Raw genomic sequence first — 56,100 nt, 5'->3', positions numbered from 1 at the left:
TGACACCTAAAATCACAACAATTAGCGCTCCAGCCGACTCAAACCCAGTCAGTACCCGGGAGAGAACTCGTACTTCTTGTTCACCGTTAAGTATCTTCTCACGCAGCAGTAAAGCGAATGCAGCGAGAGCCCCCATCCACCCCCCAGCGGCCAAAAGGTGAAATATGTCGCTGGTGAAATGCATATAACGACTGCCGCCCTCGTCCATCGCGCCATGTCCTGTCCATGCCAAAGTCGCCAAAGCAATCGCAGAAAAGACAGTGACAGCCCATAGGCTGAGACTTGGGTAACGCTTGTTAAGTGTGACGGCTATACCGGCCATCATAAGGGAGACTATTCGCACCATCCACGTCAAACCGACGTCGGTTCCCATAAGAACCATTTCAAATATATGATGATGCAGCTCCATTAGCTCTGAAACGCCGCTCATCGCTTTCGCAAGAAACAACATAGCTGCAAGGGATAAAACAATACCAATAACTACGGCACCCAAAAGGAGCGACTCAAAATTCAAGACTGCGCCGGATACTCGCTCTTTTCCCTTGAGGCTGTACAATCCAAAAATTGCTAATCCGAACAGCAACATCAGATCCAAATAAAGAGCGAAACGAAGGGCAATGTTGATTGAGTCGCTCATAAATCATTTCACTTTAAATGTAACGTTGCCTGTGATGGGATGAGTGTCTGAAGAAACAGCACGCCACTCGACCTTATAAGTACCAGTGGTCAATGGTGCAGTTGGCGTGATTACCATCGTTTTTGGATCGTCGCCGCCTGAGACTCCAGCCTTAACTCCCATTGGCGAGTTCGGCATACCCGGCATGTCGGTCATGATCAGTTTCGCTCCTGAGAACTGAGTCGTGAGGTTCTCCGAGAAGTGCAGTTCGATCTTGGAAGGTGCTGCGGAGGTCGAGCCCTCCAAAGGACTAGAAGACACCAACTTTGGGTGCGCTTGTGCCACAGCACTCAAAAGCAACCCTGCGGTTAGTGCAACCATCACGGTGGTAGTTTTAAAAGGTGACATGCAAGACTCCTCACAGCATAAGCTGTAGGTTCGAGGTTTGGCGGGGAAGATCTAGTTTTATACTTTCGATCAGGCTAAAACCACATAACACAGCCAAATGCATAAACCGTCATGGTATTAACTGAACTTAGGTAATTGATCAAAGACTCTTGTGTCTTAGAGCTGAGCCACGATGCCACATTGCAGCCGACCGGTCGATTACAATTCAGTAAGCTTGGCGCCCAGATCTCTGCATCAGCATTATGGTGACAATCGACTCTGACGCCCCAACCGGGACGAACGGTAATGGCTAATAAGAGATGCGGCGCGTGACGTGTTATTCCATCGATTGGATGCAGTACATCCAATGAACTAGACGAATATCTATCGAAAGCCTCGTGGTTTTTCCTCCAAACCGGAGTCTGAATTGAGGTTTGGAACAGGACTCGCGGCTAGGGTGAACATCACTGCGGTAGCTTCAAAGCTATCCGTTTTCATGGGATAGGTAACGTACGCATCAATCGATCAGGACCAGCGACGTCAGGCTCACCAACCCCGAGCAAATCCCTGCCTTTCCAGCCGTTCAAACTTGAGGTCCATAGCGAGGTGCCGCTCTTACTCAAACCACTTTGAGCTGACCCATCATTCCTGTCGCTTCATGTTCGAGAATGTGACAGTGGAACATACGCAATCCTGACCATCGCTGGACAGTTTTAATCCGTACGATCTCATTCGAGCGCAGGTTGACCGTGTCCTGCCACGCACGGAATGGAGCTGGCGTGATCACTCCACCCAACTCTCGCTCAACTACTTGGAACTGGGTGCCGTGCAAATGGAAAGGATGGTCCATATCAGAGCGATTGACGATCTCCCACAGTTCCACCTCGTTGACTTTGCTTACAAGGTCGACCCGCCCCATGTCGTACTCCTGGTCGTTGATCAGGAACTGCATGCGATGACTACCATTGGCCATGTTCATTTTTTCGCTGAACACCACTTGTTTGTGTGCTGTGACCGGACCGAGGTCAGCTACTGAACCAAGCCTACCAGGCAAGGCAGCCACGGCTGTTGCTCTGACCGCCGTGAAATCGACCGTTAACAGTGACATTGCCTTATCAGGCGACACATCGCCCATTTTGCCGCGTGGGTAGATATTCGCGTTCAGCTCTATGCGATCACGAAGGCTGCCAGCATCGACGGTCAGTTCGATCCGCTGGGCAGGTGCCAATAGGTATTCCCCCTGTACAGGTTGAGGGGCTTCAAGCAAACCGCCGTCGGTACCGACCAGGGTCAGCGTGCTACCGGGCAGCGCGAGCTGAAGGTAGCGGGCACTACAAGCATTCCAAACTCGCCAGCGCTCACGGCCTCCTGCGTCGAACGGCAAGACTGGTTGGTGCTGAGCGTTGACCAAGGCGAACTGGCCTTCGCGGCCGTTCATCCAGTCGTTGGCGTCGTTCGGGGCGATGGCGGCGTAGCGGTCGAGTTTGAGGTCGGAGACCACCAACAATCGCTCCGGCAGTTCGGCCAGCGGATCCTCTCGCGACCGAACCAGTAGTGGCCCGGCTAATCCACGGAAGGCTTGTTCAGCCGTGTACTGATGTGGATGGGGGTGGTACCAATACGTGCCCGCACTCCCTTGCGGCAGATTGAAACGGTAAGTATGACGTCCGCCAGGTGGCACCGGATCATGGGGATTACCGTCTTGCTCGGGCGGAATTGGCAGACCGTGCCAATGAATAGTTGAGGGTTGCTTGAGGTTGTTGATGAAGGTGATCTCCACCATGTCACCCTCAAAAAGCTCAATCAACGGCCCCGGCAAACCGTCGTTATAGGCCCAGAACTCGGTCGACGCATGTCCAGGGATGAAGGGCAGCGTGAGCGGCGCAGCGGTCAGCGTGGCCTGAAAATGGCCTGGAGTGCTGCTCGCATTCGCGAGTTTGGGTAATTCGCGCAGTGTGGCACCAGCCGGTAGTAGATCTGATGCGAGCAATGGTAATCCAACAGGCGCCGAGGCCATATCTACGGCTGACCACGCTTGCAGCCAAGGCGCCGCCAATCCTGCAACAGCCACCCCGCCGAGGAAGGTTCGGCGCTGCATTGGGTACGCCTTCATTTGGACATCTGCATGTTCATCATGCTCGACTGCTGATCCATCATTTGCATCATCATGTCCATCATCCCCATACCACCGCCGTTTTCTGACTTAGACATACTCATGCCCTTGCAGTGGTCACCTGAATGCATGTCCCGCATCATGGCCATGGACCCCTTCATCGTTTGCATGCTCTCTTGCATGGCTGCTTGGCGCTCTGTCGGAGTCTTGGCTGCGGCGACCTTGTCCTGGGCTGCCCGCATTTTCTGCATTTGCTCAGCCACGGCTTTGTCCGTGGCAGGCGTGGTCTGCTCGCCTACCTGGGCCGAGGGAGTTTGAGCGTCGTCTGGATGATGAGTGTCAGTGGCGTTAGCGAGTACAGCAGCGCTAGTGAGTAGTAGCGCTAAAACTAGCTTCAGTGGTGCTTGCATGACGATCTCCAAGGGTAAGGGGGGAAAGCTCGCATGGTTACCGTGGAACGCTAAGCGGCAGACACCAGCAACAAACCAAAGATCAGCCGCAAGGCGTCTGCCAGAAATGAATGCTCCAAATCTAAAAATTGGCTGTCTGCCATTTTAAGATTAGCTCTCGCCTGTTTTCGGAGCGTTGATATAGGTCAAAGAGAAGCAAACATCCTGCAAAACTAACGTCCTTTGAATGGAGTTCTTGGGTTCGGAGCCGAATTAAAAAACGCCGGCAAATTTAGGCGCGTTTCAGTCCGGCACTAGGGAGTTCAATATGAAAGCCAGTTGTTCCGTTGGACGAGGTGCACCAGATCCTGCCCTCATGAGCTTCAATGATTGATCGAGTGATCGAGAGACCCAGCCCAGCGTTGCTAGGGCTTCCTTCACGTCGCGCAGGATCTACGCGGTAGAAACGGTCAAATAGTTTCTCAAGGTGCTCAGGCGCAATGGTCTTTCCGGGGTTTTGTACTGTCACCAATGTCGACGTATTTTTCTGACGGATATCAACATGGATGGTTTGCCCCTCTGGCGTGTACCGTAGCGCATTTGAAAGCAAGTTCGAGATCGCCCTACGTAACATCGATACGTCACCCCGGACACTTCCTGCACCCGAAACGCTAAGCTCGATGCTGCGCTCATCAGCCAGTAGTCGGTAATACTCAAGCAGTTTTCCCACCTCCTCCTGTAGGTCTATCTGATCGTTCTCTGGCTTGAGCAATCTATTATCGGACTTAGCCAAGAAAAGCATGTCATCGATCATGCGAGACATTCGCTTCAAATCATCCAGGTTCGAGTACAGATTGTCTTCGTAGTCCTCAATGTTCCTTTTTCTTGAGAGCACTACCTCAGTGTGGGTCATGAGATTGCTGACCGGCGTGCGCAGTTCGTGAGCAATGTCTGCGGAAAAATTCGACAGCCGCACAAAAGCATCATCCAGACGTGACAGCATCGCATTGAATGACGACACCATCTGTTGAAGCTCCTTTGGAACGGGCGCCAATGGGATGCGCTCTTTAAGTGATTTAGCAGACATGGATGCGGCGACCATGGTCACCTGACGAATAGGGCGCATGCCGCTGCGGGCAACCATCCATCCCAGCCCCGCACTAACAAGTGCGCTGATCACGAGACCTATCCAGAACCATCTTTGAAGTGTCTCGAAGAAAAACATGTGCTGCGTGACATCAAAGATCAAGATCACAGTCAGTGGTTGGTCCTGCCCGGAAACCATTGCTTGGGCGGTAACACCTCGGTAAATATGCTCTTCGTCCCGCCACTCCCACATCGTGTTACCTAACCGTGTGCGGAATTGTTCTGGGACATCAACCGGCCCTGGGCCAGAGAAAAACAGTTTTCCATCGCTGTTCAGAATGATCGCGGTCAAATCACGGTGGGCCCCTAGCAAAGCCTCTAACTGCGGCTTTATCTCGCTGAATTGATCGATGCCGTGCATTTCCCCCAAGATCCTTTGAGACGAGCTTAGTTTTTCGTCCAGGGTCTGCTGATCCAGCATTTCGAAATGACGTTGACTGAGGTGATTGAAACTGACTCCGGCAACGGTGAGGACAACTGTCACCGAAAGCATGAACATCAAGCTCAGGCGTGTTGTCAGGGATAGGCGGTTCATTCCAGTTCCGTGTCTGGTGAATCGATCATGTAGCCCATACCGCGAGCGGTTTGAATGAGTTTGACCTCGAAGTCGTCATCAATCTTCGCCCTGAGCCTCCTCACCGCAACTTCAATCACGTTGGTATCGCTGTCAAAGTTCATGTCCCAAACTTGCGAGGCAATGAGCGATTTTGATAGTACTTCGCCCCGACGACGGAGGAGCAACTCCAGCAGCGCAAACTCTTTGGCCGTGAGATCGATACGCTTGCCTCCTCTGATAGCCCGGCGCTTTAGCAGGTCAACCTCAAGATCGGCCAGTTTCATATGGGTTTGCGATGGAGCGCTACTCCCTCGACGCAGCAGTGTTCGCACCCGAGCCAGCAATTCAGAAAACGCGAAGGGCTTAATCAGATAATCATCGGCTCCAAGCTCTAGTCCCTTGACCCGATCTTCAACACGGTCTCGCGCAGTCAGGAAAAGAACAGGCACATCCTTCCCGGATGCACGCACCCTCTGTAGGACTTGCCATCCGTCCAAACCCGGCATCATGACGTCAAGAATCAGCAGGTCATATCCCTCGTTCAAGGCGTGCTGAAGGGCCTCATCGCCGTCGGTGAATCGATCAACATTGAACCCAGCCTCCGTTAGACCCTGCTGTAAATAGATACCTAATGTCGGTTCGTCTTCAGCAACCAGAAGTCTCATGGGATGGATCTCAAATTAATAACTGGGCTGAGTTTGCAACGAATAAGCCTGCGTCATCAGAAACTGACAGAAAAGTAATCTTCGCTTCAGGTGGATGTCGGTCGAGCGGCGCTCTTGTGACTAGCATGAATTCTTACATGCACTCATCCGTCCCGTCCGTGGCCGAGTTCTGATCAAGAGTCCATCGCGATCTTTTCACATAAACACCGGCCCTTCGTAGGCACCACTGGTCTGAATGGTAGGTCAGCGTGATGTGTAGTGCGTGTGACTTGATCGAGATCACAGTTTTAAGGCGAGCTGTGACTACGCTCAAATATCAGACTCACGGCAACTCTTGCCATAACAGTGGGAGCTACATCATGACCCCTCATCAGCATTCAGTTGGAAACGCGGGCCCACCATTTTGGAGGAGCAAAATGGGTGTCGTACTCATCATGCTGGTTGCGATTGGCGCTTTTTACGTGGTCCGGGAACACTTCAGCCATGTTTCGCCTTATCTGATTTACCTGCCCTATCTGATTCTGTTGATCTGCCCCTTGATGCATTTTTTTGGACATGGCCATGGGGGGCATGGTGGACATGTCGGTCCGTCAGAAACCAGCAAGGATGAGAAAGGAAAATAGCCATGCCTAACGCCATCAGTCACCAAGACCACGCCCTTCCTGCGAAGGTTCTGGATGAAGGTCTACGCGATCCGGTGTGTGGCATGGCTGTTACCCCACCGATCAAGCTCAGCGAAACTTATCAGGGGCAGACGTATCAGTTTTGCAGCCTGAAGTGCCAGGAAAAGTTTCGAGCAGAACCACAACGCTATACCGTTGCCCCGTTGGATACCGATCACTCCAGCCACACAGCTCTAGCCGTTGAAACGCAGGAAGTTACTGAATACACCTGCCCTATGCATCCAGAGATACGTCGGCCTGGCCCCGGTACCTGTCCTAAATGCGGCATGACATTGGAACCGGTCATACCAGTGCTGGAAGAGGAAGAAAACCCCGAGTTCAAGGACTTCACCCGTCGCTTTTGGTGGTCGTTGCCATTAACTGTGATCGTGACAGTACTCGCCATGGCGGGACACTCGTTGCAACTCTTCCATGGGGCTACCCAGAACTGGGTCGAGCTTATCCTTGCAACCCCTGTAACCTTATGGGCTGGCTGGCCGTTTTTTGTGAGGGGCATGGATTCGATTCGTCATCGCAGCCCCAATATGTGGACCTTGATTGGCCTGGGTACAGCCGCTGCGTACCTTTACAGCGTCGCAGCTACAATTTTTCCCCAGAGTTTTCCCGCCACCTTCATGCAAGAGGGCCGCATCGGCGTCTACTTCGAAGCCGCAGCCGTGATCATCTCGCTAACCTTGTTCGGTCAGATACTTGAACTCAAAGCTCGATCACAAACGTCTTTGGCTATTAAGTCTCTACTTGGCCTGTCTCCGAAAACCGCACGCAGGATCAATGCCGATGGTAAAGAGGAAGACATCCCTCTCGCGCATGTGCACAAAGGTGATCACCTCCGGGTCAGACCGGGTGAAAAAGTTCCTGTCGATGGCTCTGTGCTGGACGGCGAAAGCGCAGTCGATGAGTCGATGCTGACCGGCGAGCCGGTGCCTGTGATGAAAAGAAGCGGCGATAGCCTGATCGGAGCCACACTCAATACCCATGGCAGCTTAGTGATGGAAGCGCAGAAAATTGGTGCTGAAACCATGCTGTCGCAAATCGTTCAGATGGTTGCCCGCGCCCAACGCTCTAAAGCGCCCATGCAGTGCATGGCCGACGTCGTCGCTGGTTACTTTGTGATGGGCGTAATAGCGATTGCCATACTGACTCTTTTGGGATGGGGGCTGTTTGGTCCAGAGCCTGGCTGGGTCTTCGGCCTGATCAACGCTGTCGCTGTGCTTATCATTGCTTGCCCCTGCGCGCTTGGGCTTGCGACACCAATGTCAATCATGGTTTCCACCGGCAAAGCGGCCAGCATGGGGGTCCTGTTCAGAGATGCCGGCGCCATCGAGAGCCTTTGCAAGATCGACACGCTGATTGTGGATAAGACCGGAACCCTGACAGAGGGTCGTCCGGTGTTTCACAGTGTGGAAGCCACGCAGAAGTTCGTTGCCAATGATGTACTTCAACTGGCCGCTAGCCTTGACCAAGGCAGTGAGCATCCGCTGGCTCACGCCATTGTTGATCATGCCCTTGCTGAGAGTCTGGTCCTAACCAAACCTGAGTCGTTCGAGTCCGGTTCTGGGATCGGGGTCAGTGGCATGGTCGATGGCAAAAAAATCCAGTTGGGCAATACCGCCTTGATGGAAGAGGCGGGTGTAAACATCAGTCCCCTCAAGAACCGCGCCGAGCAATTGCGCCTTGAAGGAATCAGCATCATCTACCTGGCGGTCGATGGAATACTGGCGGGGCTACTAGCGGTGTCTGACCCGATCAAGCCTACTTCCAAGGAGGCTGTCACCAAACTCAAAGCCGACAATATAAAGATCATCATGGCCACCGGGGATGGCCTCACCACGGCACGGGCTGTCGCCAAGGAAATGGGTATTGAAGAAGTACACGGCGAGGTGAAACCCCAAGACAAGGAGCGTCTGGTCGCAGACCTGCAAAAAACGGGTCGACGCGTTGCCATGGCGGGCGACGGTATCAATGATGCTCCTGCTCTGGCCCGAGCAGATGTAGGCATCGCGATGGGGACAGGGACAGACGTCGCGATGAACAGTGCGCAGCTTACTCTCGTAAAGGGTGACTTGATGGGTATTCTCCGGGCGCGGGCCCTTTCTGTCGCGACTGTAAAAAACATGCGGCAGAATCTGGGGTTCGCCTTTGTCTACAACTCAATGGGTATCCCGCTCGCGGCAGGTCTGCTGTATCCCCTCACCGGACATCTCTTATCGCCGATGATCGCTGCCATTGCTATGAGCGTTAGCTCCGCATCCGTCGTTTTCAATGCGCTCAGGCTGAGGAACACTCACGTAGATTGAGATCAATGCCTTATTTGAGCCACAACATAGACAACTCTTGACCTTCCCATCGTGTCAGCGTTGATGCTGTGGTTGCGGCTAAAAATAGGGCCGCTCAACACGAGAGGAATAGCTATGTTCGTCTTAGAAGTTTCAGGCATTGGTTGTGGAGGCTGCGTCAGTAAAATTACCAAAGCCATTCAATCGTTGGATAACCAGGCAACCGTTTCGGTGGATCGTGCCGCCGGTAAGGTCAACGTCGAAAGCAACGAAAGCCCAGAGCGCGTGCGTTCAATTGTTGAGGCACTTGGATTCCCTTCCAAAATCGGCATCTGAGAGCCCCGGTCGACCTGCGCGCTCACGTTTCTCATGAACACTATTTTCTAGCGTTCATTTCATATACCAGCGCGCAGCGGAGATGGCTTGATCCAACTCTGATCAATTAGTTTTGTATGGAAACCTTCAAACCACCAAGACGAGATACCTACTCCAAGTGCAGTCAGGAGGTTATCCCGTAAGGAAATCACAACCTGACACAACGGTAATACTCACTTAAGGCTTCTGACAGGTTGCGGGTTCTAAGATTGCGTCGCGTCTTGAACTTAGCCCCCTCGAATTACGTCTTGATATAGGTTCAACGGGGGTAGCCAAATCTTATCCGAGGATACCCACATGAAACCCATGAAAACCCTTTTTGTCATCGCAGCCTTGGCCGTTTCCTCTCTGGCAATGGCCGAAGGTGGCAGTGATCGCGTATTCGCACGCATGGAAGCAGCCAGACAGAACTCCATGGAAGCGCACCAAGTAGCCCAAAAGCAAGGTACTCAAAGCCCCGTAGCAGAGAGCAAAGCCAAAGGTGTCGACCACGCCAATTGCTGAGTAGCTTGGCGCGCTCCCAAGCTGACAGAAATGTAATCACCGTGATGGTCCAGATGTGGCAATTTCTGAGTTCGCTTGCCATATCCATTCGTCTTTGGCAACGGTGGGCGACGCTCATCTGGGCTAAGCACGATTTCCCGAGATATTGCCTTCAACCTGTATGAGCAACTCATTAGTTGTTTATCACGGCTTCCCTTTTGACTGATTGGACATAACGGCATGCACTCCAAAACCTCTAGGCGGACATTCGTTAAAGGCCTGGCCGCTGGTGGCATTCTCGGCGGCCTTGGCCTGTGGCGCACTCCTGTATGGGCGGTGACAAGTCCTGGCCTGCCGAGCGTACTCACCGGCAACGAATTTGATCTGTTTATTGGTGAGACCCCTCTAAACATCACCGGCTCGCCGCGCACAGCCATGACCATCAATGGATCATTGCCAGGACCTTTGCTGCGTTGGCGCGAAGGAGAGACGGTCACCCTGCGTGTAAAAAACCGTCTAGACCAAGACACCTCAATCCATTGGCACGGCATCATCCTGCCGGCCAACATGGACGGTGTACCGGGCTTGAGTTTCCATGGCATCGCTCCCGATGGAATGTACGAGTACAAATTCAAGGTTCATCAGAACGGTACGTACTGGTACCACAGCCATTCTGGTTTACAGGAGCAGGCAGGCGTCTACGGTCCAATCGTTATCGACTCCAAAGAGCCTGAACCTTTCCAATACAACCGCGACTACGTGGTGATGCTGACTGACTGGACCGATGAGGATCCTAGTCGCGTCATGGCAAAACTCAAGAAACAATCTGACTATTACAACCACCACAAACGTACCGTTGGCGATTTCATCGACGATGTCAGTAAGCAAGGCTGGTCATCTGCCGTAGCCGACCGGAAGATGTGGGCTGAAATGAAAATGAACCCCACCGATCTCGCAGACGTCAGTGGGGATACTTACACCTATCTCATGAATGGCCAGGCCCCGAACGGCAACTGGACCGGGATTTTCAAACCGGGTGAGAAGCTGCGCCTGCGCTTTATCAACGGCTCGGCGATGAGCTACTTCGACGTCCGCATTCCTGGTTTGAAAATGACGGTTGTGGCCGCCGATGGTCAGCACGTCAACCCAGTCAGCGTCGACGAGTTCCGCATCGCCGTGGCAGAAACCTACGACGTAATCGTAGAGCCTGCCGGTGAAGAGGCCTACACCATCTTCGCCCAGTCAATGGATAGAACCGGTTATGCACGGGGAACCCTGGCAGTTCGCGAAGGATTAAAGGCACGAGTGCCTGCCCTCGACCCTCGGCCTCTTTTGACCATGGATGACATGGGAATGGGCGGTATGGCTGGGATGGACCATGGCAGCATGGCTGGTATGGGCGGCGGAGAGATGAAACAAGGAGACATGTCCGGCATGGCCGGAATGGACCATAGCAAGATGACTGGTATGGACCAAAGTGACATGGCCGGGATGACCGGCATGGACAGCGGTGACATGACTAACATGGCGGGTATGGACCACAGCAAGATGGCGAGCATGGACAAAGGCGACATGTCCAACATGGCCGGCGTGGACCACAGCAAGATGACAGGGATGGATCATGGCGATATGTCGGGAATGGCTGGCATGGGCGGCATGGGTGGAGAAATGCAGACTCACCCAGCCTCTGAAACCAACAATCCCTTGGTCGACATGCAAGCCATGAACCCCACGCCAAAGCTAAACGATCCCGGCATAGGGTTACGAAACAATGGTCGTCGAGTGCTCACCTACTCTGACCTAAAAAGCACATTTCAGGACCCTGACGGTCGTGAGCCCAATCGCACCATAGAGCTTCATCTGACCGGTCACATGGAGAAGTTCTCGTGGTCATTCAACGGCATCAAATTCTCTGACGCCGAGCCGCTTCGCCTTAAGTATGGCGAGCGCCTGCGCATCACCCTAGTGAACGACACCATGATGACCCATCCCATCCATCTTCACGGCATGTGGAGTGACCTGGAGGATGAGAACGGCAAATTCATGGTGCGCAAGCACACGATTGATATGCCGCCAGGTACCAAGCGCAGCTATCGAGTCACCGCTGATGCCTTAGGTCGATGGGCATATCACTGCCACCTGCTTTTCCATATGGAAATGGGCATGTTCCGTGAAGTTCGGGTTGATGAGTAAAGGAGACGATCTGTGAGCACATACCAAAATTGTAAATCGCTAGTGGGTTGCCTCTTTGCCGTTAGCCTGCTGGGCGGACTTTCATCCACGGTGCTGGCAGGGGTGCCCAGTAGCGAGTATTCACCTGCGAATCCCACGACATCACCGGACAAGACGGCAACCAAGGCAAACGAGCCAAAGCCGGATTACGGGTCGATAGACCACAGCAAGATAAGCCATGAGTCGATGGATCATGACCAAAAAACCAAAAAGGCGGATTGAGATCATGACCAGTAAGTTTTTACGCCCAACGCTGATGGCACTGGCAGTCTCTACCAGTCCTGCTTTCATTATCATGGCTAATGCCGCTGAAGAGATGGATCCGTCGATGGCTATGCCATCAAGTGCGGACTCACAGCCTTCGACTTCGCAAAAATCCAAGCCAGCCAAAGCGAAAAATGGCGCGATGGACCACTCTAAGATGGACCACGGCTCAATGGGAACCATGGACCATAGCAAGATGGGGGCTATGGATCACAGCAAGATGAGCATGGACGACGGGCAAATGGACGGCATGGAAAGCATGGATGCAGGGGCGACTACCACGAGCCGAATCCCAATTCCCGTACTTACCGACGCTGACCGTGCAGCCGCCTTTCCAGATGTGGCAGGCCATGGTGTTCACGACAAAAAACTTAACTCCTTCATCCTTCTTGATAAGTTTGAGTATCAAGACGCTGACAACGGTAGTGCGCTGGCCTGGGATGCAAAAGGATGGATCGGCGGTGACGTTGATCGCCTGTGGTTGCGTTCGGAAGGTGAGCGTACCAACGGCGTAACGGAAAACGCTGAACTCCAAGCACTTTGGGGGCACGCCATCGGTCCATGGTGGGATGTCGTCACTGGCGTTCGACAAGACTTCAAGCCCGGGTCGCCTCAAACATGGGGAGCGCTCGGTATTCAGGGCATGGCTCTCTATAACTTTGAAGCCGAAGCGACTGCCTATATCGGTGAGAATGGTCAAACGGCCGCTCGACTTGAAGGCGACTACGACATTCTGCTGACTAATCGCCTGATCTTGCAGCCAACAGCCGAAGTAAATTTATACGGGAAAAATGATCCTCAGCGCGGCATTGGGTCTGGATTGGCCAACACCGAAGTAGGTTTCCGATTGCGTTACGAGATTGTTCGCCAATTTGCCCCTTATGTCGGGGTTACCTGGAATCGCTCCTACGGCAAGACCGCCGACTTGGCCAGCGATGAAGGAGAAAAGACCAACGAGGCTCGGTTTGTAGCGGGTATTCGGATGTGGTTCTGATTCAATTTAGCAATGCCATTAAGAGCTTTGAATGATCGGGGAACCCCTTCCCCGACTCAAGGGTAAGACCATCAACCAAACCTCAGCAGCCGTACTGAAAGCTCGGGGGCGAGGTCTGCTTTTTCGCGGGATTTCCCAACGCGGCCAAGGTAAAAGGAAATATTCATGAAAGGTAGCTTCCGACTCTCAAATCGATTTATGCGTATCGCAACTTTCGCCGCGCTGTTCATCGGTTCAACCGCTCAAGCGGCACAGGCCCTGACCATTGATGTTCATCGAGATGCGAACTGCGGATGCTGCAAGAAATGGATTCAGCATCTTGAGGCCAATGGCTTCACCGTCATTGATCATGTAGAAACCAACATGAGTGCTGTCAAACAGGACCTTGGTGTCGCTCCACGACTATCGTCTTGTCACACCGCGATGATCAACGGGAAGTTTGTTGAGGGCCACGTACCCGCTGAACAAATCATTGCGATGAGTAAGCGTGACGACCTTCTCGGGATCGCTGCTCCCGGCATGCCAGCAGGTTCTCCAGGAATGGAAGTCGACGGAGTGCATGAGGCCTACCAGATAATCGGTCTGACCAAAGACGGCACAGATCAGGTCATTGCTGAATACCCCGTAAACTAATCCCTCCCCATCCATCCCGTCACAGCATGGTCACCGTTCATGGCCATGCAGCGGGACTTGCTCTGTCGACTTCATTCTCAAACAATTCGCCAAGGACGATCAGCAACGGTTGTACAGGCGCGCTTAAACCACATCGGATAACCCCGCACCGCTGTCCTCAATAACAATTTGAGATGACGCCATGCTCCGTATGCTGACAAGCACTGCGCAGCAGATTGCTGACCGCGATAGTGATCGGTTTGGAAATGGTGTTGCCCCTCAGCTTGCCCTCCCAAACCAGGAAATCTGTTTCGGCTGAAAAGGTAGAAAACGTAAATGACAGTGCTTTAAGAGTTCTTTTTTTGCAGGCTTTTCAGACGCAGGGTCGCGCGTTGTACAGCTGCCATTTTTTCTGGACGCTTCATTCGCTTCCATTTTCTGATGTCTTCCTTGGTTCGACCGCAGCTGACGCATAGTTCGCTGTTCAGCTGGCAAACAGAAATACAGGGATTTTCGATGTCCTTGGCCATCCTTCAATTCCTCGTCGAACTTATGCGTGCTACGGGTTCATTGTTAAACCAGAACGGCGACCTGATCCGGTGATTCAGCGCCCAACTTTGTACGGTACTCAACAGTGAGATGAGTGACCTCATGAACCGCAGAGAGTCGTTCTCGTATGTTTTCGGCATTCACTGCTGGGCTGCCCAGAACACTCACAATTGCGGCGCGGGCTTGCGGCCCCACCTGCCAGACATGAAGATCAATGATCGAAGCATCCCCCGGTCGTTCAACTAGTTCACGAATCTCTTCAGCGACATGATCATCTGTCTGGTCGAGCAATACACCCGCAGTTACCCGCATCAACGACCAAGCCCAGCGTGCAATGACAACTGCACCCACAATCCCCATTGCAGGGTCGAGCCATACCCAGCCGAGGTATCGGCCAGCAAGTAAAGCAGCGATGGCCAGAACCGAGGTCAGGGCATCTGCAACAACGTGAACGTAAGCAGAGCGCAAATTATTGTCGTGACCATGCGCATGGTGAGATTGATCGTGGCCATGGTCATGCCCATGGTGATGATCATGTCCGCCAGACAGCAAAAGCGCGCTTACCACATTCACTGCTAATCCGACAACTGCGATAAGAGTCGCTGTCCCGAATTGCACTTGAGTCGGTTGAAAGAGACGAAATAGCGACTCTCCGGCAATCCCCAAGGAGACCAGTCCCAAAATCAGAGCAGAGGCGAAGCCACCCAAGTCTCCCACCTTGCCAGTTCCAAAACTGTAGCGAGCACTTGAGGCGTGTCTTTTTGCGTAACCGTAAGCAGCTGCGGCTATGCCAAGTGCTCCAGCGTGCGTTGCCATGTGAAAACCATCGGCAAGCAACGCCATTGAGCCAGTGAGATAACCTGCGGTGATTTCAGCAACCATCATTACGACGGTCAGCGCCACCACCCACAAGGTTCGCTTGGCGTTTTCTTCATGTGATTTCCCAAGGAACATATGGTCGTGGGAATAGTCGGTGTACGAATTACTCATCTGGGGAAAATCCTATTTGGAATAGCGGCGAATGGCTTCGAGAAGCTCATCGACGCCTTTCGCTCTTTCTTCGTTGCTGAGTGTCGGATTCGCGACGTGTTCACGAGCGTGATCTTCGATGATTTCATCCATCAGCCCATTGATAGCGCCACGGGTCGAAGCGACCAAAAGCAATGTTTTCGAGCAGTCATCATCAGAGTCGAGTGCTCGCTCAATCGCCTGGATTTGCCCAGCGATTCGCTTTACGCGTTTAAGAAGATTGTCTTTGCTCGATCTCACATGACCCATACCATACCCCCCATACCTATATTGAAAGTATAATCACACGTTCCAACTAGCCATACAACCCAGGGAGGAAATACATCCGACCGGCAGCGTTGCAGCATTTGAACGCTGCAATCGAAACATTGAGCACGTCGCCTCGCCTTGCAGAACCAGTACAACCCGTATGGGCAGGCCCGCACTCCAGTAATTCAATAGATAACGTATCGCCTATTTCTTGAGCTGCCATGGTCTATGGTTTAGGATCGAGCCATATCCCCCCAGGGGGGATGATCGCGCTCTATAGAGACGAAACCAGCTGATTGCGTCTGTTCGTGAAAAGTCGGTAGCCACCTGCTTACGCACTTCGCCACTTGAGATATTTCATGCTAAAAATCTTAGCCAACCGAACCTACCGTCACCTCTTCCTGGCCCAGGTGATTGCACTCGTAGGGACTGGCCTTGCCACTGTCGCGCTGGGACTGCTGGCGTTTGATCTCGCAGGCGCTCAAGCGGGTGCTGTTCTCGGCACAGCGTTAGCGATCAAAATGACGGCTTACATCGGCATAGCCCCCATTGCAGCTGCTTTTGCAGAGCGTCTACCCCGTCGGACAATGCTGGTATCGCTGGATTTGGTGCGAGCACTGGTCGCGCTCGCTCTGCCGTTTGTGACGGAAGTTTGGCAGATCTACGTGCTGATTTTTGTTCTCCAGTCAGCCTCGGCGGCGTTCACCCCCACATTTCAGGCAACCATTCCGGACATCCTGCTGGACGAGGACGACTACACCCGCGCCTTGTCGCTATCGCGTCTGGCCTATGATCTTGAAAGTGTCGCCAGCCCTATGCTCGCCGCCGCGTTGCTGACCGTGATCAGCTTCCATAACCTATTCGCCGGCACTGTCATCGGCTTTCTCGCCTCAGCGGCCCTGGTCGCCAGCGTGGTGCTGCCAAAGGCGAAGCCGACGCCACGACGCAGCATCTACGCACGAACTACCCGTGGCATGCGCATATTCCTGGCCACCCCTCGCCTACGGGGGCTGCTGGCTCTTAATCTGACAGTAGCTGCTGCCAGTGCCATGGTCATCGTCAATACGGTGGTGCTGGTGCAGTCGCGCTTCGCTCTGCCACAGAGTTCTACAGCATTGGCGCTCGCTGCGTTTGGTGGTGGCTCGATGGTCGCCGCCCTGGTCTTGCCTCGCCTGTTGAAAAACATCGAAGATCGAACGGCCATGCTATTTGGTGGGGGAATATTGGTTGCAGGCTTGGCGGTTGGCATCAACCTGACCACCTACAACTTCCTGCTGCCACTGTGGATGGTGCTTGGCGTGGGCTACTCCCTGGCTCAGACTCCGAGTGGTCGCCTGTTGCGTCGCTCGGCACATGCCGAAGATCGCCCTGCGTTGTTTGCCGCCCAATTTGCGCTATCCCATGCTTGCTGGTTGATTACTTATCCACTGGCGGGATGGATGGGTGCCAACATCAGCCTCATGGCGTCGTTTGTTGGGCTCGCTGTCGTGGCAGGTAGTGCACTGGTGGTCAGCCTTGTGATCTGGCGTCCTGCTCATGACCAAGAGTCGATCAAACACACCCATGAGAACCTGCCGGACGATCACATACACCTAGACGGCCAGGATGGCATCGATCACGAACACCCGTATGTGATCGATGATCAGCATCGCAGATGGCCAAGTTGAGGGGCTTTAGTTCTTAAGCTTTTACCAACCCTGAGATCAGATACCGTAGAGCTTGTAGAGCGGCGAGATGGCACGGATAGAACCAGTAGTCCAGTACCGCACCGGCCAAACCTTGTAGGTCATGACAAACTTAGAGGTATTTAGTGATTTTCTTGAACGCCTCCAGTGGTGCGCGCTCGCCATTGTTCAACGCCGAAACGGTGTCCTCCAGACAGTTATCAATGTGATCCTGTATGAGCGTTCGCTTGGCCTGACACACCGCTTTTTCCACGGCATATAGTTGCTGAGCAATGTCGACGCACTCACGACCATCTTCGATCATGGTGATGATGCTGCGCAAATGACCGTCGGCCCGCTTAAGGCGCTTGATAATTGCCTCATGGGTCTGATGAGTGTGGGAATGGTTGTGTTCGAGTTCACTCATGTACTGATACTCACACTCAATGAATTACGTCGGTATGTTATCCCCCGAGGGGGATACCACCAAACAAATGTTGGTCGTAAAAAAAGAATCAAATCCGCAAGGACTCAATCTAGCGATGCTCTGCATATTGGTTTGTGTCTTGTTTTGGCTCCATTTACGAGCCCCATCCATAGAGTTATGGGGAGGCTCATTGCTTACGAAGTCTTTGTTAGCGGTGAGCCGTCGACACAGTCTTTTTGCTTCGGCCGCTTTGACATCCAGCATCCCTGCCCCGCTCATCATCTATATCGGACTGGAGCCAGCATGCCTCGGTAGCGCGATAGAAATCAGCGCTGCGAGCAGAACGAATGCGCTCGATATCCACAAGCACGCGCCCAACCCATACACCTGATAAACCCAGCCGGAGAGCACCGTGCCGATCAGTCGTCCCATGGCGTTCGACATGTAATAAAAACCCACGTCCAGCGACACTCCATCTTCCTTGGCGTAGGAGACGATCAGGTAGCTGTGCAGCGACGAATTCACCGCGAACAGAGCACCAAAGACCATTAATCCGCCGAGCAGCACCGTCTGCTGCGACAAACCAGTGTTCAGCCCGAGAGCGATTGCCGCAGGCAAGCCTGCCAGTGCAAGTGCCCACAGAAACGCCGCACGACCATCCGGCACGTGTCCGCTTTTTTTGCCGGTGATGTTAGGTGCAAAGGATTGCACGATGCCGTAGCCAATCACCCAGGCCGCAAGGAAGCCGCCAACCTTCCAGAAGTCCCAGCCGAACACGCTGCTCAGGTACACCGGCAAGGCCACCACAAACCAGACATCACGGGCGCCGAACAGGAACATTCGGGCCGCTGAGAGGATATTGATCGCCCGGCTCTTGGACAGGATGTCGCGAAATTTTGGCTTGGCTTTGGCCTTGCCCAGGTCCTTCTTCAACAGGATCAGGCTGCTGATCCAGATCAGCGCCAAGACACCCGCCATGGCCAGCAAGGCGCCTTTGAAGCCGATGAGTGCCAGCAAGGCTCCACCAAGAAAGAAGCCGACACCCTTGAGTGCGTTCTTCGAGCCGGTGAGGATCGCCACCCACTTGTAGAGCTTGCCCTGCTGCCCATCAGGAACCAGAAGCTTGATGGAGCTTTTGGCACTCATCTTATTCAGGTCTTTGGCGATCCCCGACAACGCCTGCGCGCCCATCACCCATGGGATGGTTAGCCAAGACACCGGAACGGTCAGCATCAACAGCGCCGCGACCTGGATACCCAGCCCGATGTTCATGGTTCGGTTCAGACCCAGCCGAGCCCCGAGGTAGCCACCCACAAGATTGGTGATCACGCCAAAGAGTTCGTAGAACAGGAACAACGCCGCTATTTGAAGTGGGCTGTAGCCCAACGCGTGAAAGTGCAGCACCACCAACATGCGCAAAGCGCCATCGGTGAGGGTGAAGGCCCAGTAGTTGCCCGTCACGAGCAGGTACTGCCGCACTTCCGGAGCGAGGGCTGACAACGTTTTCATGACCGCTCCTTAGACTGCCAGACCGACCATTTTGGCCAGCTCGACGGTGCGGTTGGCATAGCCCCATTCGTTGTCATACCAGGCGTAGAGTTTGACCTGAGTGCCGTTGATAACCATGGTCGACAGCGCATCGATAATCGACGAACGCGGGTCGGTGCGGTAGTCGATGGACACCAGTGGACGCGTCTCGAAACCGAGGATGTCTTTTAGCTCGTTCTCGGAAGCATCCTTGAGGAGTTGATTCACCTCCTCGACAGTCGTGGCACGCTCGACCTCAAAGACACAGTCAGTCAGCGAAGCGTTGGCCAGCGGTACGCGTACGGCGTGACCATTCAGGCGCCCACGCAACTCTGGGAAGATTTCGGCAATGGCGGTGGCCGAGCCGGTACTGGTTGGAATCAGACTCATGCCGGAAGCACGTGCACGCCGCAAATCCTTGTGTGGCTGATCGAGAATGCTTTGGGTGTTGGTCAGGTCATGGATGGTGGTGATCGAGCCGTGGCGAATGCCAAGCTTTTCGTGGATGACTTTCACCACTGGTGCTAGACAGTTGGTGGTGCACGAAGCAGCGGTGACGATGCGATGTTCCGCCGCATTGAACAGCTGATGATTGACGCCCATGACGACGTTCAGCGCGCCTTTTTCCTTCACCGGAGCGCAGACCACCACGCGCTTCACGCCTTGGTCGAGGTAAGCCTGAAGCACAGCGACGGTCTTCATCTTGCCGCTGGCTTCAATCACCAGATCGCAACCCGACCAGTCGGTGTCGGCAATCGCTTTGTTCGCAGTCACCTTGATGCGCTTGCCGCCAATCACCACCTGATCGCCTTCTGCGCTGGCTTCGTTGTGCCAACGACCATGCACAGAGTCGAAGTTGATCAGGTGCGCATGGGTTACTGCATCGCCTGCCGGATCGTTGATCTGCACGAATTCAAACTCCGGCCAGCTCCAAGCGGCTCGCAGCGCGAGGCGACCGATCCGACCAAAACCATTGATGCCAACTTTGATAGTCATGTTGTTGTGCTCTGTATCTGTTTGTCAGTGGGAATTCGACTGGGTGTCAAACTGGCCGATGTATTCAATGTGGGCAGGATGCTGAATGGCGCGTGGACGCAACGACTGAACATCGCGGATGGCGTCACTAAATGGCACACCGCTCTCGATCAATAGCTGAGCGGCGACCAAGCCCGTACGACCCGAGCCGCCCTTGCAATGGATAGCAATCGTTTTCCCTTCGGTCAGCAGCTGCTTCAGTCGCGGATGATGCTGTTCCCATGCTGCTTTGAATGCTTCGCCAGGCGCTTGATCGTCTTCTACCGGCAGGTGAAACCACTCGATGCCGAGCATTTGGCACTCTTCGGGCAGCAGGTCGATCTCGTTCTGAAGCAACTCTTCTGTTGGCATCAGCGTCAGCAACGCCGATGCCCCTGCATCCTTGAGGGTTTGCAACGCCTCGAAAGGTCGGGTGCCCTTCGTGCCAGGGCACGGGGTGAAGATCAATTGGCCTTTGAACTGTGCCAGAGGCAGTACGGAATACGGGTGTTGTTGCACAGTGAAAAATCCTCAGATGGAGCGCTGATTGACACGTTTCATGAGTTCTTCCGCCGATTCCTTGCGCTCGGAGTAACGATCCACCAGATAGTCCTGACGGTCGCGAAGCAGCAGCGTGAATTTCACCAACTCTTCCATCACATCAACGACACGGTCGTAGAACGGAGAAGGCTTCATCCGACCGTTGTCGTCGAATTCCATATAGGCCTTCGGCACAGAGGATTGGTTGGGGATGGTGAACATGCGCATCCAACGTCCCAGCACTCTCAGCTGATTGACCACGTTGAACGACTGCGAGCCACCGCATACCTGCATGACCGCGAGGGTTTTGCCCTGGGTCGGGCGTACCGCGCCCATCGCGAGTGGCACCCAGTCGATCTGCGCCTTGAATACTGCGCTCATGGAACCGTGACGTTCTGGAGAGCACCAGACCTGCCCCTCGGACCACAGCATCAGCTCGCGCAGTTCCTTCACACGGGGGTGATCGTCGGGAGCGTCGTCTGGCAGCGGCAAGCCCGACGGATTGAAAACCCGCGCCTCGGCGCCGAAGTGCTCCAGCAATCGAGCGGCCTCCTCGACCAGCAGGCGACTGAAGGACCTCTCACGGGTCGATCCGTACAGCAGCAAAATGCGTGGCTTATGGATAGAGGTCATCTCGATGCCCAGCTTGTCAGTCGATGGGAGATCGACCAGTTCGGTATCGAGTTGGGGGATGTGGTCATCAAACATAGTCTTTGTCCTGCGCAATGGCGCTCTTGGATTCATCGAACCAGCGGCGTTTCAGCCAAAGGGCCACACCGACCAGGGAAATCAGAACCGGTACTTCCACCAGCGGACCAATCACCGTGGCAAAGGCGACCGGGGAAGCCAGGCCAAAGGTGGCAATGGCCACGGCAATCGCCAGTTCGAAGTTGTTGCTTGCGGCTGTGAAAGCCAATGCGGTGGTGCGCGGGTAGTCAGCCTTGAGCAGCTTGCCCATCCAGAAGCTGATGAAAAACATCACCACGAAGTAGATCGTCAGAGGGATCGCGATGCGCAATACGTCGAATGGCAATTGCAGCACCACATCGCCCTTGAGGCTGAACATGGCCACGATGGTCAACAGCAGTGCCACCAGCGTCATCGGGCTGATCTTTGGAATGAAGCGGTCCTGAAACCAAGCCTCACCTTTACGGGCAATGAGAATCTTACGGGTCAGGAAGCCCGCCAGGAACGGCACACCCAGGTAGATCAGGACGGACTCGGCAATGCTGACAAAGCTGGTCTCAATCACACTGCCTTCCAACCCAAACAGCGGCGGCAGCAGACCGAGGAAGACCCAGGCATACACACTGAAAAACAGGATCTGGAAGATGCTGTTGAACGCCACCAATCCGGCGACGTACTGTTTGTTGCCACCCGCGATCTGATTCCAGACCAGCACCATCGCGATGCAACGAGCCAAGCCGATCAGGATCAGACCGGTCATGTATTCCGGCTGGTCCCGCAAGAAGATGATCGCCAGTGCGAACATCAAAACCGGGCCGATGACCCAGTTCTGGACCAAGGACAAAACGAGGATGCGCTTGTCTTTGAACACTTCCGGCAGCTCCTCATAACGAACCTTGGCCAGAGGCGGATACATCATCACGATCAAGCCGATAGCGATGGGTATGTTGGTTGTGCCCACGGAAAGACTGTTGAGCCACTGCGGCCAGCCTTCGAACAGGCTCCCCAAACCGATGCCCAAGGCCATGGCGAGAAAAATCCACAGCGTCAGGTATCGGTCCAGGAAGGAAAGGCGGCTTTTACTCATGGTCATTGCTCCTGTGGTTACAGCGTGCCAATCAGGGCCAGCTCTGCCTTGAGCTGTTCGGCACTCAGTTGCGAAAGCGGTAATGCCAGGAAGGCTTCAATACGGGTTCTGATCTGCTCCAACGTGGCTTCAAAAGCCGCCTCGATCTCTTCCTGAGTCCCGTGGTATTCCGAAGGGTCAGCCAGCCCCCAGTGGGCCTTAACGGCCGGCCCAAAAAATACCGGGCAGGCTTCACCGGCAGCCTTGTCGCACACCGTGATGACGAAATCAGGTGCCAAGTTCACATGGACATCGCTGGACTTACTGAACAGCCCGAGCGTCGACATACCAGCGTTTTCCAACGTCTTGAGACTCAGCGGATGCACTTCACCTTTGGGCTGACTGCCCGCGCTGTAGGCTTTCATGCCTTCCGGTGCCAAGTGATTGAAGACCGCTTCACAAAGGATGCTGCGGCAGCTATTGGCAGTGCAGAGAAACAGGATTTTCATTGAGGGGTCTCGTAGTCGAAGGCGGAATCAGGCGATTTTGCTTTCACAGCACACGGCTGCACGTTCAGGACGGTCACCCATTTCATCAAGGCGTTTGGCATCTGGACTTAACCAGTGCTTGTTGCTTTCCAGCACAGTGGTCAGCACTTGATGAACCCAATCAGGGAGATTCGGGTGCAGGCGGTAATAAACCCATTGGCCTTGGCGACGGTCAGACAACAGGCCGCAAGTACGCAGTTGCGCCAGGTGCCTGGAGATTTTTGGCTGACTCTCGTTCAACGCGCAGGTCAGCTCGCAAACACATAGCTCTCCTTCGCGGGTGATGAGCAGCATCGTGCGCACCCGAGTGTCGTCAGCCAGGCATTTGAAAACAGTGGTCGGTGTCAGATGGTCAGCCATATCGTTTTCTCAGTGTTTGTTTTTGACCAAGACGAACATCTTGATGCGCTCATGAATTTCATGAAGGGTGTGACGGAAGGCATCGGGTTTGGTGCTGGTGACCGGGTCCTCAAAACTCCAGGCCAATGCCTCACCGGCTCCAGGTAAAGACAGGCATTCCGCTGCGGCTTTATCACACAAGGTGATGACGTAATCGAAACGCTCACCACGGAACTCGTCTATCGACTTGCTACGTAATCCTTCGGTGCTCACACCTATGTGTGAAAGCGCCTCAAAGGTGCGTGGATCTACCTGAGTCGGAGTTGTGCCGGCGCTGAACGCCTCGAAATGCTCTGAGTCGGTATGCCTCAGCAACGCTTGGGCCAACTGAGATCGTGCAGCGTTTGCGGTACAGACGAATAGGACACGGGCTTTGCTGGTCATTGTGAAGCCTCAGCTCATATGCGGTTTAACGAATATATGTTTTTCCGCATGTAAGGTAAAGGTTCAGCGACGGAATAATTCCGGAAGACCCCGATTCCTATCGAGGATAATCGGCTAAAAGCCCTGGTCTTAAGGTGAGCAGCAGGCTATTCACTTGGCGAAACGCTTCAGAAATATTTGGAAAATTGTATATTCGAATTTTGTAATGAGTGAGTCATTCAAACAGAAATAGTCTCACTCCTGTTCGCATAACCAGGAGACAGACGAATGAAAAAACTGACGATCACAGCTGCTTTATGGACTTGCCTATTTGCGAGCCTCAGCTTCGCGAACCAGTACGACAAACCTGGGTTTGCTACCCAAGTGGACGCCGTTCGAATTGGGGGGCTTTCGTGAAGGATAGAGCAGCAAAAAGACTTCATAGCGCACGGGGAGCCGCCCAATCATTCTACGGAATTGGTGCAGGCCCAGACGGGGTAACTGTCAAGTCAGGCGACAAGAAAGCGCTCAAGGCTATCGGGTAATTGCACAGAATTGCCCTCCTGTTTGCATCCGACCTGACCAGTCATTTCATCGAACTTGACCCGCACGCTTCGTAGTCAGGCCGGCAGAGAACGACCCAAAATGGCCAGTCGATGAGGCATTTCCGATACTACAATCGCTTCAGATAGATGAAGGTTACGAAGCCAAAAATCACAATTAATGAAATCAGCCATAGACAGACAGCCCGCCTACGAGACGATTTGATGTAGGCAATATCTCCGTTATAATCTTTATTGTTTGAAAATATAAGATTAAGGTCTTCAGAACTGATTAGATCAGTATATCTATTTTGGAAGCTTTTGTAGTTTCTCTTATATCGCCTAAGCTCAGAGTTGGTTTCGGTTACCGCGTATGATAACACCAACACAGAAACAAACATTAGCAAAAGAAAAATACTGTATGCACCATCATTTAATATTGGATCTGTAGTAGTCTTGCCTAAAGACCTGATCAAAAAGACTGAAAAAATGAACGAGCACACAGAAAAAATAGAGCCTCTGAGATATGAGTTTATATTTTTTGACACATCTGAAGCTTTTTCTGAAGACTTCTGAATTTGCTCGCTTAGCTTGTTCTTCAGGTCGACGTATTGCTTGAGGTTTTCCTTGAGATAAATTACATAATTGGAGTATATAGCTTCGAGGCATCCTGGCTTCAGGTCCAGCAACTCACCGCCATTTACATGGATAGAAATTACGTTCCTGCATATCCCAAGCTTATCAACAACATTACCATCAGTGTATGCCCAGCTATAAATATCAAAAAAAACCTTGCTGTTTTCGGTGGCAATTTTATCTAAGCTAGGCGCTTGAAAGTTTGCGGTTTTATAACCTTTCAGCAGAATCGAAATGCTTTGATCAGCCTCCCCGCGAGTAGTGTCTGCAAGGTAAGAGGCACAGATGATAGTCTGTAGCTTCCTAAAAACTAAACATACCCCATCGTGCGGAAGCTCCTCAGAAAACTTAAAATCATCGGGGATTAACCTCTGAATGACCTCCAAGTAAATATTACATGCCTTAGAGCGCAAGCCGATAATCTTGTCTCTATTAGGATTTTCCGGGCTTTTAGGGGGAATACTCGATAAGCGCTTTGGGCCGAACACAAAAAGCCCGGTAGCGTAGGGTTTGTGCAGTTCGAAACATTCGAGATAATAAGCTCGGCTTGACAATGCCAAGATTTTCTCAAAAGTCTGCACTAATCCTCCATCTTTCCAGCCACTTACCATTAGATCCAAGCTATAGACTGAAATTGTGAATGACTCAATTTTTTTCGAGACTGTTAATTCAATTTTTCCAGGCAGTCCAATGCTGTCTAATGTTTCGGCGAACTCAATTAGCTCTTCCGTTTGTGAGCTATTCACAGCTGTGGAGAAATCACTATTGTCGGGCTTGTAGGAAAGGCTAAATGCATCTCTCGGGCTGATTTGGTTGAGCGCGACTCGAAGTTTCTCTAGATCGACGTGCGTTGCAGAAACTCGAAAGTCAATTCTCAGAGCACGTTCGTTCTCTACACTCTTAAGATGTATAGCACTGGAATTTAATGCGTAAAAAATATCATTCAATTTCATTTTCGCTAGCCTTGCGATGAAAGGCTTCGTAACCTTGATCTGAGTAGATTTTCAGATATTTTCGTCCAGCATCTTCGCCAGTGTTGAACATGCCAGTAAAGTCGTTAATCTCTCCAGTAATTCGAAGATCAACATTTTCAGCAAGATTGATTTGCCGCTTTATGCGCGCCTTGATGATCTTTGGCGCTATGGAGAAAAGGGTATCAAAACCTTTTCCTTTTTTGGGGAGTTCCTTTGCTTCAGCAATCAGTTTCTCCATACTTACGTCTAAACTGTCGGGCTTGTAGCCACTAAACAACTCATCAATCATATCCGGAAAGCTACATTGCTCCCTTGTCGTATAATAGCCAACCAAGGAGTTTCGAAGCGTCCAATAGTCAGTTTTTGACTTGGGCTGTATACGATTTTTAAGAAGCGACTCTAAGGCTAGAAATGATTTTAGAGTATTTGTTTCTGGAGAGGAAAGCGGAGTCAAACATAGGAACGCATTCCACCAGTATTCCGTAAGAAGCGGGCTGCTATCACTAATTACAACGATGGGATCTAGTTGGTCACCAATTACTTTAAATGTTGCGCATTTTTGAGCCCTTTGTTTTTCCGGAAGACCCGCACTACGCATCAGGGTAGCCTCATTGAGGAAATCCGCATGGTCTACCTTTACGAGGACTATGTGCTCTTCCCCGTTAACAGTGAAATGGCAACAGAGGAGACTTCCGTCTCGCAATTTGGTAAAACCACCAAGCTGATCTTGTTTTTCAATCTCACAATTCAATAGGCGCTCTGTAAATTTTACAGCAGCACTATTAAAGTCACTGCCTATTAGCTCCTCAAGAAGTTTTTTTATAAAACCATTGTCATCAAGCTTAAAAGTCTGGCTTCTCGTATTGTCAATTATATCTTCTAAAAGACGGGTGAGATAATATCTTAGATCCGTCTCGCTGGTCTCATAATATGGCTTACCGAGAGAGCGGTCATTAAGTTGAACTTTTTGCAGAGCCGAGTTGTGCGTAACCATTGTTCTTTTCGGCGATGCAACAAATTCAGCTGTTGCTAGCTCTGTCGCCAGATCAGCCTTCCCTGCTTCGTTATTCAATTCAGTCCCTTCCTAGCATGATGGCGTTATGCTCATCGTACTCCAGCAATTGTTTAGTGTCAGCAGCGCAGGCTGGAGGCAGAGCGTTGCGGGAAGCGTCCCGGATTTCAGGGGTGATTGACTGGCCGGTTTTGGCCGATTGCTACCTATCGCCACGGCATAAATCGAAAGTTCTTTACCGGTCATGGTTGCGAAGGGTGCTGGTCAAATCCAATGCAATCGTTGGTCGGATTCAATGCAAATGACTGGTCAGCTCGAATGCAAACGGGTGGTCACCTGGCCTGCAATTTCGCCCTACCTAAGCATGCTTAATAAATGAATAAATTCAACCGAACCCGCCGCTGTCGCTGAGGGCGGGTTCGGTGGCTGTGCACTAGCCTTTGCAGCATCCTGGCGAGGTACGTGGTACATCATCAGAAGTCGCCCCCTCCAGTGCCGCAACAAGATTTCTGACTTGCCGAAGCCTCCAAACGATCATCAGCCTCATTGAAATCCGAGTTGCATATACCTGTCTCAGGGAGAACCAGCTCAACCCTCTTGGCCGCATCCCAATCACCTGCCAATGCGGCGACGACAGACCGAACCTGCTCATACCCAGTCATCAACAAGAACGTAGGCGCCCGGCCATAGCTCTTCATCCCCACAATAAACATACCTTCTTCAGGATGGGCCAGCTCTATCGCGCCATGGGGCCTGACCGTACCGCAGCTGTGTTCGTTGGGATCAATCATTGGAGCAAGCAACACTGCGCTTTGGGTCGCGGGATCAAGTGAGATACGCAGCTCGGAGAGCAGACTCAGGTCTGGGCGGAATCCAGTCGCCACAATGATTTCGTCCACAGGTGGAAGTATCTGGTCTCCCACCTTCACGACCAGTCCTTGGCCATTGCCTGCAACCTGATCGATAGCGACGTTTTTGAACAACTCGATCACGCCGTCATTCAGCAACTGGCGAATCTTCAGGCCGAGCTTTCCGCGCTCTTCCAATTGATCATTCGCACCACCACCCAGAATGCGCTCAAGAGAATTACCTCGGATCGCCCAGAGCACTTTGGTTTGCGGCGCCTCCTGTGTCAGCCGCACCAGATCCTGGAGGGCGTTAAACGCGGAGTGACCACCACCCACCACCAGCACTCTTTTGTTGGCATAGCGATTCCGCGCACGACCCAGCACCTCCGGAATGCCGTATGAAATGTGCGCCGCATGCTCGATCTCGCCCAATGCAGGGATGCCATGGGCGCCCATCCAGTTTGGTGTCAGGTAAGTGCCCGAGGCATCAATGACAGCACTGGCCAGTACATCCTGTTCACCCGCTGGCCCTGCGACACGCAGTAAAAAAGGAGCTGCCGATCTGCACTGGGTCTTCAGCACATCCTGACCGACACGAGTGGCTGCCAGAACATGGGTATTGAGCTGCAAGTGACGCTTGATCTGTTCGAGGTCCGCGAGAGGTCGAACAAACCGGTCCAGCAGTTCACGACCCGTTGGATATTCGTTATCCGGTGGTGGAGTCCAACCATTGGCCAGCAGAAGTTTGACCGCCTCCTTGTCCACATTGAACTGCCACGGAGAAAACATCTTCACATGCGCCCATTCTTCAATGCTGGCCCCAGCTTCCGGACCAGCTTCCAGGATCAGCGGAGTGATACCTCTGGCCAGCAGGTGAGCGGCTGCGGCGAGGCCCACTGGGCCCGCTCCAATGATAGCAACGGGAAGGCGAGTGCTTTCCATGATCGACTCCTTTTTCAGGCTGGCTGATTGTTCGGAAACAGGCGCTCAACAATCGCGCAGTCGAGCCAGCGTCCTTCCAGGCAGGCGTGTTTTTCATATACCCCCACTTGGCGGAAACCACAGGCTTCGCATAAAGCGAGACTGGCGTTATTGAAGGTGAAAATGCGGGAAAGGACTTTCCAGAATCCGCGAACTTCGGCTTCTTTCAGCAGTGACTGAAGTAACTGTTTGCCGAGCCCCTGACCGCGAACAGCGCGGTCCAGGTAAATGGAAAAATCCGCAATGCCGTCGTAACAGGCACGGGCGCGATAACTACTGAGTCCAGCCCAGCCAACAACCTGATCCGCCTCATCGACCATGACCAACACTGGATAACGCTCCATTGAGTGGATGCGATCAAGCATGTCTGCCGGGCTTCGAGGAGTCGTTTCAAACGTAGAGCTACGCTCCTCGATTCCCTGGTTGTAGATGGCGGCTATTGAAACAGTGTCTTTCGGCTCAGCTAAACGAACTCGCATTGTTGGAGCCCCATTACGTTGGTAGTAACAACATTATTGGCAAAAAAAGGGAAACTCTTCCCTTTTCAATCTTTGCTCTTCACGGCTGGGCAGCACTCACTCACGAGCCCGCAGCGAATCTCCGTGGCCCTCGTAATCTGCCTCAGCAAACTCAGCGCTCCCTGCCTGGCTTCAGGCGAGAGGTTTTCGATCATCGCTCGTTCCTCAGCAATCAGATCAGTTCTGATCTTCGCGTAAAGCTCACGTCCAGCGTCTGTTGCCTGAATTCGCACTGCACGCCGATCTTCATCATCCTCAACACGGGATACATACCCTTTGCGTTCCAGGGTATCGATCACACGACTCGCCGTGCTCTTGTCCAAGAACATTTCTTCCGCCAGGACCTGAAGGCGCAATGCGCCCCTTTTGACCAGCGTTTCGACGGCATAGCACTGGGTTACAGACACGTCGTAACAGCAGATCCGATCTCGATCACGGAATTGATGGACGCGAACCAGTTGGTTCAACGCCTCGTACAAGTCCTCGGAATCCTGAGTCAGCTGATCGTTTTTACCATTCGTCATAACCGTCACAATTTAGTTGTTAGCTGCAACAATAATCCTGGTATCTCGGAATCGTCAACACCGATCTCGGTTGACGGTAGCCAGACGAAGGCGCTAGCTTGTTGTTACTGACAACTAAAAGTGAATGCACCGGTCGTGACACTTCCAGAGCAGATTCATCCTCCGGTCAATCGCTCCAGGCTCGTATGGGCTATGGGTTTCACCCAAATTCTTGCTTGGGGTACGACCTATTACTTACCGGCAGTGCTTGCGGCTCCGATAGCCAAAGAAACAGGGTGTTCCATCACCAGCGTAGTGGGCGGCCTGTCCTGGGGAATGCTGGTAGCCGGAGCTTCCTCGCCGGCAGTTGGTCGTCAGATTGATCGTCATGGCGGACGCTCCGTCCTGGCCGCCAGTTCACTGCTGCTAGCGCTCGGTATGCTGGTGCTGGGACTGGCTGGCAACGTTGCAACTTACTACCTCGCATGGACTCTGATCGGCGTCGCCATGGCAGCGGGTTTATACGACGCTGCTTTTTCAACCTTGGGACGACTTTTCGGCGAGGGGGCTCGAACGTCAATTACCGGGCTGACCCTGTTGGGTGGCTTCGCCAGCACCATCGGCTGGCCGGTGATAGCGGGACTGGAGAGTTGGATCGGTTGGAGGAGCGCCTGCTTCGCCATCGCAGCAGCTCACTTGCTAATCGGATTCCCTATTCATGCCCTGTTGATTCCTGGAAGCACAAAACAACCGCCTCACCCCGTCATAATTGAATCACCCAATGCATCTGAACCTCGTCCCAAGACCATCAATCATCTGTTCTTGTTGATTGGTGCCATGCTGACGATTCTGGCGTTGGTCGTATCAGGTATCTCAGTACACCTGCTCAATGTCCTTAAGCAGCTGGGGAGCGCGACCGCTGTGGCCTTGGCTATCGGCATGGTGATTGGCCCCTCGCAAGTTGTGGCACGGGTGGCAGAGTTTTCCATAGGCAGAAACCTCCACCCAACTTGGTCCGCACGCGCTGGTGTGTTGCTTTGTTTGATCGGACTTGGACTGCTGATATCAGGCCTGCCTTGGCTGGCCTTCGTGGCGATTGCACTTTACGGCGCAGGTAACGGCATCCTCACTATCGCTCGCGGTACTCTTCCATTGGCGCTGTTTGGGCCTCAAGGGTATGGCACACGAATGGGGCGGCTCGCAAGGCCGATACTTGTTGCCCAAGCCTGCGGTCCCATCGCCGCAGCTTTCATTTTGCAACGCCATGGGGCATCAGTATTGCTTGGAGTGATGTGTAGCTTATTGTTGATGTGCTTCATTGCCAGCTGGCGCTTACCGACAACTCAAAAACCCATTGAGTGATGTAGCTTAGAAGCAGAGTTGACCATGAAGCTCGATGAACTCGACTGTCCGTTTTCGGTCGATTCTGTTGAAAAAGTCGGCCAGGATTTGCGCTTCAGAAAAGTACGCGTCCGAGATTGAAATCTTTACTTTTGGCAGAGGCTTCCGGACTCGGATTTCACGTAGCAGCGTGCAAAAAAGGCGTTTTCACTAGTCAATGATCAGGCAGTTTGGACAGTTCGACTTTTTCAACAGAATCGGTCAAAAGCAGACGTTCATATTTCCCTCGAAATACTTTCTCGGTAGACGACCCCAAGCGTCTAGAGCGCGTTTAAGCTTTAATTGTTTCCTTTGGAGCGCAGCGAATCTAAATCGAATCGCCATCCTACTGAAATTCTGAATTCCGACTACAGAAGCGCTAAAGGCCGCACGAGCCCCTCAGGGGACCGTTTCGCCTCCAGACTCACGCACGCCTAAACTTTTAAACGAAACGCTCCTGCGAGGCCGTAGAGAGTCTTCAGAACAACAAACAGCCTAGGTTTACATTTCGGTTTCAAACCCGTGGTGGATTTTGGATGAAAATCTGGAATTGGGTTTACATTCGGGGAAAATTGGATGAAAAACGAGTGAGTGTTTACATTTTTCGAAATTCTGGAAGATTTCGGAGAGGTGATCGTAGGTGACTGCGTCAAAAACCCTTGCAAAAGCTGGATTTTTCGTGCAAAAAGAAATTCGAAAGGTAGGTCTTTATGTGTTTACATATATAGATCTTAAGGATTAACGAATCTGTGAACCGATCACACAAAACCACTGCACCACGGGCCAGCGCCGGGCGGATCACTTCAGCCAGATGCTGGGCGCGCGCCGCGAACACCAGCAGCAGCTCGGTGTCCGGGTTCATCCCTTCATCGACCGGCGCGAGCAGCACCTCGCGGATGCGCTCGGCCAACGGCGTGCCACCCGGCTCGCGGGTCAGCAGCACCTCGATACCGGCGGCGCGCAGACGCTCGGCCAGGTATTCGCGATTGGTGCTCTTGCCCGCGCCTTCCGGGCCTTCCAGAGTAATAAACAAGCCAGTCACAGGCAGTCCTTAGTCAGTGTTATTGCGCGCTTTGCGGTTCGGATTCGGGCGCTGGTGCAGGTTCTTGCGGCGGCACTTGCGGCAGAGCCTCCGGGGCGGTATCGGGCGAGGCAGCCGGAATTGGCGCCGGACCTTCCGGGGCAGGGGCGTCGGACGTATCGGACGCTGCCGCTGGTGCCGGGCTTGAACGGTAATCGGCCCGGCGCTTGAGCTGGTACTCCCGCACGGCGTTGTTGTGAGCATCCAGATCATCGGAGAACACGTGACTGCCATCACCGCGAGCGACAAAGTACAGGCTGTTGCCCGCCACCGGATTCAGCGCCGCATGGATTGCCTCGCGGCCAACCATCGCAATCGGGGTCGGCGGCAGTCCGGCAATCACGTAGGTGTTGTAAGGCGTCGGCTCCTTGAGATGAGCACGGGTCAACTTGCCGCTGTAACGGTCGCCGAGGCCATAGATCACCGTCGGATCGGTCTGCAACAACATGCCGATCGCCATGCGCCGCACAAACACGCCGGCAATCTGCCCGCGCTCCTGTGGTACGCCGGTTTCCTTTTCCACCAGCGAGGCCATGATCAACGCCTGGTAGGGGTCGGTGTACGGCACGTCGGCCGCACGCTGGTCCCACTCTTTGGCCAGAACGTCATTGAGACGGTCGTAGGCGGTTTTCAGCAGCTCGACATCGGTCATGCCACGCACAAAGCGATAGGTGTCAGGGAAGAACCGCCCTTCTGGAAAGATCCCGGTATGGCCCAGTTTGTCCATGACCTGGGTGTCGCTCAAACCCTCCAGGGTGTGATCGAGTTTTTCTTCTTTGGCCAGTGCCGCGCGCACCTGATGGAAGTTCCAGCCTTCGACCAGCGTCACGCTGTACTGCACCATTTCGCCGCGCTTCCACAGGTCGATCAGACCTTCGACCGTCATACCGGGAAGCATGCGATATTCGCCGCTGTGCAACGGTTGCTTAGGCAGATTGAAGCGCCAATACACACGTAGCCAGAAAGCGTCCTTGATGACGCCATCGGCTTCGAGTCGATAAAAGGTGCGGGTCGGTGTGGTGCCTTTGGGCACCTCCAGCAGTTCTTCCTGAGCAATATTCAGCGGCTGCACCAGCGCCGAATGAATCTTCCAGGCAGAAGCGCCCAACATCAGCCCTGCCAGAACCAGTCCGGTTTCCAGCAGCAGCAAGAATTTACGTCTCACGTATCAAGCATCCAGTAGCGCGCGGGCAATGGTTTGGAGTTTACGGGTGAGCGGCCCAACCGGCCAGCTCAGTGCGGCATAAGCATGCACCGGCCAAATGCCATACACGCTGTTGCAGACAAAGACTTCGTCAGCCCATTGCAGCTGTTCGAGGGTGATGTCAGTGACTTGTGTAGGAATGCCCAACGAATCGGCTTGAAACAATAATTCGGCACGCATCACCCCTTCCACGCCGCAGCGCTTCAGATCGGCGGTGATCAACACGCCATCTCGCACCAGGAACAAGTTGCTGAACACGCCTTCGATCACACGGCCAGCCAGATCGAGCATCAAGCCTTCGGCGTGCTCGCTGTCCTGCCATTCGGCGCGGGCGAGGACTTGTTCAAGACGGTTCAAGTGCTTGAGACCGGCGAGCAGAGGCTGAATGGAAAGTCGCGTAGCGCAAGGGAACAGGCGAATCCCCTGCTCGGCATGGGCGGCGGGATAAGCCGCTGGTGGGTTACCCGCCAGGATTCGCCGGGCCTGGATTGAAGGATCGAAGGCGTAGCCACGTAGACTATCGCCGCGCGTGACGATCAGTTTAAGTACGCCTTCATCCAGCTCAGCGGCATAGTTCAACAGCTCGGTGGTCATCGCCTCATGATCGAGGTTGATTGACAACCGCTGGCATCCCCTGGCCAAGCGCAGAAGATGACGATGCAGCAATACCGGAAAGCCATCGCGCACAGCAATGGTCTCGAACAGACCATCGCCATAAGCCAGGCCGCGATCCTTCAGCGACAAAGCGTCAGCCGGCTGACCGTCGACCCAGCTGTCCATCAGCCTGCGAACCGGCGGAACACCAGCGAGCCGTTAGTGCCGCCAAAACCGAAGGAGTTGGACAGAACCACATCGATATCCATGTTGCGCGCGGTGTGCGGCACGAAATCGAGATCGCAACCTTCGTCCGGCTCATCAAGGTTGATGGTCGGTGGCGCCACCTGGCTGTTGATCGCCAGCACACTGAAGATCGCTTCGACCGCACCTGCGGCACCCAGCAGGTGACCGGTCATGGATTTGGTCGAACTGACCGCCAGCTTGTAGGCGTGATCGCCGAACACCGACTTGATGGCATTGGCTTCCGCGAGGTCGCCAGCAGGAGTCGACGTACCGTGGGCGTTGACGTACTGCACTTGATCGCCATTGATCCTGGCGTCGCGCAAGGCGTTGGTGATGCAGCGAGCAGCACCCGCGCCATCGGCCGGAGGCGAAGTCATGTGGAAGGCGTCGCCACTGGTGCCGAAACCAATCAGCTCGGCATAGATGGTCGCGCCGCGAGCCTTGGCGTGTTCCAGCTCTTCCAGAACCAGCGCACCGGCGCCATCGGACAGCACGAAGCCGTCACGGCCCTTGTCCCATGGACGGCTGGCCCGGGTCGGCTCGTCGTTGCGGGTCGACAGTGCGCGCGAGGCACCAAAGCCACCCATGCCCAGGCCACAGGCTGCCATCTCGGAGCCGCCGGCAATCATCACGTCGGCTTCGTCGTACATGATGTTGCGCGCAGCCATGCCGATGCAGTGCGTACCCGTGGTACAGGCCGTGGCGATAGCGTAGTTAGGTCCCTGTGCACCCAAGTGAATGGACAGGAAACCGGAAATCATATTGATGATCGAGCCAGGCACGAAAAACGGAGAAATCCGTCGTGGGCCGGAATCATGCAGCGTACGGCTGGTTTCTTCGATATTGGTCAGTCCGCCAATGCCCGAGCCCATGGCCACGCCAATGCGCTCACGGTTGGCGTCAGTGACTTCCAGACCGGAATTGCGTACTGCCTGAAAACCTGCGGCCAGACCGTACTGAATGAACAGGTCGAGCTTGCGCGCTTCCTTGACCGACAGGTATTCCTCGACATTGAAGCCCTTTACCGAGCCGCCAAAACGGGTGGAATAGGCAGAAAGGTCGGTGTGTTCGATCAGACCAATGCCACTGCGGCCAGCCAGAATGCCCTGCCAGCTGCTTGGCACATCAGTGCCCAGTGGCGACAACATACCCATACCGGTGACTACGACGCGTCTACGCGACACAGCACTCTCCTTTTTTCAAATGACGACTTTGCATCAGGCCTAAAGAAAAAACCGCACGCCGTGATGGCAGTGCGGTTTTTCCATGACAGCAAGCAACGATTACAAGCTATTAAGCCTGATGGTTCGTAACGTAATCGATTGCAGCTTGTACAGTAGTGATCTTCTCAGCTTCTTCGTCAGGGATTTCGGTCTCGAATTCCTCTTCCAGAGCCATCACCAGCTCAACGGTGTCAAGGGAGTCGGCACCCAGGTCTTCAACGAAGGAAGCAGTGTTGACCACTTCTTCTTCTTTAACGCCCAGTTGCTCAGCAACGATTTTCTTGACGCGCTCTTCGATGGTGCTCATACCTTGTTTTCACTCCTAATGGACAAATTCAGGCAGCTGGCCAGTGGGTAAGTGTATAGAAAGACTTTTCAGCTTTTCAACTGAAAGCTTCACTCCTCAAACCCTGCGACCCTCTGCCTATAAATAGATTGCAGCTTTATAACGGATTTTAGACAGCTCGTATGACATTTTTTTGAAGCAATCCGTCACATTTAACTCATGTACATCCCGCCGTTCACCGGGATTGTAGCCCCAGTAACGTATGCCGCACCGTCGGATGCAAGAAAAGCGACCACAGACGCGATCTCTTGTGCTTGCCCCAAACGACCCAGCGGAATTTGCGTCTGCAAGGCTTCACGCTGTGCCTCGGGCAGTTCGCGGGTCATATCGGTGTCGATGAACCCTGGGGCCACCGAGTTTACCGTAATCGATCGCGAACCGACTTCACGCGCCAGTGCACGGCTGAAACCTTCCAGACCGGCCTTGGCGGCAGCGTAGTTTACTTGGCCTGCGTTGCCCATGGCACCCACAACCGAGCCAATACTGATAATTCGTCCCCAACGGGCTTTGGTCATACCACGCAAAACGCCCTTGGACAGGCGGAACAGACTGTTCAGGTTGGTATCGACAACGTCATGCCACTCGTCGTCTTTCATGCGCATCATCAGGTTATCGCGGGTGATGCCGGCGTTATTGACCAGAATCGCCGGCGCACCGAACTGCTCCTGAATGCTTGCCAGGACAGCCGCCACGGACTCGTCGCTGGTGACATTGAGTTCCAGGCCAGTACCCTGAATACCGTTTTCCTTCAGGGTGGCGGCAATGCGCTCTGCGCCAGACGCGGAGGTCGCGGTGCCAACAACGATGGCGCCCTGACGACCCAGTTCCAGGGCGATAGCCTGGCCGATACCGCGGCTTGCGCCGGTGACCAGTGCAACTTTACCTTGCAGACTCATGCAAGCTTCTCCTGATTCAGGCCAACGCTGCGCGGGCGGCAGCGAAAGCGTCTGGGGTGTTTAGGTTGGATGTCGATACGCCTTCGGCGCAGCGCTTGTTCAGACCGGCCAGTACTTTGCCCGGACCACATTCGATCAATTGAGTCGCGCCCTTGGCTGCCAGCGCCTGGACCGATTCGACCCAGCGCACAGGCTTGTAGAGCTGCTCAAGCAGATCGCGCTTGAGTGTTTCCAGATCGGCCGGCACAGCGGCACTGACATTCTGGACCACAGGAATCTGCGGCGCCTTCCAGTCGATCGAGGCGATCGACTCGGCAAAGCGTTCGGCCGCCGGGCGCATCAGTTCGCAGTGAGACGGTACGCTGACCGGCAAGGGCATGGCGCGCTTGGCACCACGCGCCTTGCAGCCTTCGATGGCGCGCTCGACCGCAGCCTTGGCACCGGCGATAACCACTTGGCCCGGCGAGTTGAAGTTCACCGCGCTGACCACTTCGCCTTGCGCCGCTTCGACACAGGCTGCCAGCACGTCAGCATCCTCCAGACCGAGGATGGCGGCCATGCCGCCCTGCCCGGCCGGAACGGCTTCCTGCATCAACTGACCACGACGCTCCACCAGTTTCACTGCGTCGCCCAGGCTCAGGCTGCCCGCCGCGACCAGCGCGCTGTATTCGCCCAGGCTGTGACCGGCAACGTAAGCCGGACGCGCACCGCCTTCAGCCAGCCACAGACGCCACAGGGCAATCGAAGCGGTCAGAATGGCCGGCTGGGTTTTATCGGTTTGATTGAGTTGCTCTTCCGGCCCTTGCTGGGTCAGTGCCCACAGGTCGTAACCCAGAGCATCGGAAGCTTCTTTGAATGTTTCGAGGACAACTGGATGTTGCGCGCCCAACTCGGCCAGCATGCCGAGGGACTGCGAACCTTGCCCTGGAAAGACGAATGCGAGGGAAGCAGACATGTAACAAGCCCCTAATGATCTTGTCGTCGGAGAATTGACGTCCCGCTGTGGGGGACGCAAGAAACTGACAGTTGGATGGCCAATTGAACTAAGCGGTCACATTTAAGCATTGTCCGACGAAAACGCCTAAAGCAACAAATCCTCCAGACGACCGTGAATGCGTTCCGGAAGGTTTTCCTGGATCTCGATCAGGGCACGCTGAATGGCACTCTGGAAACCCTGCACCCCGGCAGAACCGTGGCTTTTCACTACAATTCCCTGCAACCCGAGGAAGCTCGCACCGTTATGCCGAGCCGGGGCCAGATCGGCTTGCAGGCGCTTCATCAGCGGCAAGGCCAATGCGCCGACCATGCGCGATGCGACATTTTTCCTGAACAACGCCTCGATGCGCCCGGCAATCATGGTTGCCAGGCCTTCACTGGACTTGAGCAGGATATTACCGACAAAGCCGTCGCACACCACCACGTCCGCCTCACCGCGATATAAACCATCACCTTCGACAAAGCCGATGTAGTTGATGCCACGGGCCGCCTGCAACAGGGTTGCAGCCAGCTTGACCTGCTGATTGCCCTTGATGTCTTCGGTGCCGATATTAAGCAACGCCACGCGCGGTCGAACGATGCCCAGGGTTTCCGCAGCTACCGAGCCCATCACCGCAAACTGCAACAGGTGTTCAGCACTGCAATCGACATTGGCGCCCAGATCGAGCAACTGGCAGTAACCCTTCTGCGTCGGAATCGCCGCGACCATGGCCGGTCGATCAATACCCGGCAGGGTCTTGAGCACAAACCGCGACAGCGCCATCAGCGCACCGGTGTTACCGGCACTGACACAGGCCTGGACCTTGCCATCACGCAACAACTCAAGCGCCAAGCGCATCGACGAGTCAGGCTTGCCACGCAGGGCCTGGGATGGTTTTTCGTCCACGGCGATGACTTCGGACGCCGGAGCAATCGACAGGCGCGCGCGATCTACAGCCGATTGGCCAGCGATCAATTCTTCAAGGAGGGAGGGTTGACCGACGAGGGTCAGGTACAGCGAGGGCGTAGCAGACAGGCAAGCAATGCTGGCCTGAACAATGCTGCGGGGACCGAAGTCCCCGCCCATTGCGTCAATCGCGATGACTTGAGCGGACAAGTGATTACTCGTCAGCGCCCTTGTCGATCACTTTACGGCCACGGTATACGCCTTCTGGCGATACGTGGTGACGCAGGTGAACTTCACCGGTGGTTTTTTCTACAGACAGGGTGCTAGCCTCGAGAGCGTCGTGCGAACGGCGCATGTCACGGGCAGAGCGGGATTTTTTGTTCTGCTGAACAGCCATAATTGATTAACTCCTAAACGTTTGGGTCACGCTTTAACTGCGCCAATACACTGAACGGGTTGGACCGCGTTACCTCGTCCTCGCTCGGTTCGGGCTCATCTGCTCCCGCCGGCTGCTGGCATTCTTCCGGATGATGAGCAGGCACAATGGGCAAGGCGAGCAGAAGCTCCTCCTCGATCAGTGACTGCAGATCCAAAGGATCTTCGCCCAGTTCCAGCACGTCATAACCTTTCGGCAACGACTGGGTATTCGCACCCTCCTTCACCACAGCATAACTGCACTCGCTATGGATCGGCAGGGTGACCAGCTCAAGACAACGCTGGCAAACCATTTTGACTTCGGTGTCGATAAAGCTGTGGATGACCACAGATTTACGTTCATCTCGTTCAAAAACGAATTTAGCCTGCACCGTACCGACATTGTCGGAAAGCGGGTCGCAGAGTCTCTTCAAATCGGCCAGCAGCATTTCACCTTGAAGGGTGGTGCCACGATCAGCCAATTTGCGCGGGTCAACGTGAGGTGGAATCGGGTCATTCAACATAGGCGCAGCATTATAGGGATGCACCCGCCCATGTCAAAGGAAATTCAGCCCTGTCCGTCACTTGGAAGCCCCGCTAGAATTCTCGCCTGCCATTTGGAGTTGCCCATGCTGCCTTTATTACTCGCTTCCAGCTCGGTCTATCGCAGGGAATTGCTGGCCCGCTTGCAGCTGCCGTTCACTTGCAGCTCGCCAGACATCGACGAAAGTCATCGCCCTGGCGAGACTGCCATTGATCTGGTCAAACGCCTCGCCGAGGAAAAAGCACGCGCACTGGCCGGCATCCACGGCAATCATCTGATCATCGGTTCCGACCAGGTCGCCGTCCTCGAGGACAGAATTATCGGCAAGCCTCACACCTTCGAAAACGCCCGCGAACAATTACTGGCATCCAGCGGCACCAGTGTCACCTTCCTGACCGGCCTGGCGCTGCTCAATAGCCAGACCGGCCACTGCCAAGTCGACTGCGTGCCTTTCACCGTACACATGCGCACACTCGATACAGCACGCATCGAACGCTACCTGCGCACCGAACAGCCTTACGACTGCGCCGGCAGCTTCAAGGCCGAAGGCTTGGGCGTGAGCCTGTTTCAAAGCACCGAAGGCCCGGACGCCACCAGCCTGGTAGGCCTGCCGCTGATCCGCCTGGTGGACATGCTGCTCGCCGAAGGCGTGCAGACACCCTGAAAAGCAAAAGATCGCAGCCTTCGGCAACTCCACACGAAATCCATGTAGGAGCTGCCGAAGGCTGCGATCTTTTGATCTTGAATAAACCCGCCCGAATCAGCGCAACGACGGGCCGTTAAACCCCATCCACATCGCCAAATGCTCAGCCACGCTAGCCCCGAGCTTTTTCGAGAAGCGATCGAATGGTGATTCCTGAACCGTGAAATCCACCAGCTCTTTTTCGCCGATCACATCACGCGCAACCGAACTGGCATTGCCCAACCCATCGATCAACCCCAGCGGCAACGCCTGCTCGCCATTCCAGACAAGCCCGGAAAACAGCTCCGGATGCTCTTTGTCTTTCAAGCGATCGCCACGACCCTGCTTGACGCTGTTGATGAACTGCTTATGGGTTGTGTCGAGCACACCCTGCCAGAACGCGGTTTCTTCAGGCTTCTGCGGCTGAAATGGATCGAGGAACGATTTGTGCTCGCCAGAGGTATAGGTGCGACGTTCGACACCCAGTTTCTCCATGGTGCCGACGAAGCCGTAACCGGCTGCTGTTACGCCGATGGAGCCCACCAGGCTTGCCTTGTCGGCATAAATCTGATCAGCCGCACTGGCGATGTAATACGCCCCGGAAGCCCCCAGATCCGAAATCACCGCATAAAGCTTGGTATCCGGATGCAGACCGCGCAACCGGCGAATCTCGTCATAGACGTACCCGGACTGTACCGGGCTGCCACCCGGGCTATTGATACGCAAGATGACACCCTTGACCTTCTCATCCTCGAAGGCCGCACGCAGGCTGCCAACGATGTTATCGGCGCTGGCAGGCTCCTTGTCGGCGATCATGCCGGTCACGTCGATCAGTGCCGTGTAGTGGGCGCTACGGGTCGCAGCCTTTTCCATGTCCATCAGTGGCGTGAACAGGAGCAACGCGGCAAACAGGTACACAAAGGTCAGCAGCTTGAAGAAAATCCCCCAGCGACGGGACCGACGCTGCTCCTGCACACCGGCCAGCAGCGTTTTTTCCAACAGCTTCCAGCTCTTCTCGTCACCGCTCTCTGCGCTCGCCTTGACGGGCGCCTTCCATTCGTCGGTCATGCCATTTACCCCAGCAACAACGTATTAAGCCCGCTGACTCAGCCAGGCATGCAATTCTGAAAAGCGATCAATCGCCAAACGTGGCTCGAACAGCTTCAACGCATCGATCGACTGAGCGCCATAGCTGACCGCCACCGAATCCATACCGGCATTGCGCGCCATCTGTAAATCGAAGGACGAATCACCGACCATCAATGCTTGCGCAGGAGCCACCTCGCAATGCGCAAGAATTTGCTCAAGCATCAGCGGGTGCGGCTTGCTCGCTGTCTCGTCGGCCGCACGAGTGATGTCGAAGTAACCTTCCCAACCGTGGGACTTCAACACCCGATCAAGCCCGCGACGTGCCTTGCCGGTCGCCACAGCCAAATGAAAGCCCTCGGCACGAAACGCCTCGAGCGACTCGACTACACCCTCGAACAACGGCGAAGGCACCGCTTCCGAAGCAATGTAGTGATCCGCATAGTGCTGCCGAAAAGCTACCAGTTCGGCATCGCCGATTTCCGGATACAGGGTGCGAATCGCCTCCGGCAGACCGAGACCGATAATGCCCTTGACCGCAAAATCATCGCGCAACTCAAAACCGGACCGCTCGGACGCCACGTGCATCGCCTCGACAATCCGACCAATGGAATCGGCCAGCGTGCCATCCCAATCGAAAATCAGCAGCTTGTAATCAGAGGGGTGCACTCAAGCGCTCCACGGTCTTGGCCCACATTTCGTCGACCGGCGCCTGAAGCTTCAGCTCGCCACCATCGGGCAACGGCACGGTCAGCATGTACGCATGCAGGAACAGGCGCTTGCCGCCAAGATCACGAATTTCTTTACTGAACCCTTCATCGCCGTACTTGGTATCGCCAGCAATGCAATGCCCGGCGTGCAAGGTGTGAACACGGATCTGGTGAGTGCGGCCGGTGATCGGCCTGGCTTCGATCATGGTGGCAAAGTCACCGAACCGACGCAGGACTTTGAACACGGTCACAGATTCCTTGCCCTCTTCCTCGTCGACCTCGACCATGCGCTCGCCGGAGCGCAGATTGCTCTTGCCCAGCGATGCACGGACTTGCTTGATCGAACTCGCCCAGTTACCGCGGACCAGCGCCATATAGCGCTTATCGACGCCATCACCGCGCAACGCCGTGTGCAAGTGACGCAGCATGCTGCGCTTCTTGGCGATCATCAGCAGGCCAGAGGTGTCTCGGTCGAGACGGTGGACCAGTTCAAGCTCCTTGCAATCCGGACGCAACTGACGAAAGGCTTCGATAACGCCGTAGGTCAAGCCGCTCCCGCCGTGAACAGCGATGCCGCAAGGCTTGTTGATCACGATCAACGCCTTGTCTTCGAAGACAATCGAGGCTTCAAGCCGCTGGAGCAGACCTTGCGCCAATGGCACCGGCTCGTCGCGCTCAGGCACACGAACCGGCGGCACGCGCACGATATCGCCCGCCTGCAGCTTGTATTCGGGCTTGATCCGACCTTTGTTCACTCGCACTTCGCCTTTGCGCAAAATGCGATAAATCAAGGTCTTGGGCACGCCTTTGAGCCGCGCGAGAAGGAAGTTATCAATACGTTGGCCGGCATATTCCGGCGAGACCTCAAGCAGTTGTACGCCTGGGGTCGAGGGGGCAGTAGTCGTCATGGCGCGGATGATAACAATTTTTTATGGAATTGAAGCACTTAATCATTGCTGCTATAGTCGCGAACGCCGCCAAAAGCGGCCTGGACAGCGGACTAACGGTCAAAAACCGACCCTGACCAACGCAATTCACCAGGGCGCGAGGCCGTCCTACGGGGCTTTCGCTACGTAACGGTGGAGTTTGCAGGTGTAACGAGCGCAGGTGACATGAGGCCTGAATCAAGCCGCAAAGCAGGGTTTTCACTCGCTTTACGAGCCAATATTCACGGCCAGTTCACAAAGTGCAGTCAGCTGCGAATGACCCCGAGCGAACGCTTCGGAAACAACGCCTAAATTAGCCATGATGCGTGACCTCCCCTTTCGGAGCTCACGGTAAATGCCAACCCGCTGCGGATTCTGCGCGCGGCAGCACCCGAATTATCAGGGATACGTGTAGGGTGGAGATGCACAACCGCTGGACTGTGTAGCAATAGGCTTTATCAAGACGCTTCATCTCGTCCACAGCCGCTGGTTGATTCCTCCTCCTGACTGAGTGCTTAAGTAGCCACAGCAAGCAGGACGCGTACGTCGCAACACCGGCCCAATTGGTCGGGGTTCGCTAGACACTGGAGTGTCCAACCACTCCTGACGCACCTGACACCGACCGTGAGAAGTCGTGTGTGCCGAACGCCGTTTCCGGCAGCCCGGAAACCGACGGTACTACATGAAAAGAATGCTGATTAACGCAACTCAACCCGAAGAGTTGCGTGTTGCACTGGTAGATGGCCAACGCCTCTACGACCTGGACATCGAATCCGGTGCACGCGAGCAGAAGAAGGCCAACATCTATAAAGGCCGGATTACTCGCATCGAGCCAAGCCTTGAGGCTGCCTTTGTCGATTTTGGCTCTGAGCGCCATGGCTTCCTGCCCCTCAAAGAAATCTCCCGCGAATACTTCAAGAAAGCCCCCGAAGGCCGCGTCAACATCAAGGACGTCCTGAGCGAAGGCCAGGAAGTTATCGTTCAGGTCGAAAAAGAAGAACGTGGCAACAAGGGCGCCGCCCTGACCACCTTCATCAGCCTGGCCGGTCGTTACCTGGTGCTGATGCCGAATAACCCGCGTGCTGGCGGTATCTCCCGTCGCATCGAAGGTGAAGAGCGCAACGAACTGCGTGAAGCCCTGAACGGTCTGGTTGCCCCGGCCGACATGGGTCTGATCGTGCGTACTGCCGGCCTGGGCCGCAGCAGCGAAGAAATGCAGTGGGACCTCGACTACCTGCTGCAACTCTGGACCGCCATCAAAGAAGCGTCGCTGGATCGTTCCGCGCCATTCCTGATCTACCAGGAAAGCAACGTGATCATCCGCGCCATCCGCGATTACCTGCGCCAGGACATCGGCGAAGTACTGATCGACAGCGTTGAAGCCCAGGACGAAGCCCTGACCTTCATCCGCCAGGTGATGCCGCAGTACGCCAGCAAGATCAAGCTCTACGAAGACAGCGTTCCGCTGTTCAACCGTTTCCAGATCGAAAGCCAGATCGAGACCGCTTTCCAGCGTGTCGTTGAACTGCCTTCCGGCGGTTCCATCGTCATCGATCCGACCGAAGCCCTGGTGTCCATCGACATCAACTCGGCGCGCGCCACCAAAGGCAGCGACATCGAAGAAACCGCCCTGCAGACCAACCTTGAAGCCGCCGAAGAAATCGCCCGTCAGTTGCGTCTGCGCGACATCGGCGGCCTGATCGTCATCGACTTCATCGACATGACCCCTGCCAAGAACCAGCGCGCCGTGGAAGAGAAAGTCCGCGAATGCCTGGAAGCCGACCGCGCTCGCGTGCAAGTCGGTCGCATCTCGCGCTTCGGCCTGCTGGAAATGTCGCGTCAGCGCCTGCGTCCATCCCTGGGCGAAAGCAGTGGCATCGTTTGCCCGCGCTGCAACGGCACCGGCATCATCCGTGATGTCGAGTCGCTGTCGCTGGCGATCCTGCGCCTGATCGAAGAAGAAGCCCTGAAAGACCGCACCGCCGAAGTTCGTGCCCAAGTGCCGATCCCGGTTGCCGCGTTCCTGCTCAACGAAAAACGCAACTCGATCACCAAGATCGAACTGCGCACCCGTGCCCGCATCGTCATTCTGCCGAACGATCACCTCGAAACGCCGCACTTCGAAGTTCAGCGTCTGCGCGATGACAGCCCGGAAGCCGCAGTCGGCCAGTCCAGCTACGAAATCGCTGCTGCCGCTGCTGAAGTGGAAGAAGTCCAGCCAGCCGCTGCGACCCGCACCCTGGTTCGCCAGGAAGCCGCGGTCAAGACGGCTCCGGCCCGAGCCAACGCTCCGGTTCCGACCGAAGTCGTGGCCGCTCCGGTTGCCGCGCCGATCGCTGCGCCAGAGCCAAGCCTGTTCAAAGGCCTGGTGAAGTCGCTGGTCAGCCTGTTCGCCACCAAGGAAGAGCCTGCTGCTCCGGTCGTGGTTGAAAAACCGGCTGCCGAGCGTCCGGCCCGTAACGATGAGCGTCGCAACGGTCGTCAGCAAAGCCGCAACCGTAATGGTCGCCGCGATGAAGAGCGCAAGCCACGTGAAGAACGTGCACCGCGTGAAGAACGCGCACCACGTGAACCGCGCGAAGAGCGCCAGCCACGCGAAGCCCGTGAAGAAACACCAGCCGTAGCTCGCGAAGAACGCGCACCACGCGCTCCACGTGAAGAACGTGCACCGCGTGCACCGCGTGAAGACCGCAAGCCACGTGGCGAGCGTGAAGAACGCGTGCGTGAACTGCGTGAGCCTCTGGATGCTTCTGCTCCAGCCGCTGTTGCTGCCGTTGCTGCTACCACTGAAGAACGTCCAGCTCGCCAGCCACGCGAAGAACGCGCTCCACGTCCACCGCGTGAAGAACGTCAACCACGTGCCGAGCAAGCCGCTGCCGCCGCTGCCGAAGAAGAAGAGCTGCCAACCAACGAAGAGCAACTGCAGGATGATGGTCAGGACGGCGCCGAAGGCGATCGCCCACGCCGTCGCTCCCGTGGCCAGCGTCGTCGCAGCAACCGTCGCGAGCGTCAACGCGATGCCAACGGCAACGTAATCGAAGGTTCGGAAGAATCCGAATCCGAACCCGGCGAAGGCAACGAAGCGCCAAGCGCTGCCGATCTGGCCGCAGGCCTGGCTGTTACCGCCGCTGTTGCCAGCACCGTGATCAGCGCTCCGGCCGAAGCACAGGCCAACGAGCAAGCCGAGCGCGCCACTGCCGCCACCCTGGAAACTGCTCCAGTTGAAGCGCCAGTTGTTGAAGCGATGACTCCGGTCGAAGCAACCGCCTCGCCGGAAATCGAAGTTGCTCAAGCGCCTGAAGCACAGCCTGTGGTTGAAGCTGCTGCTGAGCCAGCCGTGGTTGCAGAACCGGTTGCTGAAACCGTGACTGAAACCGTGACCGAAGCGGTTCGTGAAGTTCGCGAAGAGCAAACAGCATTCAACTGGGTTGCCGAGCCAGTCGTCACCGAAACTCCGGCACCAGCGCCAGTCGCTGAAGCTGAAGTGGCGCAAGCGATGGTCTCCGAGCCAGTGGTTGCCGCTGCAGAGCCTGCCCCTGTGGTTGAAGCGCCGGTGGTTGCCGAAGTGGCCGCACCAGTGGTCGAAGCCGCAGCTGCCAGCGCCCTGACCCCAAGTGGCCGCGCACCGAATGACCCACGTGAAGTGCGTCGTCGCAAGCGTGAAGAAGAGCGCCAGCAGAAGGAAGCCGAACTGGCTGCCGCTGCCGCTGCTACTCCGGCTGAAGTGGTTGTCGCTGAAGCGGTTGAGGCAGCACCTGCCCCGGCTTCCGAAGTGGTTGCCGAGCAAGCCGAAGCGGTCATCGAAGAAGCACCGCGTTCCGTTCAGGAAGCGGTAGAGCAACACGAACAAGCCCTGGAAAAAGAGCACGAGCCTAAACCACTCGTCTGATTCCATCGGCCACTAAAAAGCCCCGTCTGGTGATCCCAGGCGGGGCTTTTTTACGTCCAAACAAAAGATCAAAACATCGCAGCCTTCGGCAGCTCCCACATGGAAACGCGATCCCCCTGTAGGAGCTGCCGAAGGCTGCGATCTTTTGATCTTTACACAAACACCAACTTCTCCGGCACATCCACATCCCACAAAACCCCGGGATCATCCACCGTCACCGCAACCACCCGCCCCTGCGCAAACAACGGCTTGGCCCCTCGATCTCCAGTCAACGCAATCAATCCCGAACAAAAGTTGCGTCCAAAACCCACCGGATGCCCGTACTCTCCGTCCTGCACCGGCACGCTGATGCAATCATCAGCAACCTGCGCCACTACACGTTCAATACTCGACGGCAGGATAAACGGCATATCCCCCAGCACCACCAACCAGCCACCCATTTGCGCACACGCCGAGACACCGGCTGCAATGCTGTCGCCCATCCCGGTCGACTCGATCAGCACGACCTCGCAATCGTAAGCCTTGGCCATGCGGATTACTTGGGGGCGATCAGCGGTGGTCACCAGCACACGCTCGCCCAATGTGACCGGCAAATTCATCAGCACATGCTCGATCACCGAACGGACAGCGCCATCTCGTCCCGTGCAATCAGCCAGCAACTTGTCTTTCTCAGCGCCGGCTACCTGTCGAAAGCGACTGCCCAGCCCCGCTGCCAGAACGACGACACCAATGTCCTCACTCATACGCCCTCCTGCGCGGGTTTCTTCTGTTTCAGCTCGACGCCATTTTTGATCGCCACAATTTCAGACATCAACGACAAGGCAATTTCTGCAGGGCTGTGGCTACCAATGTGCAAGCCGATCGGGCCGTGCAACCGGTCGATGGCCTGTGGCGACAAGCCGAGTTGAGCCAGATTCTCCCGGCGCTTCTGGCTGTTAACCCGCGAGCCCAGCGCGCCGACGTAAAAGGCCCGGGAGTCGAGGGCAGTCAGCAAGGCCATATCATCCAGACGCGGATCGTGAGTCAGGGCAACGATGGCCGTGCGTTCGTCGGTCTGGATGTTCAGCACCGCTTCGTCAGGCATGCCCGAGACAAATCGGCCGTGCTGTTCTTCCCAGCCATAGACGAACTCGGTGCGCGGATCACAGATCAGCACTTCGAAATCCAGCAGGCGCGCCATTTCGGCAACATAACGCGACAGTTGCCCCGCGCCGATCAACAACAATCGCCAGCGGGGCCCGTAGATGGCGCGCAAAGTTTTCTCGTCAAACGCCAGAACGTCGGCCTTGCTCGCTGGCTGTAGAACCACCTCACCGGTCGCGATATCCAGGGAACGGGCGACGATTTCATGTGCCTCGCAGCGCGCCAGCAACTCGGCGACCCATGTCGGGTCGCCGACACGCTCCTCGGTCAGGCGCAACGTACCGCCGCAGGGCAAACCGAAGCGCGCTGCCTCCTCTCGGCTCACGCCATAGGTGATCAACTGAACCGGCGGTCCGTCGGCCGCAATCCGACCGTCATGCAACCGGGCAATCAGGTCGTCTTCGACGCAGCCACCAGAGACCGAGCCAATCACCACGCCGTCCTCGCGCAACGCCAACATGGCGCCAGGTGCCCGGGGCGCGGTACCCCAAGTCTGGACCACGCTGTACAGCACAACCCGCTGACCCGCGCGGCGCCACTCCAGTACGCTGCGCAGGACGTTCAGATCGGCACTGTCCATCAGACGCCGGCCTTCTGCCAATCCTGCAACTGATAACGGACCGGCAGGCTGCGGATACGTTTGCCGGTAGCGGCGAAAATTGCATTACACAGCGCCGGCGCAATCGGCGGCACACCCGGCTCGCCGACGCCGCCCAACGGTACGTTGCCTGGCGGTGTGACCAGATGCACGGCGACCTGCTTCGGCGCCAGGGACATGCGCGCCACTTCGTACATGTGGAAATTATCCTGCTGGACCTTGCCGTCCTTGAAGCTGATCTCACCCAGCACGGCGTTGCCCAGGCCCATGACACAAGCACCCTCGAACTGCGCGCGAATGCGCTCGGGGTTGATCTGCGGCCCGCAATCCACAGCGATATCCGCCTTGTGCACGATCAATGTGCCATCGTCTTTGACTTCGACTTCAATCACCGCCGCCACGTACGTCACGAAGCTGTAATGCACCGCCAGGCCCAGGCCACGCCCTTTCGGCAATTCGCGCCCCCAACCGGCGGCTTTGGCGGCGGTTTCCAGCACCGTACGCAAGCGCGCGGTATCGATCGGATAACGCTCGGGTGATTCGCCGTAATTCCACTCGTCACTCAACGTGCTCGGATCGATCTTACGATCGGGGCCGAGCAATTTGATCTGGTACTTGAGCGGGTCCTGCCCGGCCTTGTGCGCCAATTCATCGACGAAACTCTGAATCGCAAAGCCATGGGGAATGTTCGACACCGAGCGATACCAACCGACGCGGGTGTGGACGGTCGCTTCGGGGTTTTCCAGGCGCACATTGGGAATCGCGTACGCCATGTTGGTAAAACCCATGCCCAACTCGAACGCTGCCTCGTGATTCATCCCCGGTGCGAACAATGCGGTAATGCTCGGTGCCACCGTGCGGTGCAACCAGCCGGATGGCAGGCCATCCTTGTTCAGGCTCGCTTTGAGGTATTCGGCGGATACGGTGTGGAAGTAAGAACAATGGATGTCGTCTTCACGGGTCCATTGCACCCGCACAGCCTTGCCAGGGAATTCCTTGGCAAGGATCGCCGCTTCGATGATGAAGTCCGGTTTGGACTTGCGACCGAAACCGCCGCCCAACAAGGTGACATTGAAGGTGACGTTATCGAACGGCAGGCCCAGGCGTTCGCCAATGCGTGTGCGGGTGACCTGCGGCGCCTGACTCGGGCCCCAGGCTTCGCACATGCCATCCTTGTAGCGCGCAATGGCGACCATCGGCTCCATCGGCGACTGCGATAAATGCGGCAGATAATAGGAGGCTTCCAGCGTGCTGCCGGCGCTGCTCATGGCTTCGTCGATATTGCCGGTGTTGCGCACCACTTTGCCCGGTTTGAGCGAGGCGGCTTCCAGTTCCTTGCGGTAGGCGATCGAGTCGTAACTGGCGTTGGCGCCGTCGTCCCACTCGATGGTCAGTGCTTCACGGCCCTTGATTGCCGCCCAGGTATTGCTGGCCACAACGGCGATGCCGCCCAATGGTTGGAACTCCGATGGCAACGGCCGGCTTTCGATCTGCACCACCTTAATCACGCCCGGGACTTTCATCGCGGCGCTGGCATCGAAGCTTTTGACCTTGCCGCCATATACCGCAGGGCGGGCAATGGTGGCGAACAACATGCCGTCGAAATGCACATCGGCGCCGTACACCGCACGACCGTTGACGATATCGTCACCGTCGATGGCCTTGGTGCCTTCCTTGCCGATGTAGCGAAATTCAGACGGCTGTTTGAGCCGCAGACTGTCACGCGCCGGTACGGCCAAGGCACCGGCAGCGGCGGCCAGGGCGCCGTAATCCAGTTCGCGACCGGAGGGTTTGTGGATGACTTTGTGCAGCTGCGCATGACATTCGCTGACCGGCACTTTCCACTGGTCGGCAGCCGCCTGTTCCAGCATGGTCCGCGCGGCGGCACCGCAACGGCGCATCGGCTCGTACCAGTGGCGCATGCTGCGCGAACCGTCGGTATCCTGATTGCCGAAACGCACTTCATCGCCCGGCGCCTGCTTCACTTTGACCCGTGCCCAGTCAGCTTCCAGTTCGTCCGCCACGACCATGCTCAGGCTGGTGCGCACACCCTGGCCCATTTCCGAACGGTTGCAGACCACGGTCACCGTGCCATCGGCCGCGATGCTCACGTAAATCTTGGGATCATCGACCCAGCCGTGGGGCATGCCGTCGGCGCCGAACTTCTTCTGCGCCTCTTCGGCGAATGCATCTTGCCAGCCCCAACTGGCGGCGACCACCAGTGCTCCGGTAGCGCCCACGCCCTTGAGGAAACCGCGGCGGCTGAGGTTGCTCAGGGCGAAATTATTCGGTAACTGGCTCATGCCTTGGCCTCCTTCAGGTGAGTGGATGCCTGGCGGATGGCGGTCTTGATGCGGTTGTAGGTGCCACAGCGACAGATATTGCCGACCATCGCCTCTTCAATCTGTTCGTCGCTCGGGTTTGGATTGGTTTTGAGCAGCGCGGTTGCCGACATAATTTGCCCACCCTGGCAAAAACCGCATTGCGCCACGGCCGTATCAAGCCAGGCTTGTTGCACGACTTTGCCGATCGGATCGGCGTGCAGGTTGTCGATAGTGGTCACGTTTTGTCCGACCACCGAGCCGATTGGCGTGATGCAGCTGCGCGCCGGGGCGCCTTCGATATGGATGGTGCATGCACCGCACAGGCCCATGCCGCAGCCGAACTTGGTGCCGTTGTAGCCCGCCACGTCGCGGATCGCCCAGAGCAGCGGCATATCCTCGGTCACGTCGAGTTGATGGTCTTGACCATTGAGCTTCAGGGTAATCATGGGCACGCCCGCATATTTCTTCGGTTATGGGGTCGAGCAATCTGCCGCTGGATCTTGCAACGTTGAACGCAGATCGACTCAGGCTGATGGGCTCTCTTGTGCGGACGGACACGTCTGCACCGGGCCTTTGATGGAGCAAATGCATTGCATCGTTAGCTCGCTAAGTTAACGCAGCGTTAACAAAAAAGCCCTGCACTTTTCATCAGTGCAGGGCTTTGGATTCAACTTGAAAGCTTAGCTTCAATAACGGTTGGGCTCCATTTCCAGTTCGACTTTGAAACGCTCTGAAATATCTTTCTGGATGCGCTGCGCCAGGTTAAGCAATTGCAAACCGGTCGCGCCGCCGTAGTTGACCAACACCAGCGCCTGCAATTTATGCACGCCCGCATCTGCCTCTCGGAAACCCTTCCACCCTGCCCGCTCGATCAACCAACCGGCGGCCAGTTTCATCTGCCCGTCGGGTTGCGCGTAGGCCACCAGATCCGGGTATTGGCCCTTGAGCTGCGCGACCAGCGCCGCCGGCACCAGCGGATTCTTGAAGAAACTGCCGGCATTGCCAAGCACCGCCGGGTCCGGAAGCTTTTCATTGCGGATACTGCAAATGGCCTGGCTGACGTCGGTGGCCGTCGGGTGATCGATGCCTTGCTCGGTCAGGCGCTGACGCACCGGGCCATATTCCAGATGCAGATGCGCAGTGCGGTCGAGGGTGAAACGCACGCGCAGGATCAACCAGCGTCCCGGCTCCTGCTTGAACAGGCTGTCGCGGTAAGCGAAGTTGCATTCCCCCAGGCTGAAGTCGCGCAGTTCACCGCTGTGACGATCCAGGGCGGTCAGGCCGGCGAACACATCCTTGATCTCGACGCCGTAGGCACCAATGTTCTGCATCGGCGCAGCGCCAACGGTGCCGGGAATCAGGCTGAGGTTTTCCAGTCCCGACAACCCATGTACCAATGTGTGTTGTACAAACGGATGCCATGGCTCGCCCGCTTCGGCTTCAATCACGACCTTACTGCCGTCGTCACTCACCACGCGGATACCGCGAGTGGCCATGCGCAGCACCAGCGACGGGATATCGGCTGTCAGCAGCAAGTTGCTGCCACCGCCGATCACCAGCAACGGCACGTCATGCTCCTGCGCATACGCCAGCGCTTCACGTACGTCGGCGTCGCTATGGGCCTCGGCAAACAGACGAGCCTGAACATCCACGCCAAAACTGTTGTACGGTTTGAGCGAAACCTGTTGCCGTACCTGCAAACTCATAACCGTCCCTTCAGTTCGATCACCAGCAGATCACTGGCGCGCTCGATCAAATCCAGCACCCGCTCGAAGCCTTGATCGCTGTCGTGATACGGGTCCGGCACTTCATCGACTTCCGACTGATAGCGACGCAGAAAAAGGTCCAGCTCGGCTTTACCCCGGGCGGGCTGCATGGCCTTGAGGTTGCGCAGGTTGGTGTGGTCCATCGCCAGGATCAGGTCGTAAGCGGCGAAATCGGCGCGGGTCACTTGCTGGGCTCGCTGGGCCGACAAGTCATAACCACGCTGCATTGCCGCCGCCTGACTGCGTTTGTCTGGCGCATTGCCGACGTGCCATTCACCGGTGCCGGCGGAGGCCACTTCGACTTGATCAGCCAGCCCCGCTTCGCGCAGTTTATGTCGCAACACGCCTTCGGCCGTCGGTGAACGGCAGATGTTGCCCAGGCAGACAAACAGAACCCGCATCAGGCCTCCAACAGGCGACGAACGCGCTCAAGGTCTTCAACGGTGTCGACGCCCGGCGGCGGCGCAATCAGCGCGTCGGCAACGTGAATCCGCACGCCGTGCCACAGTGCACGCAATTGTTCCAGGCACTCGGTATTTTCCAGCCAGCACGGCCCCCAGCTGACGAAGTCATGCAGGAAACCGGCGCGGTAGGCGTAGATGCCGATGTGCCGACGATACGGCACGCCTTCCGGCAATTGCTCGCGGCTTTTGGCGAACGTATCTCGCGCCCATGGCAGCGTGGCACGACTGAACGTCAGCGCCAGGCCATTGAGGTCGCTGACGACCTTGACCACGTTGGGATTGAACAGGGTTTCGACGTCTTCGATCGGCTCGGCCAGAGTGGCCATGCGCGCTTCGGCGTGGGCGGCCAGGTTGGCGGCGACCTGATCGATCACGCTCGGCGGGATCAACGGCTCGTCACCCTGGACATTGACCACGATAGCATCGGGCGCCAGGCCCAGTTTCGTCGCGACCTCCGCCAGGCGATCAGTGCCGGAATTGTGATCCTCGCGGGTCAGCACCACTTCGGCACCAAAAGCCTGGCAAGCCTCGACGATACGCGCATCGTCAGTGGCAACCACCACGCGCTGGGCGCTGCTTTTGCTCGCCTGCTCCCAAACGTGCTGGATCATCGGCTTGCCCGCGATCAACAGCAACGGCTTGCCCGGCAAACGGGTGGAGGCATAACGCGATGGAATGACAACGGTAAAGGCTGTGGTCATTTATCCAGACGCTCGTCGGTGGTCAAGGTGCGGGCTTCGGTTTCGAGCATCACCGGAATGCCGTCGCGAATCGGGTACGCGAGCCCTGCGCCCTTGCTGATCAGCTCGGTCTTGTCGGCGCTGAGCTTGAGTGGGCCTTTGCAGACCGGGCAAGCGAGGATGTCGAGCAATTTGGTGTCCATGAGCATTCCCTGGATAAAACGGTTTAAGGCAAAAGTCGAGCCGGCAACAAGCGCATCAGCTGTGTATCGAACCAGGCCACAAAGGCCGGCGACGGCACTGCATCGACCGCCAGGTACCACCAATCGGCGGCGGCAAAGGCGCGGCACTTCACCGCGTCCTTTTCGGTCATCACCAACGGCAATGACGGCGTGAAATTCAAGGCCTGCACGCTGTATTCGGCGTGGTCGGCGAACGCATGCGGGATCGGTTGCCAGTGTAGCGTTTCGAGGGTCTTGAAGAAACGTTGCGGATTGCCGATCCCGGCCACCGCGTGCAGCGCCTGACCGGCTGGGAAATGGTCAAGAGGACAGCGTTCGCCACTGCGTAGATTGATCAGTTCTGTAGGTTGCAACTGGAAGGCAAAACCACCGTCGCGGTCAGCCGTGGCGCCGTTGTAGAGCACCGCGTCAACGCTTTGCAGGCGCTCGACCGGTTCGCGCAACGGTCCGGCCGGCAGGCAGCGCTGGTTGCCCAGGCCACGGGCGGCGTCGATCAACACCAGTTCCAGGTCCCGGGCCAGCCGGTAATGCTGCATGCCATCGTCGGACAGAATCAGGTCCAGCGGCTCACTCGCCAGCAACGCTTTGACGGCGCTGCTGCGGTCCGGGTCGATCATCAACGGCACGCCGGTGCGCTGGACAATCAACAGCGGTTCGTCGCCGGCAATGTCTGCACTCTGATCCGCCTCGACCCGCCACGGCCATTGCGCCGGTTTGGCACCGTAGCCGCGACTGACCACACCGACCCGCAAACCGCTGCGCTGGCAATGCTGGATCATCCACAGAATCAGCGGCGTCTTGCCAGTACCGCCGACAGTGATGTTGCCGACTACGATCAGCGGCACGGGCGGTTGATAAATCTCACCCTCGCCCGCCAAAAAGCGCTTGCGCTTGTTGTTGACCACGCGTCGATACAACCATTCCAGCGGCTGCAACAGCTTCAGGGCCGGATGACCTCGGTACCAGGCGGAGAGCAGACGATCGGACATGGCCATCAGGGCGCGGGCGCCGCCTCGATTGTGGTCATGCGCAAATGGCTGAAGCCGAGCTTGCCAGCCGCGTCCATGGCGGTAATCACCGATTGATGCTGGGTTTTACCATCAGCGCTGATGGACAGCGGCTTGTTGGTGTCGCCATTGGATTCTTTCTGCAGCGCTTCCATCAGCGTCGCCAGATCGCTTTTGGGCAAAATCTGATTGTTCACCGAGAACACGCCGTCAGCACTGATGGCAATGTCCAGCGTTTTGACCTGGTCGTCAGCGGAAGCGCCGCTGACGGCTTCCGGCAGATCGACACGCAGTTGGGTTTCACGGGTAAAGGTGGTGGTCACGACGAAAAACAGCAGCAGGACAAACACCACGTCGATCAGCGACACCAGGTTGATGTCCACGTTCTCCCGTTGCTTGCGACGGAATTTCACGCTTTGCCCTCAGCCAAATCTACGTCACGGTCGCCCTGCACCACTTCAACCAGCTTGATGGCTTCCTGTTCCATGCCCACGACGAGTTCATCAATGCGCCGTTGCAGAAACCGGTGGAAGAACACCGACGGGATACCAACGATGAGGCCCGAAGCCGTGGTAATCAAGGCTTTGGAAATACCACCGGCCAGCACTGCGGCATTGGTGGTCATGCCGGTGCTCATGAACGAACTGAAGATATCGATCATGCCCAGCACGGTGCCCAGCAAGCCCAGCAATGGCGCCATGGCGGCGATGGTGCCCAACGCATTGATGTAGCGCTCCAGCTCATGGATGACCCGTGCAGCAGCCTCTTCGATGCACTCTTTCATGATCTCGCGACCATGTTTGGAGTTGGCCAGGCCAGCCGCCAGGATCTCACCCAACGGTGAGTTGGCGCGCAGTTCCTTGAGCTTTTCTTTATTGAGCTGTTTGTCCTTGATCCAGACCCAGA

Annotated in this window: 57 protein-coding genes and 1 pseudogene (2 of these 58 cut by a window edge); 11 read left to right on the top strand and 47 right to left on the bottom strand. The window is 55.7% G+C overall.

The window, feature by feature from the left end; translation table 11 throughout:
- The 6 genes from copD to KUF73_RS07630 all read right to left on the bottom strand — a co-directional run.
- Nucleotides 1–637, bottom strand: the 5' portion of a protein-coding gene (gene copD / locus KUF73_RS07655) for a copper homeostasis membrane protein CopD (protein WP_218437421.1). It extends 302 nt beyond the left edge of the window; the window shows 637 of its 939 coding nt (coding positions 1–637); the start codon lies at nt 635–637; its stop codon lies off the left edge, out of view.
- A 3-nt stretch (nt 638–640) separates the two neighbouring features.
- Complete coding sequence (copC, locus tag KUF73_RS07650; RefSeq protein WP_218437420.1) at nt 641–1,024, bottom strand: copper homeostasis periplasmic binding protein CopC; 384 nt, start codon at nt 1,022–1,024, stop codon at nt 641–643.
- A gap of 598 nt (nt 1,025–1,622) precedes the next feature.
- Complete coding sequence (locus KUF73_RS07645; RefSeq protein ID WP_218437419.1) at nt 1,623–3,101, bottom strand: multicopper oxidase family protein; 1,479 nt, start codon at nt 3,099–3,101, stop codon at nt 1,623–1,625.
- 11 nt (nt 3,102–3,112) lie between these two features.
- Nucleotides 3,113–3,526, bottom strand: a complete 414-nt coding sequence (locus KUF73_RS07640; protein WP_218437418.1) for a hypothetical protein — start codon at nt 3,524–3,526, stop codon at nt 3,113–3,115.
- A gap of 271 nt (nt 3,527–3,797) precedes the next feature.
- Nucleotides 3,798–5,186 carry a heavy metal sensor histidine kinase gene (locus tag KUF73_RS07635; RefSeq protein ID WP_218437417.1) on the bottom strand — a complete coding sequence of 463 codons (1,389 nt, stop codon included), beginning with the start codon at nt 5,184–5,186 and terminating at the stop codon, nt 3,798–3,800.
- A complete protein-coding gene (locus tag KUF73_RS07630; protein WP_218437416.1) occupies nt 5,183–5,872 on the bottom strand; it encodes a heavy metal response regulator transcription factor in 690 nt (229 codons plus the stop codon). The genes KUF73_RS07635 and KUF73_RS07630 overlap by 4 nt, the downstream gene beginning before the upstream one ends.
- A gap of 359 nt (nt 5,873–6,231) precedes the next feature.
- Here KUF73_RS07630 and KUF73_RS07625 point away from each other — a divergent pair, with 359 nt between their 5' ends.
- The 7 genes from KUF73_RS07625 (at nt 6,232) to KUF73_RS07595 (ending at nt 13,812) form a co-directional block, all read left to right on the top strand.
- Nucleotides 6,232–6,495: a DUF2933 domain-containing protein gene (locus KUF73_RS07625; protein ID WP_218437415.1), complete on the top strand. Its 264-nt coding sequence runs from the start codon at nt 6,232–6,234 to the stop codon at nt 6,493–6,495.
- 2 nt (nt 6,496–6,497) lie between these two features.
- A complete protein-coding gene (locus tag KUF73_RS07620) occupies nt 6,498–8,852 on the top strand; it encodes a heavy metal translocating P-type ATPase (protein WP_218437414.1) in 2,355 nt (784 codons plus the stop codon).
- A gap of 114 nt (nt 8,853–8,966) precedes the next feature.
- Nucleotides 8,967–9,167: a heavy-metal-associated domain-containing protein gene (locus tag KUF73_RS07615; protein WP_208668840.1), complete on the top strand. Its 201-nt coding sequence runs from the start codon at nt 8,967–8,969 to the stop codon at nt 9,165–9,167.
- A 336-nt stretch (nt 9,168–9,503) separates the two neighbouring features.
- Nucleotides 9,504–9,710, top strand: coding sequence for a co-regulatory protein PtrA N-terminal domain-containing protein (locus KUF73_RS07610; protein ID WP_218437413.1), 207 nt, complete (start codon nt 9,504–9,506; stop codon nt 9,708–9,710).
- A gap of 219 nt (nt 9,711–9,929) precedes the next feature.
- Entirely contained in the window at nt 9,930–11,882 is a 1,953-nt protein-coding gene (locus KUF73_RS07605) for a copper resistance system multicopper oxidase (RefSeq protein ID WP_218437412.1), read from the top strand.
- A gap of 232 nt (nt 11,883–12,114) precedes the next feature.
- Complete coding sequence (locus KUF73_RS07600) at nt 12,115–13,179, top strand: copper resistance protein B (RefSeq protein WP_218437446.1); 1,065 nt, start codon at nt 12,115–12,117, stop codon at nt 13,177–13,179.
- A gap of 165 nt (nt 13,180–13,344) precedes the next feature.
- Nucleotides 13,345–13,812, top strand: coding sequence for a DUF411 domain-containing protein (locus KUF73_RS07595; protein ID WP_218437411.1), 468 nt, complete (start codon nt 13,345–13,347; stop codon nt 13,810–13,812).
- A 326-nt stretch (nt 13,813–14,138) separates the two neighbouring features.
- Here KUF73_RS07595 and KUF73_RS07590 read toward each other — a convergent pair whose 3' ends face one another.
- Genes KUF73_RS07590 through KUF73_RS07580 form a run of 3 tightly spaced genes read right to left on the bottom strand, consistent with a single transcriptional unit; the run spans nt 14,139 to nt 15,618 of the window.
- Nucleotides 14,139–14,321 carry a DUF1289 domain-containing protein gene (locus KUF73_RS07590; protein WP_017341650.1) on the bottom strand — a complete coding sequence of 61 codons (183 nt, stop codon included), beginning with the start codon at nt 14,319–14,321 and terminating at the stop codon, nt 14,139–14,141.
- A gap of 43 nt (nt 14,322–14,364) precedes the next feature.
- On the bottom strand, nt 14,365–15,330 hold the full coding sequence (gene dmeF, locus KUF73_RS07585; RefSeq protein WP_218437410.1) for a CDF family Co(II)/Ni(II) efflux transporter DmeF: 966 nt from the start codon (nt 15,328–15,330) through the stop codon (nt 14,365–14,367).
- Nucleotides 15,331–15,342: 12 nt separating this feature from the next.
- The gene (locus KUF73_RS07580) at nt 15,343–15,618 is read right to left on the bottom strand and encodes a metal/formaldehyde-sensitive transcriptional repressor (protein ID WP_028621219.1); all 276 of its coding nucleotides are present in this window, start codon (nt 15,616–15,618) and stop codon (nt 15,343–15,345) included.
- Nucleotides 15,619–15,977: 359 nt separating this feature from the next.
- On the opposite strand from KUF73_RS07580, the gene KUF73_RS07575 reads away from it, so the two are divergent.
- Nucleotides 15,978–17,285, top strand: coding sequence for an MFS transporter (locus KUF73_RS07575; RefSeq protein WP_218437409.1), 1,308 nt, complete (start codon nt 15,978–15,980; stop codon nt 17,283–17,285).
- Between the two features lie 130 nt (nt 17,286–17,415).
- Here KUF73_RS07575 and KUF73_RS07570 read toward each other — a convergent pair whose 3' ends face one another.
- The 14 genes from KUF73_RS07570 to KUF73_RS07505 all read right to left on the bottom strand — a co-directional run bounded on the left by KUF73_RS07570 (nt 17,416) and on the right by KUF73_RS07505 (nt 29,888).
- Nucleotides 17,416–17,709: a metal-sensing transcriptional repressor gene (locus tag KUF73_RS07570; RefSeq protein WP_218437408.1), complete on the bottom strand. Its 294-nt coding sequence runs from the start codon at nt 17,707–17,709 to the stop codon at nt 17,416–17,418.
- A gap of 282 nt (nt 17,710–17,991) precedes the next feature.
- Nucleotides 17,992–19,218 carry an organoarsenical effux MFS transporter ArsJ gene (gene arsJ, locus KUF73_RS07565; RefSeq protein WP_218437407.1) on the bottom strand — a complete coding sequence of 409 codons (1,227 nt, stop codon included), beginning with the start codon at nt 19,216–19,218 and terminating at the stop codon, nt 17,992–17,994.
- 9 nt (nt 19,219–19,227) lie between these two features.
- Nucleotides 19,228–20,232, bottom strand: a complete 1,005-nt coding sequence (locus KUF73_RS07560) for an ArsJ-associated glyceraldehyde-3-phosphate dehydrogenase (protein WP_218437406.1) — start codon at nt 20,230–20,232, stop codon at nt 19,228–19,230.
- Between the two features lie 24 nt (nt 20,233–20,256).
- Nucleotides 20,257–20,769 (bottom strand): cyclin-dependent kinase inhibitor 3 family protein, encoded by a 513-nt coding sequence (locus tag KUF73_RS07555; protein ID WP_218437405.1) that lies wholly within the window; start codon nt 20,767–20,769, stop codon nt 20,257–20,259.
- 12 nt (nt 20,770–20,781) lie between these two features.
- A complete protein-coding gene (gene arsH / locus KUF73_RS07550) occupies nt 20,782–21,498 on the bottom strand; it encodes an arsenical resistance protein ArsH (protein WP_218437404.1) in 717 nt (238 codons plus the stop codon).
- Nucleotides 21,491–22,564 carry an ACR3 family arsenite efflux transporter gene (gene arsB / locus KUF73_RS07545; protein WP_218437403.1) on the bottom strand — a complete coding sequence of 358 codons (1,074 nt, stop codon included), beginning with the start codon at nt 22,562–22,564 and terminating at the stop codon, nt 21,491–21,493. The genes arsH and arsB overlap by 8 nt, the downstream gene beginning before the upstream one ends.
- Nucleotides 22,565–22,581: 17 nt before the next feature.
- The gene (locus KUF73_RS07540; RefSeq protein ID WP_218437402.1) at nt 22,582–23,052 is read right to left on the bottom strand and encodes an arsenate reductase ArsC; all 471 of its coding nucleotides are present in this window, start codon (nt 23,050–23,052) and stop codon (nt 22,582–22,584) included.
- 27 nt (nt 23,053–23,079) lie between these two features.
- Nucleotides 23,080–23,451, bottom strand: coding sequence for a metalloregulator ArsR/SmtB family transcription factor (locus KUF73_RS07535; RefSeq protein ID WP_218437401.1), 372 nt, complete (start codon nt 23,449–23,451; stop codon nt 23,080–23,082).
- A gap of 9 nt (nt 23,452–23,460) precedes the next feature.
- Entirely contained in the window at nt 23,461–23,874 is a 414-nt protein-coding gene (locus KUF73_RS07530) for an arsenate reductase ArsC (RefSeq protein ID WP_046056646.1), read from the bottom strand.
- A 652-nt stretch (nt 23,875–24,526) separates the two neighbouring features.
- Nucleotides 24,527–25,984: a hypothetical protein gene (locus KUF73_RS07525; protein ID WP_218437400.1), complete on the bottom strand. Its 1,458-nt coding sequence runs from the start codon at nt 25,982–25,984 to the stop codon at nt 24,527–24,529.
- The gene (locus KUF73_RS07520) at nt 25,971–27,077 is read right to left on the bottom strand and encodes a nucleoid-associated protein (RefSeq protein ID WP_218437399.1); all 1,107 of its coding nucleotides are present in this window, start codon (nt 27,075–27,077) and stop codon (nt 25,971–25,973) included. Before KUF73_RS07520 ends, KUF73_RS07525 begins: the two co-directional genes overlap by 14 nt.
- 413 nt (nt 27,078–27,490) lie before the next feature.
- On the bottom strand, nt 27,491–28,807 hold the full coding sequence (locus KUF73_RS07515; protein WP_218437398.1) for an FAD-dependent oxidoreductase: 1,317 nt from the start codon (nt 28,805–28,807) through the stop codon (nt 27,491–27,493).
- A 14-nt stretch (nt 28,808–28,821) separates the two neighbouring features.
- Nucleotides 28,822–29,325 (bottom strand): arsinothricin resistance N-acetyltransferase ArsN1 family A, encoded by a 504-nt coding sequence (locus KUF73_RS07510; protein WP_218437397.1) that lies wholly within the window; start codon nt 29,323–29,325, stop codon nt 28,822–28,824.
- A 65-nt stretch (nt 29,326–29,390) separates the two neighbouring features.
- On the bottom strand, nt 29,391–29,888 hold the full coding sequence (locus tag KUF73_RS07505) for a MarR family winged helix-turn-helix transcriptional regulator (protein WP_218437396.1): 498 nt from the start codon (nt 29,886–29,888) through the stop codon (nt 29,391–29,393).
- A 192-nt stretch (nt 29,889–30,080) separates the two neighbouring features.
- Between KUF73_RS07505 and KUF73_RS07500 the strand changes: the two genes are divergently transcribed.
- Nucleotides 30,081–31,229 carry an MFS transporter gene (locus KUF73_RS07500; protein ID WP_218437395.1) on the top strand — a complete coding sequence of 383 codons (1,149 nt, stop codon included), beginning with the start codon at nt 30,081–30,083 and terminating at the stop codon, nt 31,227–31,229.
- A 760-nt stretch (nt 31,230–31,989) separates the two neighbouring features.
- Here KUF73_RS07500 and tmk read toward each other — a convergent pair.
- The 10 genes and pseudogenes from tmk to KUF73_RS07450 all read right to left on the bottom strand — a co-directional run.
- Nucleotides 31,990–32,289, bottom strand: a pseudogene (gene tmk / locus KUF73_RS07495) (dTMP kinase); the annotation flags it as partial.
- 19 nt (nt 32,290–32,308) lie between these two features.
- The gene (gene mltG, locus KUF73_RS07490; protein WP_218437394.1) at nt 32,309–33,493 is read right to left on the bottom strand and encodes an endolytic transglycosylase MltG; all 1,185 of its coding nucleotides are present in this window, start codon (nt 33,491–33,493) and stop codon (nt 32,309–32,311) included.
- A gap of 3 nt (nt 33,494–33,496) precedes the next feature.
- The gene (gene pabC / locus KUF73_RS07485; protein ID WP_218437393.1) at nt 33,497–34,312 is read right to left on the bottom strand and encodes an aminodeoxychorismate lyase; all 816 of its coding nucleotides are present in this window, start codon (nt 34,310–34,312) and stop codon (nt 33,497–33,499) included.
- On the bottom strand, nt 34,312–35,556 hold the full coding sequence (gene fabF / locus KUF73_RS07480) for a beta-ketoacyl-ACP synthase II (RefSeq protein WP_218437392.1): 1,245 nt from the start codon (nt 35,554–35,556) through the stop codon (nt 34,312–34,314). Before fabF ends, pabC begins: the two co-directional genes overlap by 1 nt.
- A 109-nt stretch (nt 35,557–35,665) precedes the next feature.
- Nucleotides 35,666–35,902: an acyl carrier protein gene (gene acpP / locus KUF73_RS07475; protein WP_003442511.1), complete on the bottom strand. Its 237-nt coding sequence runs from the start codon at nt 35,900–35,902 to the stop codon at nt 35,666–35,668.
- A gap of 191 nt (nt 35,903–36,093) precedes the next feature.
- Nucleotides 36,094–36,837 carry a 3-oxoacyl-ACP reductase FabG gene (fabG, locus tag KUF73_RS07470; protein ID WP_007942004.1) on the bottom strand — a complete coding sequence of 248 codons (744 nt, stop codon included), beginning with the start codon at nt 36,835–36,837 and terminating at the stop codon, nt 36,094–36,096.
- Between the two features lie 16 nt (nt 36,838–36,853).
- Complete coding sequence (gene fabD / locus KUF73_RS07465; protein WP_218437391.1) at nt 36,854–37,792, bottom strand: ACP S-malonyltransferase; 939 nt, start codon at nt 37,790–37,792, stop codon at nt 36,854–36,856.
- 126 nt (nt 37,793–37,918) lie between these two features.
- Nucleotides 37,919–38,929, bottom strand: a complete 1,011-nt coding sequence (plsX, locus tag KUF73_RS07460; protein ID WP_218437390.1) for a phosphate acyltransferase PlsX — start codon at nt 38,927–38,929, stop codon at nt 37,919–37,921.
- 4 nt (nt 38,930–38,933) lie between these two features.
- Nucleotides 38,934–39,116 (bottom strand): 50S ribosomal protein L32, encoded by a 183-nt coding sequence (gene rpmF / locus KUF73_RS07455; RefSeq protein ID WP_003179396.1) that lies wholly within the window; start codon nt 39,114–39,116, stop codon nt 38,934–38,936.
- A gap of 13 nt (nt 39,117–39,129) precedes the next feature.
- The gene (locus KUF73_RS07450; RefSeq protein WP_008066540.1) at nt 39,130–39,657 is read right to left on the bottom strand and encodes a YceD family protein; all 528 of its coding nucleotides are present in this window, start codon (nt 39,655–39,657) and stop codon (nt 39,130–39,132) included.
- Nucleotides 39,658–39,762: 105 nt separating this feature from the next.
- Here KUF73_RS07450 and KUF73_RS07445 point away from each other — a divergent pair, with 105 nt between their 5' ends.
- The gene (locus KUF73_RS07445; RefSeq protein WP_218437389.1) at nt 39,763–40,341 is read left to right on the top strand and encodes a nucleoside triphosphate pyrophosphatase; all 579 of its coding nucleotides are present in this window, start codon (nt 39,763–39,765) and stop codon (nt 40,339–40,341) included.
- A gap of 96 nt (nt 40,342–40,437) precedes the next feature.
- Here the strand turns inward: KUF73_RS07445 and KUF73_RS07440 are convergent, their stop codons facing one another.
- Genes KUF73_RS07440 through rluC form a run of 3 tightly spaced genes read right to left on the bottom strand, consistent with a single transcriptional unit; the run spans nt 40,438 to nt 43,063 of the window.
- The gene (locus KUF73_RS07440; RefSeq protein ID WP_218437388.1) at nt 40,438–41,427 is read right to left on the bottom strand and encodes a S49 family peptidase; all 990 of its coding nucleotides are present in this window, start codon (nt 41,425–41,427) and stop codon (nt 40,438–40,440) included.
- A gap of 24 nt (nt 41,428–41,451) precedes the next feature.
- Nucleotides 41,452–42,114, bottom strand: coding sequence for an HAD-IA family hydrolase (locus KUF73_RS07435; RefSeq protein WP_218437387.1), 663 nt, complete (start codon nt 42,112–42,114; stop codon nt 41,452–41,454).
- Entirely contained in the window at nt 42,101–43,063 is a 963-nt protein-coding gene (rluC, locus tag KUF73_RS07430) for a 23S rRNA pseudouridine(955/2504/2580) synthase RluC (protein ID WP_218437386.1), read from the bottom strand. Before rluC ends, KUF73_RS07435 begins: the two co-directional genes overlap by 14 nt.
- Nucleotides 43,064–43,763: 700 nt before the next feature.
- On the opposite strand from rluC, the gene rne reads away from it, so the two are divergent.
- Nucleotides 43,764–46,970, top strand: a complete 3,207-nt coding sequence (gene rne / locus KUF73_RS07425; protein WP_218437385.1) for a ribonuclease E — start codon at nt 43,764–43,766, stop codon at nt 46,968–46,970.
- A gap of 152 nt (nt 46,971–47,122) precedes the next feature.
- Here rne and KUF73_RS07420 read toward each other — a convergent pair whose 3' ends face one another.
- The 11 genes from KUF73_RS07420 to KUF73_RS07370 form a co-directional block, all read right to left on the bottom strand.
- The gene (locus tag KUF73_RS07420; RefSeq protein WP_218437384.1) at nt 47,123–47,713 is read right to left on the bottom strand and encodes an NTP transferase domain-containing protein; all 591 of its coding nucleotides are present in this window, start codon (nt 47,711–47,713) and stop codon (nt 47,123–47,125) included.
- Nucleotides 47,710–48,693 (bottom strand): XdhC family protein, encoded by a 984-nt coding sequence (locus tag KUF73_RS07415; protein WP_218437383.1) that lies wholly within the window; start codon nt 48,691–48,693, stop codon nt 47,710–47,712. Before KUF73_RS07415 ends, KUF73_RS07420 begins: the two co-directional genes overlap by 4 nt.
- Nucleotides 48,693–51,014, bottom strand: a complete 2,322-nt coding sequence (locus KUF73_RS07410; protein ID WP_218437382.1) for a xanthine dehydrogenase family protein molybdopterin-binding subunit — start codon at nt 51,012–51,014, stop codon at nt 48,693–48,695. The genes KUF73_RS07415 and KUF73_RS07410 overlap by 1 nt, the downstream gene beginning before the upstream one ends.
- Nucleotides 51,011–51,481: a (2Fe-2S)-binding protein gene (locus KUF73_RS07405; protein WP_218437381.1), complete on the bottom strand. Its 471-nt coding sequence runs from the start codon at nt 51,479–51,481 to the stop codon at nt 51,011–51,013. Before KUF73_RS07405 ends, KUF73_RS07410 begins: the two co-directional genes overlap by 4 nt.
- A gap of 240 nt (nt 51,482–51,721) precedes the next feature.
- Entirely contained in the window at nt 51,722–52,741 is a 1,020-nt protein-coding gene (gene murB / locus KUF73_RS07400; protein WP_218437380.1) for a UDP-N-acetylmuramate dehydrogenase, read from the bottom strand.
- Entirely contained in the window at nt 52,738–53,202 is a 465-nt protein-coding gene (locus KUF73_RS07395) for a low molecular weight protein-tyrosine-phosphatase (RefSeq protein WP_218437379.1), read from the bottom strand. The genes murB and KUF73_RS07395 overlap by 4 nt, the downstream gene beginning before the upstream one ends.
- Complete coding sequence (kdsB, locus tag KUF73_RS07390) at nt 53,202–53,966, bottom strand: 3-deoxy-manno-octulosonate cytidylyltransferase (RefSeq protein WP_218437378.1); 765 nt, start codon at nt 53,964–53,966, stop codon at nt 53,202–53,204. Before kdsB ends, KUF73_RS07395 begins: the two co-directional genes overlap by 1 nt.
- Complete coding sequence (locus tag KUF73_RS07385; protein WP_007945752.1) at nt 53,963–54,148, bottom strand: Trm112 family protein; 186 nt, start codon at nt 54,146–54,148, stop codon at nt 53,963–53,965. The genes kdsB and KUF73_RS07385 overlap by 4 nt, the downstream gene beginning before the upstream one ends.
- A gap of 23 nt (nt 54,149–54,171) precedes the next feature.
- Nucleotides 54,172–55,182: a tetraacyldisaccharide 4'-kinase gene (gene lpxK / locus KUF73_RS07380; RefSeq protein ID WP_218437377.1), complete on the bottom strand. Its 1,011-nt coding sequence runs from the start codon at nt 55,180–55,182 to the stop codon at nt 54,172–54,174.
- Nucleotides 55,182–55,607, bottom strand: coding sequence for a biopolymer transporter ExbD (locus tag KUF73_RS07375; RefSeq protein ID WP_218437376.1), 426 nt, complete (start codon nt 55,605–55,607; stop codon nt 55,182–55,184). Before KUF73_RS07375 ends, lpxK begins: the two co-directional genes overlap by 1 nt.
- Nucleotides 55,604–56,100: the 3' portion of a MotA/TolQ/ExbB proton channel family protein gene (locus tag KUF73_RS07370; RefSeq protein ID WP_218437375.1), read on the bottom strand. Its footprint extends 139 nt past the window's final position; the window shows 497 of its 636 coding nt (coding positions 140–636); its start codon lies beyond the right edge, outside the window — the gene reads right to left on this strand; the stop codon is at nt 55,604–55,606. The genes KUF73_RS07375 and KUF73_RS07370 overlap by 4 nt, the downstream gene beginning before the upstream one ends.

Origin of the sequence: Pseudomonas sp. PD9R (genome assembly GCF_019200975.1) — a bacterium.
In the GTDB taxonomy this organism is placed as follows: Bacteria; Pseudomonadota; Gammaproteobacteria; order Pseudomonadales; family Pseudomonadaceae; genus Aquipseudomonas.
The sequence above is the reverse complement of the archived record's forward strand: the minus strand, read 5'-3'. Positions and strand labels throughout refer to the sequence as shown.

What these genes read in the sequence shown, in the direction of transcription:
- KUF73_RS07395 (WP_218437379.1), bottom strand. Translation starts at nt 53,202, where the DNA reads ATGCGGGTTCTGTTTGTCTGCCTGGGCAACATCTGCCGTTCACCGACG.
- arsH (WP_218437404.1), bottom strand. Translation starts at nt 21,498, where the DNA reads ATGTTTGATGACCACATCCCCCAACTCGATACCGAACTGGTCGATCTC.
- acpP (WP_003442511.1), bottom strand. Translation starts at nt 35,902, where the DNA reads ATGAGCACCATCGAAGAGCGCGTCAAGAAAATCGTTGCTGAGCAACTG.
- KUF73_RS07630 (WP_218437416.1), bottom strand. Translation starts at nt 5,872, where the DNA reads ATGAGACTTCTGGTTGCTGAAGACGAACCGACATTAGGTATCTATTTA.
- KUF73_RS07505 (WP_218437396.1), bottom strand. Translation starts at nt 29,888, where the DNA reads ATGACGAATGGTAAAAACGATCAGCTGACTCAGGATTCCGAGGACTTG.
- KUF73_RS07450 (WP_008066540.1), bottom strand. Translation starts at nt 39,657, where the DNA reads ATGTTGAATGACCCGATTCCACCTCACGTTGACCCGCGCAAATTGGCT.
- KUF73_RS07500 (WP_218437395.1), top strand. Translation starts at nt 30,081, where the DNA reads ATGGGTTTCACCCAAATTCTTGCTTGGGGTACGACCTATTACTTACCG.
- KUF73_RS07570 (WP_218437408.1), bottom strand. Translation starts at nt 17,709, where the DNA reads ATGAGTGAACTCGAACACAACCATTCCCACACTCATCAGACCCATGAG.
- KUF73_RS07415 (WP_218437383.1), bottom strand. Translation starts at nt 48,693, where the DNA reads ATGGACAGTGCCGATCTGAACGTCCTGCGCAGCGTACTGGAGTGGCGC.
- KUF73_RS07410 (WP_218437382.1), bottom strand. Translation starts at nt 51,014, where the DNA reads ATGAGCCAGTTACCGAATAATTTCGCCCTGAGCAACCTCAGCCGCCGC.
- KUF73_RS07590 (WP_017341650.1), bottom strand. Translation starts at nt 14,321, where the DNA reads ATGGCCAAGGACATCGAAAATCCCTGTATTTCTGTTTGCCAGCTGAAC.
- KUF73_RS07525 (WP_218437400.1), bottom strand. Translation starts at nt 25,984, where the DNA reads ATGAAATTGAATGATATTTTTTACGCATTAAATTCCAGTGCTATACAT.
- rluC (WP_218437386.1), bottom strand. Translation starts at nt 43,063, where the DNA reads ATGACGACTACTGCCCCCTCGACCCCAGGCGTACAACTGCTTGAGGTC.
- KUF73_RS07610 (WP_218437413.1), top strand. Translation starts at nt 9,504, where the DNA reads ATGAAACCCATGAAAACCCTTTTTGTCATCGCAGCCTTGGCCGTTTCC.
- KUF73_RS07575 (WP_218437409.1), top strand. Translation starts at nt 15,978, where the DNA reads ATGCTAAAAATCTTAGCCAACCGAACCTACCGTCACCTCTTCCTGGCC.
- KUF73_RS07440 (WP_218437388.1), bottom strand. Translation starts at nt 41,427, where the DNA reads ATGACCGACGAATGGAAGGCGCCCGTCAAGGCGAGCGCAGAGAGCGGT.
- fabD (WP_218437391.1), bottom strand. Translation starts at nt 37,792, where the DNA reads ATGTCTGCTTCCCTCGCATTCGTCTTTCCAGGGCAAGGTTCGCAGTCC.
- KUF73_RS07540 (WP_218437402.1), bottom strand. Translation starts at nt 23,052, where the DNA reads ATGAAAATCCTGTTTCTCTGCACTGCCAATAGCTGCCGCAGCATCCTT.
- arsB (WP_218437403.1), bottom strand. Translation starts at nt 22,564, where the DNA reads ATGAGTAAAAGCCGCCTTTCCTTCCTGGACCGATACCTGACGCTGTGG.
- KUF73_RS07620 (WP_218437414.1), top strand. Translation starts at nt 6,498, where the DNA reads ATGCCTAACGCCATCAGTCACCAAGACCACGCCCTTCCTGCGAAGGTT.
- kdsB (WP_218437378.1), bottom strand. Translation starts at nt 53,966, where the DNA reads ATGACCACAGCCTTTACCGTTGTCATTCCATCGCGTTATGCCTCCACC.
- KUF73_RS07580 (WP_028621219.1), bottom strand. Translation starts at nt 15,618, where the DNA reads ATGGGTCATGTGAGATCGAGCAAAGACAATCTTCTTAAACGCGTAAAG.
- KUF73_RS07635 (WP_218437417.1), bottom strand. Translation starts at nt 5,186, where the DNA reads ATGAACCGCCTATCCCTGACAACACGCCTGAGCTTGATGTTCATGCTT.
- fabG (WP_007942004.1), bottom strand. Translation starts at nt 36,837, where the DNA reads ATGAGTCTGCAAGGTAAAGTTGCACTGGTCACCGGCGCAAGCCGCGGT.
- KUF73_RS07615 (WP_208668840.1), top strand. Translation starts at nt 8,967, where the DNA reads ATGTTCGTCTTAGAAGTTTCAGGCATTGGTTGTGGAGGCTGCGTCAGT.
- rpmF (WP_003179396.1), bottom strand. Translation starts at nt 39,116, where the DNA reads ATGGCTGTTCAGCAGAACAAAAAATCCCGCTCTGCCCGTGACATGCGC.
- KUF73_RS07645 (WP_218437419.1), bottom strand. Translation starts at nt 3,101, where the DNA reads ATGCAGCGCCGAACCTTCCTCGGCGGGGTGGCTGTTGCAGGATTGGCG.
- copC (WP_218437420.1), bottom strand. Translation starts at nt 1,024, where the DNA reads ATGTCACCTTTTAAAACTACCACCGTGATGGTTGCACTAACCGCAGGG.
- KUF73_RS07445 (WP_218437389.1), top strand. Translation starts at nt 39,763, where the DNA reads ATGCTGCCTTTATTACTCGCTTCCAGCTCGGTCTATCGCAGGGAATTG.
- KUF73_RS07530 (WP_046056646.1), bottom strand. Translation starts at nt 23,874, where the DNA reads ATGACCAGCAAAGCCCGTGTCCTATTCGTCTGTACCGCAAACGCTGCA.
- rne (WP_218437385.1), top strand. Translation starts at nt 43,764, where the DNA reads ATGAAAAGAATGCTGATTAACGCAACTCAACCCGAAGAGTTGCGTGTT.
- KUF73_RS07535 (WP_218437401.1), bottom strand. Translation starts at nt 23,451, where the DNA reads ATGGCTGACCATCTGACACCGACCACTGTTTTCAAATGCCTGGCTGAC.
- KUF73_RS07560 (WP_218437406.1), bottom strand. Translation starts at nt 20,232, where the DNA reads ATGACTATCAAAGTTGGCATCAATGGTTTTGGTCGGATCGGTCGCCTC.
- KUF73_RS07625 (WP_218437415.1), top strand. Translation starts at nt 6,232, where the DNA reads ATGACCCCTCATCAGCATTCAGTTGGAAACGCGGGCCCACCATTTTGG.
- lpxK (WP_218437377.1), bottom strand. Translation starts at nt 55,182, where the DNA reads ATGGCCATGTCCGATCGTCTGCTCTCCGCCTGGTACCGAGGTCATCCG.
- KUF73_RS07385 (WP_007945752.1), bottom strand. Translation starts at nt 54,148, where the DNA reads ATGGACACCAAATTGCTCGACATCCTCGCTTGCCCGGTCTGCAAAGGC.
- KUF73_RS07595 (WP_218437411.1), top strand. Translation starts at nt 13,345, where the DNA reads ATGAAAGGTAGCTTCCGACTCTCAAATCGATTTATGCGTATCGCAACT.
- KUF73_RS07605 (WP_218437412.1), top strand. Translation starts at nt 9,930, where the DNA reads ATGCACTCCAAAACCTCTAGGCGGACATTCGTTAAAGGCCTGGCCGCT.
- KUF73_RS07510 (WP_218437397.1), bottom strand. Translation starts at nt 29,325, where the DNA reads ATGCGAGTTCGTTTAGCTGAGCCGAAAGACACTGTTTCAATAGCCGCC.
- KUF73_RS07515 (WP_218437398.1), bottom strand. Translation starts at nt 28,807, where the DNA reads ATGGAAAGCACTCGCCTTCCCGTTGCTATCATTGGAGCGGGCCCAGTG.
- arsJ (WP_218437407.1), bottom strand. Translation starts at nt 19,218, where the DNA reads ATGAAAACGTTGTCAGCCCTCGCTCCGGAAGTGCGGCAGTACCTGCTC.
- KUF73_RS07640 (WP_218437418.1), bottom strand. Translation starts at nt 3,526, where the DNA reads ATGCAAGCACCACTGAAGCTAGTTTTAGCGCTACTACTCACTAGCGCT.
- KUF73_RS07420 (WP_218437384.1), bottom strand. Translation starts at nt 47,713, where the DNA reads ATGAGTGAGGACATTGGTGTCGTCGTTCTGGCAGCGGGGCTGGGCAGT.
- murB (WP_218437380.1), bottom strand. Translation starts at nt 52,741, where the DNA reads ATGAGTTTGCAGGTACGGCAACAGGTTTCGCTCAAACCGTACAACAGT.
- KUF73_RS07600 (WP_218437446.1), top strand. Translation starts at nt 12,115, where the DNA reads ATGACCAAAAAACCAAAAAGGCGGATTGAGATCATGACCAGTAAGTTT.
- KUF73_RS07405 (WP_218437381.1), bottom strand. Translation starts at nt 51,481, where the DNA reads ATGATTACCCTGAAGCTCAATGGTCAAGACCATCAACTCGACGTGACC.
- dmeF (WP_218437410.1), bottom strand. Translation starts at nt 15,330, where the DNA reads ATGAGTAATTCGTACACCGACTATTCCCACGACCATATGTTCCTTGGG.
- pabC (WP_218437393.1), bottom strand. Translation starts at nt 34,312, where the DNA reads ATGGACAGCTGGGTCGACGGTCAGCCGGCTGACGCTTTGTCGCTGAAG.